Origin of the sequence: Arthrobacter sp. BE255, from assembly GCF_031457335.1 — a bacterium.
In the GTDB taxonomy this organism is placed as follows: domain Bacteria; phylum Actinomycetota; class Actinomycetes; order Actinomycetales; family Micrococcaceae; genus Arthrobacter.
The window spans coordinates 1-57,671 of sequence record NZ_JAVDWK010000006.1; the positions used below are offsets into that span (position 1 = coordinate 1).

Consider the following 57,671-nt stretch of genomic DNA (forward strand, 5'->3'; position numbering starts at 1 on the left):
GCCGTGAGCATCCTCGCCCGGACCTCCGGCGCTGTCCGCCGCCACACCTTCTCATACGCAGCCCTGGCCCCGGCGACCACCGCATCGATCTCCGCGGCGCCGGGTTCATGAAGAGTGCCAATCACCGTGCCGGTAGCCGGGTTAAGAATCTCCATCTCGAAGCCACCGGCGGGAACCGTCACCCCCTCCGCAGAGATGACTCCGATACGAAAGCGCCTTCCCTCCCGCGTGCCAGCAAACTCTTCGAACGTTGTCGTTGTCATCTTCGCGGTCTTCCTTCAGTCAGATGGGGATTTGATAGGTTGGTGGGTCCAGTAGCTGCTGTTAGGTACTGCTGTCGGCTTAGTCGCGCAGGATCGAAGAGCCCGGTTCGAGAGTTGCCAGCTTCTCGGGTGGTGCTGTTTCCCTTTGGTTGCTGGGTGGCACTCTGACGAAGAGCAACAATACGAACGCGAGCGAGAGTGCAACCAACGGAACGCTCATTCCCACGATGGTGTCGCCGGGAGTGGCTAGCTTGCCGATGAGAAACGGCCCGAAGAAGCCGCCGGCGGAAGCCAAGGAATTGATGACTGCGATTCCCACCACGGCCTGCCGCTTCGTGAGGATCTGACTGATCAGGGCCCAGTACGTAGGAATGTTTCCGATGACGCCGCATGCAAGCAGGACGAGGCCGATCATGCCCATCAGCGGGGAGCCACGGAACACTGCCGTCATGAGCAGGCCAATGATGGCGGTCGCGAAGCAGGACAGCACGATGAACTTCCGTCGTCCGGTGATGTCTGCATAGCGGACAAGCAGCAACATCACGACGGCACCGCACACGTACGGGATCGCGCCGTAAAGGCCGATGTTGGTCGGAGAGTATGACGGATTTAATTGCGACACAACCTGCGGGAGGAAGAAAGTCATGCCGTAAGATGCCACCCCGGCTAGTGCATTGATCAGGCCCAGGTACAGGATCTTGGGGTTCCGCAGGGCCCGCAGTTCGCTCGACTTATCGTGCTTGTCTTCGGGCATGGCTGCATACTCTTCGGCTATGGAATCTTCCAACCACTTCTTTTCGTCAGAACTGAGCCACTTTGCCTTGCTCGGGCGGTCAGCCAGCGTCAGGAGGATCCAGATGCCGAGTAGGACCGGCGGCAGGCCTTGAAGAATGAAGATCCAGCGCCAAGAGCTGAGCCCGAACCAGTCCGCGTGCTCGAGAATCAAGCCGCCACTTATGCTTCCAACAATAAGAGCAGCAGGCATGGCCAGCGCGATGGCACCGATTGCGCGGCCGCGGTCATGGTTCAGGAACCAATAAGTAAGGAACAGAATGAGTCCTGGGAAAAGCCCCGCCTCAGCGATACCCAGCAGGACGCGGGCGAAGTACAGCTGGGTAACCGAGTATACGAATCCCGTGGCCATGGTGACCAGGCCCCATGTGATCGCAATGCGTGCCAACCAGAGTCGGGCGCCGACCTTGGCGAGAATCATGTTGCTGGGCACTTCAAGGAGAACATATGCGACGAAGAAGATTGCGGCGACGGCACCGTACGTCGCAACGTCAATGCCGAGTTCCTTGCCCATTGTCAATTGCGCGTAACTGATGGAGGCGCGATCCATATAGTTAAATCCGTATAACAGGAAGGCCACCGGCAAAATTGTCCGTCTAACTTTCCTTATGACCGTCTTTCGGTCCACGGCCGGCTTGGCCGGTAAAGAATTTGTAGCCACGCTACCTCCTCGTAGGTGAGCCCGATATGGGGCTGGATATGCGGCACCGAAAGGTGCCAAGCTTGGAGAGCAGACATTCGTAACGCGAATGTTAAGTTAGTCAAAAACTTTATCCCTGCGGCAACTGCAGTGTTATGGGTAGCACACTGTGGCACTTGAGGGTCGAATGGAGGACTGGGGTTTGCCCAAAGAGTTGAAGCACATCCCCCATTAACTTACCTGTTAATGATATTCCGCTATATGGGATACGGTCAAGTACTTTTGTGACCTGTTCCGAACCAAATGCTTTCACTCCTGGTACTTCAACAGACGCCCAATATTGCCCGGATCTGTCAGCGGACCAGCGCCAAAACCTCAATAACGTCATCGCAGGTTTCGATATCCTGGATAAGGTCTTGCACCCTTTTGACATTTTCGAAGGGGACGGGATGAATCGATGCCTCTGCGCATTCGCTGAACTTCTGGCGCAGCTCTTCCCATGTCATCGGACGCTCAGGTGTGCCGGGCACTTCTGAACCCAGGCGTTCGATCCGGCGGCCGTCATGCATGACTAACTCGACTTTGCCATCAGGCAACTTGAGATTCCAATTAAAGGACTCATCGAATACGGGTTCGACCTTATTGGCCAGCGCGAGGACTTGCACGTCCTCGAGGGCATCTGTTGAGAAATCCCAAATACTCATTTTGCCCTTGACGAGCGCCAGTGCAACGGTGAATGGCAATGAGAATTTAGCATCCATCATCGTTTTGGGTTTCTTTCGTTCATCGAGCGGCGCTGTCATCCGCTGGGCGAAATCGCCGACGTAGACGCGCACTGTCTGGATATCTTCGATGACTATTGGATTTTCTCGCGCCAGTTCAATGGCCGCGTGAATGTAGGTATGGGCGTTGCCCACTGCAGGCCAATACTTATAGGTCATGCCTGCACAAAGATATTCAGACCCGAGGTTCTCGAGCATCTTTTCACGGTTATATTCTCCGTTGAAATAGACCTTGAAGATGCCGGCCTCACCTTCGAACAGGTTCTCCATCCCGAGCATCCCTTTCTGGGCAAGGAGAACGGCGTTCACGCAGCTTTGCGCTATAAACCCGGCATAAAGCCCGCGCAAGTTGCTGCCGATACCGAAGATCTGTTCCATGGTCCCGCCCGCTGTCAGGCTCACAATGCCCATGGCGTGCGCGATCTGCGTTGAACTGAGGCCCAGTAGCGCTCCGCAAGCCGCGACGCCCGAGTACACCCCGACTGCCCCCGACAAGTTCCAGTCCATATGCCAGCCCACGTTGCAGCGGAGCCGGATGAATAGCTCCTGGCCGACGGCCACTGCTGTGACCAACTCTTGGCCGGTTACTCCGCCTTTGCGCTCAGCCAATGCAAGGAGGGCAGGGACGAGGGAACTGTCCGGATGGGCGCCCCAGGGTGTCTGGCTGTCGTAGTCGAGTCCATGGGCCAGAGTGCCGTTCGCGAAAGCGGCTGCACCGGCTGGCACGCGGCCACCGAACCCAAGGATGCTTGCTTCTTCCTTGCCGCCGGCTTCCGAGACCAGTTCGATAAGGGGTTTAGTGGCCGGTTCCATTCCGCTCGCCCCGAGCATGACCCCGATTGTGTCCAGAAGACTTTTTTTGGCGGCGTCGACCGCCTGCGGCGGCAAATCCTCGAATCGAGTATTTGATGCGAATTTCGCGAGGTCGTGGGATAGGTCCATATTATTTGCCATGTGGTGTCTTTCTTTCGTGTCAGAAAATTTCATGCGGTCATCGCCGCGCGGTTTATCCGGCAAAGCGCATTTCTGGAAGGCCCCTTACGCCTAGCCCGTAGATCGCGAACAGACCACCGGCGCCAGGTTGTGTGGTCGGTACGCCATGCAACGCCTTCGACATGCTGGTGAAGTAGAGAACGTCGAGATTGCGACCGCCGAACATTAGGCTGGTGACGTTTCGAACGGGAACATCGATTTCGCGGTCAATCGATCCATCCGGTGCGTAGCGGATGATGCGGCCACCGAGCACTTTGGCATTCCAAAGGAAGCCCTCGGAATCGACGGTGGCACCGTCGACGGTACGGGCATAGTTCCGGTCGGAAACATGCAGGCGCTTGTTCGATATGTCGCCCGTGGCGATGTCATAGTCGTAGCTCCAAATGACCTTGTGCTCGGAATCGCCGAAATAGAATGTCTTATTGTCGGGGCTCCAGCACGGCGCGTTGGAACAGATCATTCCGGTCTCGATCTCTTTCACGGAAAGGTCGGAGTCCAGCCGGTAAAGAGACCCGTTTCCTGCCGGTTTCCGCAGGATGTCCACGCTGAGCGGATCGAAATCATAGCCCATTGATCCTGCAAAGAACCGGCCCGCGCGGTCGACCTTGCCATCGTTGAACCGATAGGCGGGTCTATCCGCTAAAGGGTTGGCGATGGGGGTGACTTCCTGCGTTCCAAAATCATAGAAATTGAAGCCACTTGCCAGCGCGAGAACAGCGCCCCCGCTCTCGCGCAACGCCATGGATCCGATATAGGTCGGAACATAGTAGGTGCGCACGTCGCTTCCGACTTCGTTGCAACTCCAGATTTCACACGCCGTGCTATCGATCCAGTAAAGTCGCTGCTCCCGGGCATCCCAGAGCGGGCCTTCGCCAAGATGGTTCTTGCAATCGACCAAAAGCTTAATTTCGGTCATCAACTCCACCTAACACTTTCGTGGCGCTCCGGGCGCCTGTACTTGCTCCTGCTGTCTTCCGCTGATCAGTGAAGCGCGCGCGTCAGAGGCATGCAGTCTGGCCGCCATCTACCGAGACGACCGAACCAGTCATGAAGCTTGCGTCATCGGTTAGGAGAAATACGATAACGGCAGCAATTTCCTCCGGGTAGCCAATTCGCCCGATCGGATGCTTCGCGTTGATACGGGCGACAGCGGCGGGATCTTCCATCATGTACTCGACCAGGGGTGTCCTGGTCATGCCCGGAGCGACCGCATTGACCCGGATACCAAGGGGTCCAAGCTCGGGCGACATGGATTTTGTTATGCCGGAGATCCCGAATTTCGAAGCGACGTAAGAGAGCCGGTTCGGCACACCGAGGACACCGGCGCCCGAAGAAATATTGACGATAGCGCGCGGGCCGCCGTCGTCTTTCACTGCCAGCACGAAGGCTTGGCACATATTGATTGTTCCGTCGAGGTTCACCGCCATGATCTTGCGGTGTTTTTCCGGATCGGTGTCGACGATGCTGCCTTCGCCCGTAATTCCCGCGCAGTTAACCAGGCCGTTGAGTCCGCCCAACTTCTCACGCATCTCGGCGAGAAGCGCCACCGTCCCACCGTGATCACAGACATCGAGGACCGCCCCATGGATGCGGTCTCCCTCTGCGGCAGCTGACAGAGCGGCGTCGACACCGGCTTGAGTGACGTCGACAGCTACCACTGTCGCCCCCTCAGCCAGCAACCTCTTGACACTGGCGGCGCCAATACCGCTGCCGGCGCCTGTTACAACTACAGTTCGCCCTTCGAATCGCTTCATCGAGACTCCTCTTGTGTTTCTGCTGACCCTCGTGGTCGTGGCCATGTTGGACACGGGAGAGTGCGCAAGCTGTTTTGTATATGAATTAGAGTTTCATATACGCGCTGACGCGTCAATAGGCATGTCTCTCAGTTGGGCTGAGTTCGTAACAAACTGCGGTCACGTCTGGACGGGGTGGGGAACTCATGGCTTTAGTGGAGCTTGGGCAGGCCAGAGGAAGGAATCGCGTTTGAGTGCGTGCGGCATGGGCCGCCTCCAGCGTCCGCGGCGACCGTAGAACTTCGCCCTCGGGTTCGAACCGAGCTAAGGAACGGCGGACCGTCTGAAATGCAGGGATCCCGGAAGGGGGAGTAGTCGGAGTAGTCAGACTGTACGAGGGCAGCTCTCCGGGTCTGACCCGTCAGCTGATCGGCGTCCGTCTCTCAGATATTGTTCAGTCGCCTTTTGAGGCACCGGCACCCATGCGCCGGGACAATTCCTTGCACGTTTCCACCAGTAACTCGCGTGCTTGATCGACCGGCACATTGCCCATGCCGTTGAGGCGATGGATGAAAGGCGTGGTCATGGCAGCTACAGCCTTCCCCGTGTAGTCGAAGACTGGCGCTGAGATGTTCGTGACCCCTTCGATCGTGAGCGACTTTCCCTGGCAGAATCCGGCCTTGCGGACCTCAGGCAGATCAGAAAGGAAGCGCGCCCGGCGCGCACTGGTCTCGTTGCCTGCGAGCATGAGCAGGTTCTGAAGTTCCGTGTCTCCCATGAACGCTGCAAGAACCCGGCCAGAGGCGGAATCGTCAATGGGGATCTGTGAGCCCAAACGAACCGTGTTCACGTTGGTGTCCGGACAATCCACTTGAGCAATAACGAGCAGCTTCCCGGAGCTAAGAATGCAGAGGTGAATGCTTTGACTGATGCGATTCGCGAGCTTCTGCATCTCATCGCCAGCAATGACTGTCAGGCGACGAATGATCGGTTGCCGATGCGCGACTTCAAACAGTTTCGTCGTTAAGTGATAGCGCTCGCCCTCGTTGAGCTCTACGTAGCCGCGTTCGCGCAGCACCATGAGCACGCGGAAAATCTCCGAGGTGGTTCGGCCGAGTTTCTTGCCGATTTCTGCTTGGCCCAGACCACTATCCTCGGAGGCCAGGAGTTCCAGGATGTCGAGTGCCTTGGCCAGAGCCGGGGCCCGATACTTTCCCTCGTCTGTTTCTGTTTGCACGCCCGCCCCGCTTTTCCTCCCCATCCGCGGTGGAGGGGGTTACAAGTTTTATATATAAAACCTATCTGTTAGCGCCGAATCGGGCAAGCGGTAGATCTCTGGCCGTAGCCCTCTTGTGCACCTGTTGCCGGAGGAGTGGCGCATGTGTGCCGATATCCCAAATCGCAAGGCATTATGTGCTTCGGCCGGTGGGGACAGGTGGTTCCCCGCGGGACTGCTATGCCTCCACGGGAAGGCGCCACAACGGCTACCCGCACGAAGAACACAGGCCGGGCCTCTGGAATCAGTACTGGACTCACCCTGCTTTTCGCTCTTGTAGGTGGCGTAGGCGTGGGAAACCTGTATTGGGCACAGCCGCTGCTCGGGGGGTATTGCCGTGGAGCTAGGCGTCTCGCCGGGCTCCTTGTGACACTAAGCCAGGTGGGATAGGCGTTTGCAACTCTTGCCGCTGGAGCCCGGCAGATCGGCCAGTGACAGCGGGCTCTCTCGGAGTACGCGCAGCCGTTGTTCGAGTTACCTGCCACGGAAGACAGCTGTCTACAGCAAGCGCGGAGGTCACGGCTGGAAGCGGGACCAGTGGATTCGCCAGCCACTTAGACATTGATGTTGATGTCGATCAGGGGATAAGCCGGACGCTCAAATAACTTCGCCCACTACCAGGGCATGCCGAACGGATCAGCGACGGGCCACGCGTCCGCGGGCTCCTTGGAAGAAACGGGCAGTGATGATTTATGGTGCCGTTCCTGGATCTTCACTGATGGGACGGTCCACCAGCCAGACAATCTCTCCCTGAATAGCGCCAGGATGTGCATGACCCCCCGCAGGGTAGTCGGGCCACGTCCACTCATAGCATGCTTCCTTCATGAGGCCACGAATCGATTCCGTCATCACAACCTGTACTAAGTCCCATAATGCAGGATATCCTGAAATTGCGGCGAGTGCTAGAACCTAACCGCATCCATCTACTAAGGAGCAAACACATGAGTCCCGTAATCGTTGTGGGAGTCGACGGCAGCAAAACGGCAAATAAGGCGGCAGAGTCAGCCAGGGACCTTGCTGCAGCGCTGGGCGCGTCCCTCCATGTGGTATCAGCCTTCGACAGCGACCGGACCGAAGTTCTCGGCAGCGGCAGCGATCAGCGGGTTGTCTCCGACGCGGATGGTGCCGAGCATGTGGCCCGCAGTGTCGCGGAAACCTTGGGCCGGGACATCAATGTCACCTACTCGTCAGCCCGAGGCCGCCCGGCGGACGCCCTCATCAAGGAAGCTCTCCGCATGGAAGCCCGGATCATCGTTGTAGGTAACCGGAAGATGCGCGGCATTGGCCGCGTCCTCGGCAGCGTGGCCAACAGTGTGGCCCACAACGCCCCTTGCGATGTCTATATCGCAAACACGTACGACGTCGACTGATACGCCGGTTTTGAGGATGGTCCGTTCATCTAGAGAGAACGATGCCCGGACCTGCCTGACCTGCCGCTGGCCGGGCAGCGGCTTTCAGCATCTGGCGTCCTGCCGCTGCTGTTCGGCGGTCTCTGGTGCTTCCTGCATCGGCTGATCGTCATCTGGCTCCTGATCCGCAAGAGCGGGATGACGCCACTCGATGCCGCCCACCGGATCTGTCGGTTCAGCATTCAATCGTCGCTGGCCAACCCTGCTGCTGTTCGTCGTGGTAGCCTCCGCTGATTATCACTTCCGGCGCCATCATGAAGCCCTGTCGGACTGGACCGGGGGTCACCCGGGCCGTGAGCGTCATGGTCTGAATCCCTGTCGTCCTGATCATCACGGAAACGCTGCTCGGCCGGAAAAAGCTGCCCGCCAATGGACGTACCTGGTGGGGGTTGCTGCAGAAGCCTGATCATCGTCGCCGTCGCAGCGCCCCTGTCCGCGACGGCGACACTGGCGGCCGTCGGAACGGTGGCGTTGAAACCCTCGGTGCGGCCGGAATGCCGGCATCAGCTGCCGCCGTTGCCGTCCTGGTCCTCTCCTTCTGCGAAGCCGAAGTACCCCCAATGCGGCGCCCCACCCCATGTTGCCTGTGGCATTGCTGACGTAAACCCCATCAAGACCTTCAGCCGCCTGCTCACCCACTACGCCCTGCCTCTGCTCGGCATCGGCACTGGATAGGACAGATCACCTTACTTCCCCGGAAGGAAACCACCCCATGGCATTGGCCGCAAGACGGTTAGGCCTTCGTTCTCTTCGACGAGGTCACCCGAACTCCGGTCCGCTACACGAACCGGTTCGGCATCGAGACCGCCGCTGACCTGTACCGTGCGACGGGCCTCGAGGAGTCCGCCACCCATGCGGCCATCGTTATCGGACCGCCGCAATTCCTTGGAAGACGATCTCTCACGTCCCAGCTCCGTTCCGGCGTGAGGGCCGCTGGCCAGCCCGCCCACGTTCCGGTTTTCCAACTTGAGGACCAAAAGACCAACCCTATGCGGAGAGTGTGGCTTCGAGACCTACGGTGGTGCACAGGATGGAGTCACGAGATAGGCGGCAAGCCTCGTCGCTCACCCCCGCACAAGGGTCCTCAGGAGCTTAAGTGCCACAGATACCGAGGCGAGATCTGTCTGACCAGGCGCGGTGGCTTCGACAACCGTCTCCTTGACCTTCCTGAGCTGGTCTCGATGGGTGTGTTCCCACTGCGCTATCCACTCGCTGGGATGCCCGTGCTGGGTACCGAGATTGCGGATGGTCTGGAGCGCCGAGACGGTCACATCGGCTACAGCAGCATAAACGTCGTCGTAGAGAGCTGACCTGGCCAGAGTTTCCCATCTAGTCTGAACGGGAAGATCCGTGATTCTCAGAAGCATCCTCAGCGCGCCGGTGCGCTGGAACACGGCGTAATAGAGATCAGCGATCCGTTCAATAGGCTGATCGCTCTGCTCCGCGATGAGAGAGATATCCAAGACTGGGAAGCCGGAGGAAATTTCGACGGCGCGATGTGCGAGGTCACTCGGGAAGCCGACGGCTTCCCACCGCGCCGCGGGATCCTGTTCGAAAGCATTCTCATCTGCCCGCTCATCGATGACATTTCTATTCCGCTGCAGACCCATGGCGGGCAGGATCCTGCTGAGGGCCACTTCCACTGCCTGGTCACGGTGATCGTGGGTCATATACCAGCGCACCGAGCGGTCCAGCATCCTTCGCACATACAAAGTCAGTTCGACCCCCCGCTCAGTAGGAACGGCGGGAGGCAGCGACGCAATCCTCTCCATCACCCAGTCGAGACCGAAGGCCTCCCGGATCACCGTAAACGCCCTCGCGAGGGCTGCCGCGTCTCCGGTGTTTTCCTCGAGGGCCCGGAAGGCGAAAGTGATACCGCCGAGGTTGATGATGTCGTTGGCCAGGACGGTGCAGATGATCTGCTGGCGCAGGGAATGGGAGGGGAGGTCGGAGCCGAAGCGTTCGACGATCTGGTGGGGGAAGTAGTCCCTGAGGATGCGGTCGAACCAGGGGTCGTCGGCGACATCGGTATCGGTGAGCTCGCGGGCGAGTTCGATCTTGGCGTGGGCGGCGAGGACGGCGAGTTCGGGAGCGGTGAGGCTGCGACCTGCGGTGAGGCGGGCGTGGAGATCGTCGGTTGTGGGGAGGGCCTCGAGGGTGCGGTGGAGGTCGGCTGCCTTCTCGAGCCAGTCCATGGCTCGTTCGAAGGAGGGGCTCCAGTCCCTGACGAGGACCACGTCGTTGCGCAGGAGGGTGTTCTGGTCGCGGTTGTTCTTCAGGACGTGGCGGGCGACGTCGTCGGCGAGGGAATGCAGGAAGCCCGCGCGCTCGCCAGGGTCCATTCGCCCGGCCGCGATCATGCGGTCCAGGAAGATCTTGATGTTGACCTCGTGATCAGAACAGTCCACCCCGGCGGAATTGTCGATCGCGTCGGTGTTGACCAGCACCCCGTTCAGGGCGGCCTCGACGCGGGCCCGCTGGGTCAGGCCGAGGTTGCCGCCCTCGACCACGATCCGGGCCCGCAGCTGACTGGCGTTGATACGGACGGTGTCGTTGGCCTTGTCCCCCACGTCCCGGTTCGTCTCGGTCGAGGCCTTGACGTAGGTGCCGATCCCGCCGTTGTAGAGCAGGTCCACCGGGGCTGCCAGGATCTCCTGGATCAGCTCGGACGGTGTCAGCGCCGCCGTCGTCCCCGGGTTCCCCAAGGCAGCCCGCACCTGCGGGGTCAGAGGGATGGACTTGGCGGTCCTAGGGTAGACGCCTCCGCCGGGGCTGATGAGCGCAGGGCTGTAGTCAACCCAGGAGGAGCGAGGAACGTCGAAGAGACGGCGGCGTTCCTTGAACGAGACCGCGGAGTCGGGGTCGGGGTCCAGAAAGATGTGGCGGTGGTCGAAGGCGGCCACGAGGCGAGTGTGCGCGGAGAGTAGCATGCCGTTGCCGAAGACGTCCCCGGACATGTCCCCGATGCCGACGGCAGTGAAGTCCTGAGCCTGGCAGTCCACCCCAAGCTGGCGAAAGTGCGCCTTCGCCGACTCCCATGCGCCGCGAGCGGTGATGCCTAGCCGCTTGTGGTCATAACCCACTGACCCGCCGGAGGCGAAAGCGTCCCCGAGCCAGAACCCGTATTCCGCGGCGACTTGGTTGGCGGTGTCGGAGAACGCCGCAGTGCCCTTGTCCGCAGCCACGACAAGGTAAGTATCGTCCTCGTCGTGCCGTACCACCCGCTCGGGGGGCACTACCCGGCTGTCTGGCAGGGCCAGATTGTCGGTTACGTCGAGCAGGCCGCGGATGAAGTCGCGGTAGGCCTCGGTGCCCTCGGTGACCCAGGCGGCCCGGTCCACCCCCGGGTCGGGGAGGCGCTTGGGGTAGAAGCCGCCCTTGGCGCCGGTGGGTACGATCACCGAGTTTTTCACGATTTGCGCCTTCGCCAGGCCCAGGACCTCCGTGCGGAAGTCCTCCCGCCGATCCGACCATCTGATCCCGCCACGGGCCACCGGCCCGAACCGCAGGTGCACCCCCTCCACGCGGGGCGAGTAGACCCAGACCTCGGAGCGCGGCCGCGGGTAGGGGGCCCAGGGAAGGTGGGAGGTCTGGAGCTTGAAGCTCACAAACGGCCGGTCCCGGTAAAAGTTCGTCCGGGTCGTTGCCTCGATCAGGCCGACGAACGTCCGTAGCAACCGATCCGCATCCAAGGAGGCGACGGCGTCAATCGCCTCTGCTACTGCAGTACGGGCACTGGCGATGCGGCCACGACCATCACTGCCGAAAGCGGGATCGAACCGGGACTGGAACAGGCCCAACAGCGCGTGGGTCGCCTGTGCGTTCGCCAGGAGCGCATCTACGATGAAGTCGTATGAGTTCGTCGTCCCGAGCTGGAGCAGGTACTTCGCATACGCCCGCAGGATTGAAACCTCACCCCAGCTAAGCCCCTCCGTCAGCCCGAGAGCGTCTAAACGATCAGACTCTGCCTCTCCTTGCATGGCCGCGCTGAATGCACCAGCAAGCACCCAGCTCGACTCCAGCGCATCGACCCCGGCCGGGTAGGTCACGCCGAGATCGTACAGAAACAAGGGCCGGTCCGGCGCGCGTACGATGTCGAACGCACGCTCGTCCATCACCACGAGGCCTAGATTGTGGAAGATGGGCAGGATCTCCGTCAGGCTCCGGGGTCGAGTGAGATAGAGCCGAATGCGCGCTGGGTGCGCGGAGACGATCAGAACGGGATCATCCAACGGCCGTCCGCCGGTTCCGTCGAGATCGAACTGCTCGAAGCGTTCAATGTCGTCGACAGCAGCCGCGACGTCGACCCCTACTCGATAGTCGAGTGGGAAGGCTGCTGACCACAGGGCGGAGAGGCGGGCGGCCGCCTCGGGCATACGAGCGTGCAGAGCGTCGTCGAGCCGCTCCGCCCAGTGCAACGCCCGCAACAGGCTCGGCTCGATCTCGGCTCGATCGACCCCGCGCGTAGACGCGCCGCTCGGCAAGTCTTCGTCAGCCATAACCCCTGCGCCTCCCGCGGGTGGAGCCGCCCCGAGACGGTTCGTTGAGGCAGGATCCTCCCACGTGATCCATCATCGCCGCGCCCGGCCCCCACGTCTACCGGTAACAGCCCCCAGGATGCGACCTCCTGCAGGGTTGCGGGAATCTCCACGGCGTCGGCTGCTGCAACCTCCACGGGTGCCTCCATCGGTGCGAGCAGACCTTTTCGCAGGAGGCAAATATCGTCGACGATCTCCGCCTCGCTCCTCACGGGATCCGCAACAGGGCTAGCGGTCCAGCGTCGCTGTTGCCGCCGTGGTGTGAGAAAGTTTGCGGTTGCCTTGCCCCGGGCTCTGGCCGCGAATGAGGTTTGGGGCGAATCATGGAGGTGTCTGCCGCGATGGACGCCGGTCCGTCTGTGGTGCTGTGGCTGAGCTTTGGGGCTAGCGTGGCGCGGAGGGCTTCCACGGTAACCGTGGATTGTTGCCTTTGGAGCACGAGTGTTAGATTCTTCTGTTTTCCCTGTCCTCCCCTCGGCAGACGCCGACATGACGAGGTCAAGGTGACAGGAGGAACAGCCCTGGATATCGTGCACGAGCGGGCTGCCGGCCTGGATATTTCCAAAACGCGACGCGAAGGTCTGTCCCCGGCTGCCAGGGCAGCGGGCCGGAACCTACACCTCCACGGTCACAACGTGGGGCGCACCCACAGGCCAGATCCTTGCCTGCAGGACTTCCTGGAACGCGAGCCCGTCACCACGGCCGTCATGGAGGCCACTGGAAACCCTTCTTCTATCAACTCGAAGAGACGCTGCCGGTAATGCTGGTCAACGCCAAGGCCGGCGTCAACTTAGATGGAAACGGACAACAAAGTGGGAGCCTGGCCGCACGCCGGGTCGAAGCGGCGACGGAGTTTTCGCAAGCACAACATCTACTCCCGTGCTTCGAACGCCGATAACTCGCTTTTGTCCGGCTAATGCGTGGACACGACGTTCTGGGATTCGGTGGTCGGCCAAGCGTTGTCTTGCTGTCGGTGGGTAGCACAACCAAGAAGCCGGATGGCAAGGGTTTGGGCCTAGTCATGTGGTTGTGTGCCTGAAAGCTCATGAGATGGGTGAAGGAGGTGTCGCCGCGATGACGTTTTTGATTGTTGGCCGTCGTGTATGTCAGTCGTTGAGTGCCGTCACCCGTGCGGGAGGCCTCATCCAGAGCGTGGGACGGTGCGAGCCTGTACGTCGTCCCGGTTTCGCCGGTGAACAGAAGAACCGCTTTCCCTCAGCAGGGGACGCGGTTGTTGTTTGGAGCGCGCAAAACGTCGAATTTAGGGGTGTGCACAATGTGCACACTTTTGCCGTCGGACTGGGTCGTAAACGGGGCGGATCGGGCCGGATTCCGCATGTTTCCGGGACTTCCCAGTGTTTGCGGGGGCTGGAATGCAGTTCGAGTCCCACCTCGGGCACAGTGTTTTCCCTCGTCAGAGGGGTTTCAGCTTTAACGTGTTGACAAAGCTTGTGGTGGCGTCCCTCTGACGCTAGGTTTGCGGGCTGTGGCCTGGCTGCCGCGGGGCCTATTCAGGTGTGTGGGTGGCGGGATCAGGGTTCTGGCCAGTGGGCCCTCCGCCTGCTGTGATGGGGCTATCCGTCCTCCTTTACGGTTTGTTCTGATGGCCGTGGTTGGCCATCAATCATTCATGGCTAAAAGTTGTGTTGACGACATGACCAAGGCGAAGCTGGCTTCCAGGATCTTCGCCGCATAGCTGCCTCGTGCGGACCAGGCAGTGGGCTCAACGCGCGGTTTGTCCGGCCAAAGACGTGTTGACATTGTCAACACCCTGTCCACGGCACATTGTGACCTGCATTTTGCTCACCCTCCCGCACCCCTTTTGGCTGCTACCAGTTCATACGTCTTGGCGTTCTCCAGGACATGACCTGAGGCAAAATTGGTGTCCGTCGCGTTGCTAAGTTCATGCCTGCCGCACACCGGTCCGACATGACCCGCCACCTTGGAGGATTCGCGAAACCCTGCGATGCGCCGCGCAATAGGGACCGCCGGCCCGCAACACGTTTCAATTCGCCATGTGGTGGCTGCTCGACGGCCATAGGCTCCGGCAAGAAGCCCGAGGATACGTTGCACTCAAAACCCCGAACGGCGGAGACTGAGGGTGTGTGGGACTGAACCCCGCCTACTTTTGCAGTGTTGGTGCAGTTCAGGCGCGTCTCAGGCTCAGAAAGTGCACAAATCTCCCGACAACTGTGAACATAACTAAGCCTCTGCTTCAAGCCGCGACAGTGAACTGCAGCACGGCTCTTACGACGGTGTCCATCCGATCCCAGTCCGGCGCAGTGTCAGATTCGCCGAACAGGAGGAGCTCCATCGGGAGGTCCAGTCCGGGCATGTCGGCGCGGTATCTGTCTCCGAGTTCGGGAATTTGGAGTTGGGCGACCACCTCGGCGAGCTGTGCCGCCGTCGGATCCGCCCCGTCCTCGAGGAAGGCTGGACCAGAGTCCTCGGGCCGCGGCTGTCCGCTCGGCGGAACTCTGCGCCAGGGCTGTCCTAAGGTGAGTTTCGACGTCGGCCGTGAACTCCGTGGGTCTGATCGATCTCTCTAACGGTCAACGCGGCGGTCACCTTCGCTTTCTCGCCGCCGGCACCGAGACGACGAAGTTACGTTCATGGAACAGCGGGGCCGAGGCATCATTTGCGTACTTCCAGCTAGAGCAAGTCCGCTTCTTGCGGTGAGTCGGAACGAGATGCTGGTACCGGATGCGACTCGGAACGTCGCCCTCAGCAGCGCAAGAATTCGCTCAAGTTTGTGATCCGTTAGTGGAGATCCGCAATCCTCGCGGCGTGTTTGCCGGCGCCCAGAGTCCGCCTGTTGGACACCTGGAGGAGGTGAATGAATATGGTGGAAGGGGTATTTCTGTGATTGGCATGGTTGGCGCCTTTCCATAGGACTCTCCTACGTAGCGGGGGTTGAACTGCTGGCCGTTATTGCGCGAGGTAACCACCGTCGACGGGTAGCGAGACGCCGGTAATGTATGTTGCCTCAGGGCTGGCCAAGTATGAGACGGCCCCAGCAATGTCTGCCGGTTCGGCGATGCGTTTGAGGGGAATGGCACTCGCCACGCGTTGCCTTGTTGCTTCGGGGTCGTCTCGGCTCGATACCCACTCCGCATAGAGAGGCGTATTGGTCATCCCCGGTGCGACCGCATTGACGCGGATATTGTACGGGGCGAGTTCGACGGCGGCCGCCCTGGTGAGCGCCAGCATGGCCCCTTTGCTTGCGCTGTAGAGGGACATCGTGGGGACGCCGATGCTGGCCAGCCGAGAGGTGATGTTGATGATTGCCCCTCCTTCACCTCGTTCACGCATTGTCCGGCCGGCTGCCTGCAGGCACGAGATGGCTCCGAAGGTGTTGGTCTCAAACGTTTGCCGGACCTCGTCCGTTGGCGTGTCGAGGAGCGAACCGATGTGGTCGATCGCTGCGTTGTTCACGAGCACATCGAGGCGGTCCGCAATTCGTAACGTGCGCTCTATGAGTATTTCTGCAGCGCGGTGCTCGGTGAGGTCTGCTCGTACAAAATGCACTTGGTCCCCGAGTTCGCGGGCGGTCCGTTCGCCCCTCTCCAGTGACCGGCCAGAGATCACGACAATGAATCCGTCGGCCGCGAGCCGCTTAGCGATTTCTGTGCCTATGCCAGAAGTCGCTCCGGTAACCAGTGCAACCCTTGTTTTCGGAACTGACGTAGCTGTCACGCGCGCTCCATCCTTGAGATTTCAAGCTGCTACTCCACCGCCGCGCCAAGCCGTTCGACGCCTTGTGTGATCCGATCCGGGGACGAGGTGGCGAAGAAGGCAGGGCCGGGTATATATGCCACTCCGTGGCGCAAAGCCGTAGGGAACGAGTCTTCGGTGTCGATTTTCCCTAGCGGCCTTTCAGGATAATTGGGTGCACAGCCACTGGGCGGCGGTCTTCTTCGGCGTCAGATTCGGATTGCCCGTGGAGGCGATTTTTATCCTTTGGTCTTTCCTCTTAGTGGGGATTCCTGAGTAACTGCGCTCCGATGGGTCGCCTCAATCAGCTGGTGTATTCCAGGAGGCCAATCAATTGCCTGAAGCCTTCGGCGTGTGCCCGGCTGAGTTCGAGTGAGACGGGTTGTGGGTCAGAGGAGAACTTTGCTATGACAGTGTCGCTGATGGGGTCAATCCAAATGAATTGGCCGTGGATGCCTGCAGCGTAGACCGTGCCTCGGCTATCTCCGGGGACCCACCATTGATTCCGGTATGAGCCGTTGGGGTGGACTTGCTGGTAGGCGGTTCCTCTGGCCAGTTGCGGGTCTCCGCCCTGCATCGTGTCGTTAATCCACCATGATGGGACGACCGTTTGCCCGTTGGCTTTCCCGTCGTCCAGCATGAGCTGTCCGATCTTGGCCAAGTCTCGTGCGTTGCAGGCGATTCCTCCGTTCGCAAATGCGAAACCACCGGAATCGGTGGTGATGAGTGCATCATCGAGTGTCCCAAGCTGGGACCACAGTTCGTCGGAGACGACTTCGGCGTATCGCTTGCCGGTGACGTTCTCGATGATCCATGCCAGCACATCTGTACTGGCCGAGCAGTACTGAAATGATCGGCCGTGTTCTCCTGCAGCTTTGAGGAGCGTGAGGAATTCGTAAGTGTCCTCTGGGTCTGTTTCGAGCTTGGGGCGCCAGCCGGCGATTCTGTCCTGCTGCTGGACTTCAGCGGCCGCGTCCAAGTAGTTCTCGCTGTACCGGACTGCGGCGGTCATGTCTAGCACGTGGCGGACCGTCGCGTTCCCGTAAGCGCTTCCCTTTAGCGGCGGGACGTAGTGGTGGACAGGCTGTTGCGTGTCTATGAGTCCCCGGCCCACCAAGACGCCCATAGTAAGCGCGCAGACGGATTTGGAAACAGACATCAGGACGTGCCGGTCGTGCGGCTGGAAAGCGCCAAAATAGCGTTCCATGACCAGTTCACCGTGCTGAAGTACGACGATGGCATCTGTGTGCGTGGATTCCAGGAACTCCTCAACACTGTGCCACCTATCCGCGTGTTCCGGTGCGGCTGGATGGTTTCTAGTAGGGGGCTCGGATGTGCTGCCTCGACGGATCGTTGCGGTAGTGATGAGTTCACTGATGTGAGCGAAGCCCCAGCGGTTGAAGGGGCTTTCCTGCCAGTTTTCCAGGGTGACGTCCTCGCTGAAGTCCTGGCCGGCGTAGCGGTCGATCTTGCCGGGGCTGGTCAGGAGGGAACTGTTAGCTGTTGTCTCTAGCATGTTTAGTCGTTGCCTTGCGTGGTAAGGGTGGGGCGAGCGTGGGAATCGGCCAATTCGGGTCGGCCGTGCCCTGGGGCTGCCTCGAGGAGTCTGCGGGTGTAGTCGTGCCGTGGGTCTGTGAAGATCCGTTCGGCTGGTCCGCTTTCTACGATCTTTCCGGTCTTCATGACGGCCACCTCATCGCTGAGATAGCGGACGACGTCCAGGTCGTGGGAGATGAGCAGATAGGTGAGCCCTTTTTGTTGCTGCAGGTCCTGGAGCAGGTTCAAAATCTGGGCTTGGACGGAAACATCAAGGGCGCTGGTGGGTTCGTCCAGGATCAGGAGACGCGGCGACGTGGCCAGGGCGCGTGCTATGCCGACGCGTTGGCACTGTCCTCCCGAGAGCTGATGCGGGAGCCGATGGGCGTGCTCAGCTCCCAGTCCGACCTCATCCAGCAGATTGTCTATTCTTGCTTGGAGGGCGTGCCCTTTCAGGGCAGTGTGGGCCCGAAGTGGCTCTGCCACTGAAGCGCCGATAGTCATACGTGGATTCAATGATGCCACAGGATTCTGAAGTACTATTCCCATCCGGGAACGGATAGTGCGCAGTGCCTTGGGTCCGAGTTTGCCGAGGTCATGGCCTTCAAATATTGCTCGCCCGGATGTTGGGCGCATCAGTTGCATGGCGCAGCGGGCGAGGGTACTTTTGCCGGAGCCGGATTCTCCGACAAGGCCGTAGACCGTACCTTCCTTGATGCTGAGGGAGACGTCGTCGACAGCGGTGAAGACTCTTCTGTGGAGCGGGAACGTTTTGACGATTTTTTCGAGGGTGAGAACGCTGGTCATAGTTCGCCTTCCCGGATGCAGGCGACTGCCTGGTGTGGCCCGGTCTCTGTAAGCAGCGGGTCGGTGAGTGAGCAGTCAGTGACTGCATGTGAGCAACGGTTCCTGAAGGCACACCCGGTGATGGATAGGAGGTTCCCCGGGACTGTTCCAGAGATGGCGGTCAGTCGCTGGCCGTGGGTTCGCCCTGCTGGGAGGGCGCCGAGGAGGCCGCGGGTGTATGGGTGGCGGGGGTTGTTCATGACCGCGTCGACGGTTCCGGTTTCGATCACCCTGCCTGCGTAGAGGACCGCCACCCGGTCGCAAACATCGCGGATGATGCCAAGGTTATGGCTGATGAGCAGCACCCCGAACCCGAACTTGTGTCTGAGTTCGTCAATGAGGACCAAAATTTGCCGGGCCACAGTGACGTCAAGAGCCGTTGTGGGCTCATCCAGGATCAACAGCCGGGGCTGGCGTAGCAAAGCCATGGCAATCATGGCCCGCTGCAGCATTCCGCCGGACAGTTGGTGCGGATAGCTGCGGTAGATCCGTTCAGGGTCGGGTAGGCCGACCAGGCTTAGGTGACGAATGATTTCAGCTTTGCCTTCGGACCTCGAGATTTGTCGGTGCCGGCTCAGGACATCGCTGAGTTGGCGGCCAAGCGTGAAGACAGGGTTGAAGGCAGTTCCGGGGTTTTGGAATACGATGGCCACCGAGCCACCTGGTTCTGACGATGCCTGTGAGGGATCGTTGCCGACGGTCACCTGCCCCGTGCGCCGTGCACCGCGTGGAAGGATTCCCAACGCTGCGAGTCCTGTCAGGGACTTCCCGCACCCGGTTTCCCCCACCAGGCCGAGGATTTCACCGGCGGAAACATCGAGGCCGATCCCGCGGACGGGACGGTTGGTAACCTTTCCCCGGTCGGTGAACTCGACGTTGAGGTCTCGGATGCTTAGTACGTGGGTCATCGCTTTACCTGCCTGGGGTCAAGGAGGTCGCGCAGCGAATCTCCGAGGAGGTTGAATCCCAGCACGGCCAGAAAGATGGCCAGCCCGGGAAAGGTGGCTATCCACCAGGAACTGAATATGAGCCCGCGTCCTTCGGCGACCATCAGACCCCAGTCGGGCAGGGGTGGCTGAGTTCCAAGCCCGATAAATGCCAGGGAGCCGGCGGCCAGGATCACAGTGCCGATGTCGACGGTAGCTTGGACGAGGATGGGCGTCATGCAGTTGCGGAGTATATGGCGGCTGATGATGAGCAGTTGCGGAATGCCCATGGCCCGGGCAGCTTCGACGTAGGAGCGCTCCCGAAGGGATCTTGCTTCCGCTCGTACAAGGCGCGCATACCAGGGCCACCAGCTGATGGCCAAGGCGATGCCGGCGTTGGTCAGGCTGGGCCCGAGGATCGCAACGGTCACCATGGCCAGGAGCAGAGGCGGGAAGGCCTGGAAGACTTCGGTCACGCGCATCAAGGTTTCGTCGAGCCAGCCACCGCAGTATCCGGCGACTGCGCCGAGGGGAATGCCGATGAGGGCCGCGGCTGCAACAACGCTGGCAGAGATGGTCAGCGCTGGGTTCGCTCCCATGATGATGCGGCTGAGAACGTCACGACCGAGTTGATCGGTGCCGAGCCAGTTCAAGGCGTTGGGAGCGAGGTTTCGGGCGGAGGCATTGGTCGCCCCTATGCCCTGATCAGGGAAGGGTGCCAGCCATTGCCCAAAAACAGCCAGGATTACGACAAGGACGATGATCATCGCGCCGACCGCGGCCAAACGGTCACGGCCCAGGGTCTGTTTGAGCAGTTTGATCGGTTTGAGGGTGGTCTGTTCTCCAGCAGGATCGGGTTGGGTCGGGGCGGAGATTTGGGTGGTGGGGCTCATGACATGCTCACTCTGGGGTCGATTCGGGATTGCAGTATGTCCACCAGAAGGTTGGCCAGCAGGTAGGCTGTGGCGCCCATGAGCGTGATTGCCATGATGGCTGGGTAGTCCACTGCAAGCATGGAAGATGTAGCGAACTGTCCAATCCCTGGCCAGTTGAAGACAGCTTCGACGAAGAATGTTCCGGTCAGGGCGTAGGCTGCAGCCATTCCTGCGATAGACAGGACGGGTGGTAGGGCATTCTTCAGGGCCAGGCGCCAACGGATGGCGGTCTCCCTCAGACCGTAGGCCCTGGCGGTGAAGATGTAGTCCTGGTTCATGACATCGAGCATGGCGGCCCTGGTCATTCGTGCAACGAGCCCGAGAGGGTAGGCGGCCAAGGTGAGGGCCGGCAGGATCATGTGCTGTAACCCATCAGTGAAGGCCATGCCGTTGCCTGTGACCATGCTGTCTAGCAGGGGAAGCCCGGTCACGTGAGTGATGGGGTTGGAGTATTTGATGGAGTTGCTGAATTGCCCTGTGGCAGGAAGGATTCCCAGCCCCCCAACGAACAGGAGTTGCAGGAGCAGCCCGAGCCAGAACGCGGGCACGGAAATCCCTCCGATGGAGAGGAAGCGAATTGCTCCGTCGATGAATCCGCCGGGACGCCGGGAGCCAAGCACTCCCAAGATGACCCCTGCCGAAACAGCGAGAACCATGGCAAACCCGATGAGTTCCAATGTGGCTGGGAGGCGGGTGAACAGCTCATCCAACACGGGGCGTTTTGTGGCAAGCGACTGACCCCAGTCTCCGGTGAGCAGGTTGCTCAAGTATTCGAAGTACTGAACGAACATGGGGCGATCAAAACCCAGCTCTTGGCGGACACGGTCAAGCTCTGCCGGCGGAGCCTTGGGACCGGCGAAAATTACGGCAGGGTCGCTGGGAACGACACGAGCCAGGACGAAGACGATCACTGTGAGCACGGCGAGAACCAGCACCGATGTGATGAGCCGTCTGAGGACGAAGCGCAACATGGTTCTCCTTATCTTTGACGATGGAATGAAGGTCGGGGCAGGGGAGGCGAACCCCGGTTCAGCCTCCCCTGCCCCCGGGTCTCTGATGGGCTGGCTATGCAGCGGGTTTCATGGATGCAAAGAACACCGTGAAGGGGTAATTTTCGTTGAACTGGGAAACGTTCAGTCCAGCGGGAACTACGGAGACTCCGCGGGCATCGTAGAGAAATGCTGCAGGAGCTTCCTTGTACAGGAGGTCCATGGCTTGCTCATAAAGGTCTTGGGCTGCAGCCCTGTCCGTTCCTGTCAACGTTGCCGCCTTGTCCACCAATTTGTCGTATTCCGGGGATTTCCAATAACTCAGGTTGAAGGATGGCTTTTCGCTGGAACGGAACAGAGTGGTGAGGTTGTCACTGCCCGCGTCGCTGTACGTGGGCCAGTAATACAACACAAAGATGTCCTGAGCCGTTGCGGGATCTGCTTTGGCAGCATCCCACTGCTGATTGAACAACTGGGCCTTGACCTCCACTTCCACCCCTATCTTGGCGAACGCATCCTTGATCAGTGGGACAAACCGGGCTTCTGCTGGGTTTTCTGAGGCATAGCTAAGAGTGAGCTTCAGGCCGTCGGCATGACCAGCTGAGGCCAACAGCTGCTTGGCCTTTTCCAAGTCTTGGGAGTATTGAGGGACGTCCTGGCTGTAGGGGAAGATGCCACGGGGAGCAGGGCCGTGGGACTGCGTACCGTAGCCCTGCGCTCCGACGTCAATGATCTCCTTGTACGGAATCGCGTAGCTGAGCGCGCGGCGGACCTCGGGGTCGTTCAGTGGTGCGCGGCTCGTGTTAAACATGGCCAGGAAATTGAACGGAGAGTTGAAGTCTTTCACCGTGAACTTCGGATCATTGGCCAGTGTCTTGGCATTTTCCAGCGGAATGCTGGTGGCATAATCGACCTCTCCTGCGGTCAACATTTGCTGGGCGGTTACGGCATCGGGTGTGATGGAGATGTCCACCACATCGAAATGCGGGGCCTCTTCTTTGTTCCAGTGGGCCTCGAACTTTTTCAGCACGATCTCAGAGCCGGGCTTGTAGGAGTCGACGGTGTACGGCCCCGAGCCCGCGTCGATACCGGCATCAAAGTACTTCTCGTCCTTTGCCGATGCCGCCAGCGCCTTCGGGGAAACGATCCAGGCACCGTACGTGGAGGAAGCAACGAGGTCAATCGGGGCCGCGTACTTGAGGTTTATCGCGACTGTAGAGTCGTCAGGCGTCTCAACGCTCTCGACCGGTGCCCAGATAAACGATGCAGCTGCCCGCTCCCTGGCGGCATCAATGCTGGCCTTGACGGCAGCAGCATTGACAGGCTCGCCGTCATGGAAGGTCGCACTCGAACGGATCTTAAAGGTCCAGGCCTTTCCATCCTCGCTGGAGCTCCAGGACTCGGCGATGGCCGGCTTGAATTCTTCGGCCGAACCTTCCGGGTTCTTCCATAGCAAAGGCTCGTAGATGTTTCCCATGTACAGGGCCTCGGTTGAAAAGGAACGCACCGGATCCCACGTGGTAACGGCGGCAGAGGCGGCCACGGAGAATACATCCGGTTCCGAAGATACCTTCGGGGCCGGCGTGCAGCCCGCTGAGCTTAAGGCAAGAACAACTGTGGCGGCCGTAGCGAGGACGGTCCGAGCCGGGTGTGGAAATGAGAGTGCCAACAGAGACTCCTTGAAGAAGGGAGGGAAGTGTGACGAGTCTAACTAGATGTACCTATGCCTGGGAAATGCCTATTATGAGTAAAACTCATACCTTGGAGGCATAGTGGACTTGAGGCACCTGACGTATTTCCTGAGCATCGCTGATGAAGGATCAATCAATGCTGCGTCACGCTCTTTGATGGTCGCCCAGCCATCCTTATCCCGGCAGCTTCGCTCCTTGGAGAAGGAGCTCGGGCTCACCCTCTTCGATAGAACAGGAGCCAAATTATCGCTGACCGCGGCGGGCACTGCGTTTCTGCCCATCGCCAAGGACCTGGTCACCCGCGCCGCCCAGGCCAAATCATCCGCACGGGCGATGGCCGGAGGTTCGGTGCAACGGCTTACGATAGCGGCAGCCTCTGCCACCATCGCCGACATCATCGCCCCTTTCATTGTTTCGCAGGGGCCCGATGGAGTCCTGACCAATGTTGTCGAGGCGACCCCCGAGCTTGTCTACTCGGCGCTGCAGGACGGTAAGGCCGACTTTGCTCTGGGAACAAAGCCCCCACCGTCCGAGCTCAAATCCGTTGTTGTTGGCAGGGCGTTTCTTTGGGCCCAGTGCAACGCCAAACACCCTCTTGCCGGGAGGGAGAAAATCAGCCTCCAGGAACTCGTCCAATGGCCTCTCATAACCATGACAGCTGATTTTGGCGTCCGCACGATGTTCGATGATGCTGTTAGCACTGAGCGCCTCACCTACACGACTGGATTTGAAGTACGCTCCGCCGTGGTCGGCCAAGCCTTGGCAGCCGCCGGCAAAGGCATCTGCGTGCTCTCGGATGATCCGAATTTCGGGGTGCACGCAATGCCCATCACTCATCGCGGAAAGGACCTCGTGTTCACTCTCTTCGGCGTCTGGAATCCGCTGCATTTCGCCGCGCCCGCGATAAGGGAGTGCCTGGACAACCTTTCGGGTTTCACCTCGGAGCTGTACCCGGCCGCTCGAATATAGAATGCAGCCAATCCTAAAACTCTCGACACCGGACCTTTCGTGACTCTGGGGGAGTGGCCGGACCAGCCCCACTTTGGAGAGATTTCATGGTTTGCCTTGAGTTTTTCACTGCCCCTCGTCAAGCCCTTCTCCTCGCGACAGGACTCCAGTCGGGGCCGCCGACCATCCGTTCGGCCGGAGCACACTGACGCATTGAATGCGCCCCGCCGAATGGCGCACCCTTAACCTGGTTGTGTCCGTTGTTGTTCGGGAGAGTCAGCTGAGATGCAAGTTGCTGCCGGTCTTGGTTTTTACCATGTTCGTCGCGTAGGTGATCAGGAATTGGTACTCGTCCTCCGGTGTCAGGTCGCCGAGAAGGACGTCCATTACGAGGCCGTCCTCGAGGGCTACGAAGCTCCGGGCCAGGAATCCCGTCGGCGCCGACAAGGTGAAGGTATCCTCCTGCACGCCTCGTTCCAGAATTCCCTTGTAGAGGTTCGTTTGGCGCTCCACAAACGCCATCTGCTGTCGAGCAGCTGCTTCATTGCGCAGATAAACCGGGATGAGTTCCACGAGGATTCGGGAAGCGGTTTCGCTTTCGCCAGGCCACGGTACGCCTGAATGGATGCAGGCCCGCAGTTGGGCTTCAGGGTCACTTTCGGCCCGGATGCGGGCCTCCCTGCGGTCACAGTACTCCGTAACGCCTTGATGAAAGACCTCGCTGAAGAGCTCGTCGACGTCCCGGTAGTAGTACAGCACCGCAGCGGGCGTGACGCCGGCTTCGTTTGCAATGTCGGAAAGGCGGGCCGCTGATGACCCTCTGTCGAGCAGGACTCGACCAGCTGCTGCTACGAGTTGATCCCGGCGTTCTGTCTGATTCCGTGGTCTTGCCATGGACACAATGCTTTCACACTCACCTCGAAGTGACCCTTGACACACCCCGGTTCGTTAATTAATCTTTAATTAATAGTTAGTTAATGAATACTCCCACCCAAGGAATGCCACTGTCATGACCCGACTTCTTCCCCTAGCTCTTGTGCAATCACCTGCTGAGTCCTTGACTGATTTTGCTGCTGGTCTCGAGCGGAGGGTCAAGACGCATGCGGTCGCCGACCTTTTCGTTTACCCGGAGCTTCACTTGAATACGGCAGATTCTCCGGGCCCTGCGGACCGGCAGGCCTACATGGAAGCCTCGGCCGAACCTCTTGACGGCCCGCGCTGCCGCGCCCTTGCCGAGCTCGCCGGAGACCTTGGGATCTGGGTTTTGCCTGGCAGCGTGCTTGAACGTGGCACGGACGGGCGAATCTACAACACCGCCGTTGTCTACTCTCCGGAAGGAAAGGCTGTGGCCAGCTACCGAAAAATCTTTCCATGGAAGCCATATGAAACGGTCTGTTCCGGCAAGGACTTCGTGGTCTTCGATATGCCCGGCTACGGCCGAGTCGGTTTGTCGATTTGCTACGACGCGTGGTTCCCCGAACACAGCAGGCATCTGGCATGGATGGGGGCAGAGCTCGTCCTCAACGTTGTCCAGACCCCGACCAACGATCGTGTGCAGGAAGTTGTTATCAGCCAAGCCAACGCAATCGTCAACCAGAACTTCGTCGCAAGTGTAAACGCAGCGGGCCCGCACGGGGTCGGCCGTAGTCTCCTGGTTGACCCTGAAGGCCGCGTGCGGATCTCTGCTACGGGGCCCGAAGACGCAACCTTGATCGATGTCATCGACCTGGACCAGGTAGTAAATGTCCGTCAGCATGGCACAGCGGGCGTCACCCGACCGTGGGACCAATTCGTCGAAAACGACGACGCCATTCCATTGCCGCTCTACGCGGGCCAGCTTGATCCCCGCCTCTGGCGGCAGACCAACTCCCCGTCAACCCCGACCAACCTCAGCACTGCCCCAGCCTAAGGAAAACCCCATGTCCGCTGAGAACATCAAACTCACCCCCAAGCTATCCCTGCTATCGGTGGTCGTGTTCGGCTTGGCCTATATGGCCCCGGGAATCGTAATGACGATCTTCGGCGTCATCTCCTCCACCAGCGACGGAACAGCCCCGACAGCATTCGTCCTCGCCACGGCCGCCATGCTGCTGACTGCCCTCAGCTACGCGAAAATGGCCAAGATCTTTCCGAACTCTGGATCGGCATATGTGTATGCTCGACGGCTCCTCGATTCCCGCGTCGGCTTCCTTGTCGGGTGGGCAATCCTCCTCGACTACCTCTTCCTTCCCACCGTGGCCTGGCTTTTCCAGTCGTTCTACCTCGCAGCCCAGTTCCCGGACATCCCCGTCTGGGCCTGGCTCGCTCTAAACGCTGGACTGACAACGATCATCAACGTCACGGGCATCGTCCTTACCGACCGCGTGAACAAGACCCTGACTCTTCTGGTCGTTACCCTCATCGGGGTCTTCATCGCCTACTGCCTGGCCTACCTCGGGGATAATCCGACTGCGTCGTTCACGGACCCCTTCTGGAACAATGCAACCACGGTCGGCAGTGTCGCTGCCGCTGCTGCTATCGCTGCCTACGCCTTCCTTGGATTCGACGCCGTCAGCACCCTCAGCGAAGAAACGAAAGACGCCGAGCGCAACATTCCCCGGGCGATCCTCCTGACCGTCCTCGTCGGCGGAATAATCTTCGTCGTGGTCTCATACATCATGCAGCTCGTTCATCCTGGCGGGGACTTCGAGAAAGCAGCGACCGCAGCCTACGCCATGCAGGTCCTCGTCGGCGGGCAGTTCTACGCCAACATCACCAACATGCTCTTCATCATCGGCGGGTTCGCATCCGGGCTCGCCATCCAGGCCAGCACCAGCCGACTCCTCTACGTCATGGGCCGCGACGGAGTCCTACCCAGACGGCTCTTCGGCCGCCTCCATCCCCGGACCAAAACGCCCATCTTCAACCTGGTCCTCGTCGGTGCTATGGCCATGCTGGCACTGAACATCTCCATGGAAATCGCAACCTCCTTCATCAACTTCGGAGCATTCCTGGCATTCGCAACCGTCAACCTCTGTGTCATCGCCTACTTCATCCGAAGCCGCCAGCAAGGAACAAAGCTCTCGATCACTGGTTTCATCGTCCTACCAATACTGGGCGCAGCCGTCGACATCTACCTTCTAACCCAGCTCAGTCCCATCGCCATCACCATCGGCCTCTGCTGGATCGGCCTGGGCGTCCTCTACCTCACTCTCCTCACCAAAGGATTCCGCAAGGAACCACCAGAGATGCGTCTGCACGACCGTGACGGCCAGCCGGACGAACCCACTAATGTTCACCAGCCAAACGGGGACCACACACGGTCAGCCAAGCACAATGCCGCCCAGGCCCAGCCCACCGACATCTAACCCTGGACGAATCTCCAAAGTCCGATCGTACCGAGTGACAACCCACTGCATCCAGGGCCGCGGAACCGCAACCCGGGACGCAGTGCAAGTTCGGTGGCAACCACTCTCCCGGGGTCAAGAGAATCCGATCGGGCGAGTGTGCCATCACTGAGAACTATTTCTTCGTCCCAAAGAACCGATTCATTCCTCGCCCACATCATGACCACCAAATCGAAGACGACGTAAGGAACAGATCAGGAGAGTGCAATGATCATCACGATCGAGGCCGGTCGCTACTTCCACATCACCGGCCTATCCCCGACAGAAATCGCAGACAGTATCAACACGGCTGTAGAGATGGCCCGCGACCACTCGATGAGCGAAGGATGGCAGGGCATTCTCGTCACCCGCCACGGACCTGACAACTACACAGTGAACCTAAGCGCTGACGTTCCCTACGGAGTAACAGTGGAACGGGACCTGCCCAGCAGCCCCAAGCCCTAATAAGTGGGACGCCGAAATCAACAACACAATGTAAATTAGCCGGCATCAGCCCCTAGGCAGGTCCACTGCAGAGTGTCCCGGTGCCAAGGAAATGGAACACCTTCGGGTGGACCGAAGATTTCTGTGCCTGCTGTGCCACAGTGGCCGGGGTGACCTTGCAGGAACGCCGCGTCACCGAACCCACCGGAACGGCAATCATCACCGTCGACGACAACGGGGAGAACGCCATCGTCATGGACCCCGGCGCCAACCGTCTTCTGGAATTCCTCAGTGCTGAAGAAAGTGCGACCATTGCAGCCGCCGATGTCCTGGTTGTGCAGCTCGAGACCCCCATGTCAGCAGTCATCGGCGCAGCCCACGCCGCCCGCGCGGCGTCCACGACCGTCGTGCTCAATGCCTCGCCCATCCAGCCGCTTCCTGCCGAACTTCTCGCCTGTGTTGACGTCCTCATTGTCAACGAGCACGAGGCCAGGCACCTCGCGGCACATACCCGCAGCATTCAGACCCAACACGGGGATGAGCACGAACTTGCCTCGGCGCTCAGCGAGCAGGGCCCAGCCGTCATCCTCACCCTCGGCCCGCGGGGTGCCATCCGTCTGTGTGCCAGGTGAACCACCGGCGCTCGTGCCCGGACGTCACGTTGCCGCTGTCGACACGACGGGCGCAGGTGACACCTTCTGCGGAGCCCTGGCAACCGCACTGGACCAGGAAACCCACGGAACACTTGACCTTGGCGCCCTGGTCCGTGCTGCCGAATTGGTACGAACGCCGCCACATGATGCACTCGACCCGGCGATGGAACCGCGACCACAGCGACGAGCTTCAGTCGGCCTGGATGAACGGGACCGGCATGCTCGTCTGGGACACCGTGTTCGGGGTCTGGGTCGGCTGGAATGAGCGCGACAAGGCAACGCTCCCGAGGATGCTGCGGGTGCAGCGCGCATTCTCGGACCTCCTTATCGAAGGTGACTGGTCGCCGCTGGAGGGCGCGACTGCCGAGGCGGTGGATGCGGGCATTTACGTCTCCCGCTGGTCACAAGCCGGCACAACGCTGTGGACGATCGTTAACCGCAGCGAACGTGATTGGGCTGGCGACGCGCTCGCAGCTGTCCCCGGATCAGGAACGCGGCGCTTTGACGTCACCGCCGGAGCGGCGGACGTACGCTCGGTGAAAGTGCCGGCGCGTGGTGCCGCTGGCATCCTTCAGCTCGAACCCGACATACCCGAACCAGCCGGGCTCGCGGCCCTGATGGCAGCGGCCGCCGCCGATACCGGTTCAGCCGACACCCGCTTCCCGCACCGTCAAGCAATCCGCATCACTCCCCGGCCGGCCAAAGTAGACGCCTTCCCAGCCGCCGCCATTGTCCTCGACCCCGGCACCCGCACGCTGGAAGTAACCTTCCGCCGTCGCGAAACCGGCTTCTACCAGGGCGCCCCGTACGTCGAGGAATGGAAGCCGCTTCCGCCGCGCCTGCACGACCGGCGCAGCGAGCAACTAAGCGTCGCGATCGACAGAACTGTCGCCGTGGCACCGGGGGAAGTGTCGGTAGAGGAATTCCGCGATTTCATCCTACGGACCGGTTATCGGCCCAACGTTGGCACCCGATTCCTGTCAGGTACAGAAGGCGCAGCGAACGACGCCCCTGTCACCGGCGTTTCCCTGGCCGATGCCCGCGCCTACGCCGCATGGGCCGGCGCACGCCTCCCGAATGAGTTTGAATGGCAGCTCGCGGCCAAACAACCGGGATTCGCACGACGCATCCCCGCAGTCTGGAACTGGACTGAAAGCGAACACAGCTACGGCATCACCCGCTTCCTCATGCTCAAGGGGGAAGCGACCACCTCACCACAGGCTCCGACTGGTACACCGACGGATGCGTTCAGGACCCCTTGTTCAGCCTGAAATTCCTACTGCCCGGCCTCGGCGTCGAACGCTCTGGAAGCATGGCTTCCGACTCGCATGGGATGCCTAGGAATGCACTGACTGTAAAGATAGCGGCAGCATGCTGCTGTATATCGAAGGCCGGGAGCAGCGCCTGGTTGTACCGTGGCCGCTGACCAGCCGTGGGCAGGGACTCCCGAATCAACCGCCTTGAAAGCAGCCACGTTCCTGGACCGTCAGGCCGCTGCCCGGCAGTGCCCGGCCGGCCCTCTGCTGGTTCTGACTGTCCGTTCTCAATGTAGTTGTCAGTCGCGACGTGGGGACTGGCAGGTTGGATCTGGCGGATTTTTTCCCATCCAACCTGTCAGTTCCGCAATTCTTTGAGTTCGGCGGCCTCAGGGCGTCACCCAGGACGCTCCCATCCGGGAGACCAACTTGCGCCCGTGGTTGCGGAAACACGCTCTACGTCTCGACTAGCTAGCAGCGATTGGCCTTTGGGACTCCACTGCGACATTTAACATCTTCGTGTTCAACGACGAACCATGGCAGCCGAATCCCGGCTCGATGAGCCCGCGAGGCGCGCAGGATACGAGATAGCCAAACCAGCTACATAGGAACTTCGACTCCGACCGTAACGTTCCCGGGCCGGGTCTGGACTCTCTATCCGGGGAAGTCTTTCGGGTCGGTCTGGTTTCGCCCACCAGCATCGTCTCTTCCAGTTAGTGAACATGTGGTGATCGCAGTGGAGTAGGCTTGTTTGTGCTGAATTCACAGGCATGGGTTGTGCTCGCTTACGAGCCCATCACCACACTTATGCACACTCCCCGGGTGTATGCCCTTAACCGTGTATGCGTGAAGGCATTACGAGCGGGCCGACTTGCCGTCAAACATGCGCGCGACATTCATCGCGCGGAAGCAGTGCCTTCCCGAGCCCGGCCGAGCTGCTGCCCGGGCTCGCCGTGGGCGACGTGCCAGCGGTGAGCGGACCTCGACGCGGCGATGAAGGCCAGCGGGCCAAGCCATCTCACGGCGGTCTCCGGCAAGAACTTTAGCCTTCAAGTGGCCTACGTTCCTATCCGGCCGGCCATCCCCGACGAGAGCATTGTCGGGGTATGGCCAGCGAACGTAAACCTCAATAGGCGTGCGCGCAAGTTTATCGAAGTCGCACGCGACGTCCTGGCATCATCGAGCCTGGAGGGAAACTCCCGATTGGAAACCCCACCGTCCGCTCTGCGGGATTAGCTACGAAACATAGTCGTAGACGGCAAGCTCTACAGATTCGAACCAGAGCGGTGAACCGTGGGGCTTTGGCATGGATGCCCGGCAGATAAGGCGCGTCACACTTCGATGCAAAATGCGCAGGTGCCTGGGGCGATGCCCGGAGCCCTTAATCGCGCAGATATAGTCGTGTACGTTTCGTATTGCATGGCGTTGCCCGTATGGTTGACCCATGGCAGTCAGAAGTCAAGAAAGTCGTCGGGCCGTTTTGGAAGCAACCATGAAGTTGCTCGAAGACTCGGGGCCCGCCGGATTTACCGTGCAAAAGCTCTCCATCGAGCGCATTGCCCGCGAGGCCGGCGTCAGCAAGACCACCATCTATAGGTGGTGGTCGAGCAAGGTTGCCGTGGTTATCGATACTTTCCTGGACAACCACGTCGCCCGTACTCCAGTGCGCCAGGATGTGCCCGCGATCGACGCGCTCCGTGAACACATGGCCTCCCTTGCGGAGGTCTACGCAGGTAATGAGGGCCGGCTCGTGGCTCAACTCATCGGGGAGTGCCAGCAGGACGAGGCAACGATGGCTGAGTTCAAGAAGCATTTCTGGTCCCCGCGAGCCCTGGTCGTTACGTCACTGGTTGAGCGGGCCATAAGCGAGGGGTCGATGCGCAAGGATCTCGACGCCCAGGTCGTTACGGAGCTGCTGTATGCCCCCGTGTACTTCCGCCTACTGTTTCAATCGGGCCCCCTTGACGCCAAGGCCACGGACTCCATCATGCAGACGGCACTTGACGGGCTTGCTGCAGCATAGCGGCCAACAGGGCGCCGCTATGCTGCACGATGGGCGATGGGCGATGGGCGGGTTGAGGCCACGGCGAGATCCAACTCGCGGTAGGGCCTTGGGTGTGTGCGGCTGAAAGATGCACCGCTGCGTGAACTGTCCGAGGGAGCGGTTTCCGTGCTGGCCCTTCTGGGTGTCGGCCGGGGATGCCAGCATCCGAACAGCGGCGCTTGCTTCTGCGGGCAATTTTTGGCGCTCGTGCTGACTCTCGTCGTTTCCAATCAGCTCGTCAGCGTGGACGGCGATCATGCCACATTGCAGGCCAACGCGATCGGAACGCACATCATGGAGCTGGGGCATCCGTCTCGTATTGCGGTTGCGGGAGGTAGGTACCATTGCGGTCTGGCGCGCACGCCGAAACGGATGGCGTTTTCAATCCATCCCTCCGCGGTACCCGTGGTTTGCCCGGGAACCGCTGCAACACGAGGGTCTATTGCCGTCATTGTCGTTCCTCTTCTATGATTCCCTCCTCCGACGCGCCCTGCGTGCGCCGGAAGAACCCATTAGCATGTAGCGAACCTTGTGCAATACGATACGGCCCGTATATATTGGGTGAACGTTGATTTCGGGAACCAGATGCGCTCATGGCATTTTTGGCTGTCCCGTTCCGACGCCGTTCCCTTCCCGGCCCGTGGAGCCAGTCCGCCGACAGGCGATCCACAATGAAAGGAAGCATCATCGTGAGTACCGCCATCGCGCCGCCCAATGACGCGGTCATTGTCTCCTACCGCAGGACCCCGATCGGACGCGCACGCAAGGGCTCGCTTGCCGACGTGCGCCCGGAGGATCTTGCCGTGGCCGCAATCCGCGGAGCGCTCTCGGACCTGGGGCAGCTCGACTCGGTCAGGTTCGCCGACGCCTACGTGGGTTGCGCGGTCCCGCAGGGCGCGCAGGGGGACAATATAGGACGCCGAGTCGTGGTGCTTGCCGGAATGGACAACGTCCCTGCGGTCACAGTGAACCGCTTCTGCGCCTCCTCGTTGCAGGCCACCGCGATGGCCGCCCAGGCCGTGCGGGCCGGCGATGGGGACGCGTTCCTGGTTGCGGGCGTTGAATCCACCAGCTCCACACCACCCGTGGTGGAGTCCCCGCATCCCGCCTTCACGGCGGCGGCACGGCGTGCCGACGACATCTTTGAATCCGGCCAGCGGTGGGAGGACCCCCGGAATCACGGGCAGTTGCCCGACGTGTACCTCTCTATGGGCAAAACCGCCGAGTTCGTGGCACGCCAAACCGGCACCACGCGCCGCGACCAGGACGAATGGGCCTTGGAATCCCAGCTCAGGGCGGAGCGGGCTATCGAGTCCGGTTACTTCGCGCGCGAGATCGTCCCGGTGACCACGACTGCCGGCACCGTGGTGAGCGCCGATGACGGCCCGCGCCCGGGCACCACCCTGGAGGCCCTTTCCGGCCTCAAGCCTGTGTTCCATGAATCCGGAACAGTCACCGCAGGAAACGCCAGCCCGCTCAACGACGGTGCCTCTGCCCTGGTGGTCATGAGTGCCCAGCGCGCGGGCGAACTGGGGTTGAAGCCGCTGGCCCGCATCCTGGGCAGTGCCGCAAGCGGACTTTCGCCGGAAATCATGGGACTGGGTCCGGTGGACTCGTCCCGCCGTCTGCTTGAGCGCCTCGGACTGTCGATCGGGGACATTGACATTGTTGAGCTGAACGAGGCCTTCGCCGCGCAGGTGGTTCCCGTGGTGCGGAAGCTTGGCGCCGATCCGGAGCGGGTCAACCCGTTTGGCGGGGCGATCGCCCTGGGCCACCCGTTCGGTGCGACCGGCGCGCGGCTGGTCGGAACCCTCATTAATGGTCTGCAAACCAAGGATGGATCGCTCGGCCTGGCCACGCTCTGCGTGGGCGGCGGCCAAGGCATGGCGATGGTAGTGGAAAGGTTGTCGTGAACCAGCCAGCGCTCATTGCCGACCCGGCCCGCTCGATGCTGGCCGCCGACCGGAGCCTGGAAGGCCTCGGGATCCACGTGTTGCGAGCCAGCGAGGGGCGCGCGACGGCGGTCCTGACGGTCACTCCCGAGATGGCCAACGGGCACGGGATTGCCCACGGTGGATTGGTCTTCGCGTTGGCAGACACCGCGTTCGCCATGGCCGCGAACACGTTCGGCGCCGGAATCGCGACCGCCGAGGCTTCCATCTCCTACATTTCCCCGGCTCACATCGCCGACGAGCTGGTCGCCTCCGCCGAAGTGGCCTTTCATGAGGGCCGCCGGATGATTGTGGATGTGGTGGTGCGGGCGGGGGAGCGGACTGTCGCCATCTACCGCGGAACCGGCAGGGCCCTGCGCCTTACAGACTGAGGTTGACAGGGCTGCCGTATATAAGCGTCCAGACATGCGTGTGTGCCCGGACTCCGTCTTGGAGCCCGGGCACACTCGTGTTTGTACCAAAGATTGACGCGCCGGACCCCGTATTGCGGGTGGGGCGCGGCGCAGCGGAGGTGTCAGCTCTTGGAGGCCTTCGCCGCACCGGCGGTCGACAGCTTGTCGGCGATGCCCATGAGGACCGGGGAACCGGTCGCGGCGATCAGCAGGTCCTGGATCGGACGCTGTAGCTTTACCGAGACAAGTTCCTTGGCCCCCGCGAGAACTGCTTCGCGTCCCATGGCCGGGTTCTTGTGGCACCTCACCGGCACGTTGAAGATCAGGCGGCGCAGACATGAGTTGTCGTGGTCACACCACACAATCTCATCCTGTCGTCCCTGGAGGACCTTGTTGGGGAATTCCGGATCGGCCAGCATCTGCCGGGCCAGCATGATTCCGTCCGCGAACCCGGCGGTGATGGCGTCTGCACACTGTTGCGGGTCATAGGTGCTGCTGAGAAGCAACGGAACCTCGGGCATGGCGGCGCGGAATGCTTGTGGCTCTCCGTGGTTCAGGATTGCGCCCGATTCGGAGGTGACGTTGTTGTCCATCGACTCGTAGTTAGCATCGCTCAGGGCGATATATCCAACCCCTTCCTTCTCAATGATCGCGGCGACCTCAGCGAACCCTTCGGGCCCCTGGCCATCGGGAAGATGGTCGTTGGTGCTTATCCTCAGGCCCACCGGATAGTCGGTTCCGACCTCGGCGCGAATTGCCCGAATCGTGTCGACGAGGATGCGGGCGCGGTTCTTGGCGCTGCCGCCGTATTCATCAGTTCTCCAGTTGGTCCGCGGTGAGAGGAATGAGGAATAGAGGTAGCGCATGTGTGCGCCCAGCTCGATGCCGTCGAAGCCGGCCGCCTTGGCACGGCGCACCGCCGCGACGGTCTGTTCCTGGACCTCAAGGATTTCCTCCTTGGTGATCTCCTCCGGCGTCGGGTTCGTTCTGCCGCCGGGAATGTAGAAACCGTGCGGCAGACGGGGTGCGGCCATGCGAACGGGCTTCGGGCTAGCAGCCCTTGTGGGCCGGCCCTCGCCCGGCACACCCATGGCGCCGAAACTGGGGAAGATCTGGGCGAAGATGGGTACTTCGTGCTCGTGCACCGCATCGACCATGCGCCGTAGGCCGGGAATGAATTCGTCACGGTCGAAGCGCATCAGGGGCTGGAATGGTGCCTCCTGGTTCCCACGCTCTGTGGCCACCGCGCCACCGATGATCAGCAGCCCTGCGCCGCCGCGGGCCCGAGTGGTGAGGAACGCGATTGTCTGGTCGCTGGGGTGGCCGTCCTTCGTGGGCTGGAGCACTGCCATGGGGCTGAGGACATAGCGGTTCTTGATGGTCAGGCCGTCGATTTTCCAGGGGCTGGAAAGCACCTCGGCGACGGTAGCGGTCTCGGGGGACATTTGTTCTCCTTGGATTTTCAGTGAAACCAGGATGAAATAATTCATCCGTGCATGCGTTCGGGCCGTTTTGTATCGAGGGGCGGACTTAGAACTCAGAACCTGTCGCGGACGTGACGTTCCCTGCCGTAGAGCGAAACCACGGCAAGGATGATGAGCCCGAAAATGATGCGGCTCTGAGCCTCCGAGAGTCCGTTGCTCACGATGATCGTGGACAGCAGGGTGAGGGTGAGTGCGCCGAGCAGCGTCCGGGTGTAGCTGCCGCGGATCGAGCCAAAGATGGTACCTCCAACGAGGACGGCGGCCAGGCCCGAGAACAGATATGGCTCCCCGATGGTTTGCGACCATCCCGAGCCGTAGGAGGCAATGAAGACGCCGGCGATCCCGGCCAGGGCGCCCGAGGCGGCAAAGACAAGGGTCCACACGGCGGAGGTGCGAATCCTCGTCAGCCGGGCGGCCCGGAAATTGACTCCCGTAGCATGGAAGCGACGTCCGGCCGCGGTGCGGTTGAGGAAAATCCACATGCCCACCCCGCAAAGGATCACGATCAGGATGATCGGCGGGAACGGCATGCCGAAGGTGGTTCCCCGCAGATTCGCTAAAGAACGCAGCGCCTGCGGCGGGGCAGAGGAATAGTCGCCGTCAGCGAGGAAGAGCGTCGCGCCCGTCAGAGCAGCGCCGGTGCCCAACGTGACGACCAGTGGCTGGACCGCGAAGCGGTGGCAGATCCAGCCGATCAGGGCACCGATGCCGCCGCAGACCAGGACCGTGGTCAGCACGGCGACAACCGCCGGGACCGCGAGCTTGCCCGCGACGTTGGCGGCCATAAAGGCGCCGAAGAGGATGTAGCCTGGCGCAGCGAGGTCCAGTCCGCCCAGGATGACCACGAGCGTCTGGCCCATGGCCGCCAGGGCTAACAGGGAAGTGATGACCAGGATCGAGGTGACGGACCTGGGGTTTGCGATGGCGGGGATGGTAATGACCAGCCAGGACGCCAGGGCCAGGACAACGAGGACCTGCAGGACAGGCACCCCGAAGACCCATGTCTTGAACGTGGTCCAGGGCCTGGAAATCCGAAGCTCGGGTGTTTCTGCGGGGGACAGTGTGTCACTGGTCATGATGCGTTCCTCTTCAAGCGGGGTGCCAGCAGCGTCGCGCCAAGAACGACGCCGACGACGAGGACGGCGCCGTAGGCGAATTGGATGAGGCTGGGGGCCACGCCCGAGGCGGTGAGCAATTGCTGCAGGAGATAAATGGAGACCGCTCCGAAGAGTGCGCCCAACAGGCCACCGCGGCCGCTGGCCAGGCTGGTTCCGCCCAGGACGGCGGCGGCTAGCCCCAGCAGGGCATAGGTGGAGGCGAGCGAGGACTGGGATGACTGCACAATGGCGGTCAACGCAATGCCGGCGATCCCGGCAAACAGCCCGCCGAGGGTGTAGGCCAGGATCCGGATCACACTGACGTTGACCCCGGAGCCGTAGGCGGAGACATCGCTCTCGCCGGTGGCCAGAAGATTGCTGACAAATGCCGTGCGGCGCAGGGCGAACCAGATGAGCCCGGCGGCGCCGATTGTTAGGAGAGCGCCGGGGAGAATGCCGATGCCTCCGGCGAACACTTCGGTCCAGTTGTCCGGGGCAGCCACCGGGTTCTGGGCGATGCTCAGCGACAGGCCCACGAGCAGGAACAGCATCCCGGTGGTGGCGACCACCGGGTGCAGGCGCACCACAGCGACCAGGATTCCGTTCAGGGCACCGATCCCGGCGGCGACGGCCAGGATGATGGGAGCTGCCAGCTGCCAGTTGCCCAGCCCCGCGGGGATGAGGATGGCGACGAAGAAGCAGTTGATGAACGTGGCCAGGGGGCCGACCGAGATGTCGATGCCGCCGGCCAAGATCGAGGGCGTGGAGGCGAATCCCACCAGCACGAACGGCGCCAGCGTGGCCAGGGTACCGGGCAGGCGCGCGGGGGAGAGGAAGGACGGTGAGACGAAAAGGTTCAGCACCAGCAGCACCAGCGCGAGCAGCAAGGCAAAGGCGAAGGGCCAGCGCTGGAACAGGGTCAGGACGCGGTTCATGTGAGGACCTCTGATTTCTGGCCGAAGTAGGCGGCGACGACGGATTCGGTGGACAGCTGTGTGTGGGGGATCTGGGCAAATACCGCTTGGTCGCGGAAGACCAGGACGCGGTCCGCGAGGTCCACGAGCTCGTCCACCTCGCTGGAGAGGACCACGATGCTCATTCCTTCGGCGCTGAGCCGGTGCAGGATTGCGTAGATCTCCCGCTTGGTCCCGATGTCAACCCCTCGGGTGGGGTCATTGAGCAGCAGGACCTTGGGGTCGGTGGCAAGCCAGCGGGCCAGCAGCACCTTCTGCTGGTTGCCGCCGGACAGGGTGGAGATGGCATCGTGGGCGGCACCGAAGCGCAGGGACAGCAAGTGGGCGAAGGCCTCGAACCGGCGGGCAGTGCGGCGGGTGTCCAGCAGCCCGCCGCGGCGGTCCTTGGCCAGGGTGGGGAGCGCGAAGTTTTCGCGGATCGACATGGACTCGAACAGCGACTCTCCGCGACGTTCGCGCGGCAGGTAGGCCACGCCCAGGACATCCCCGTTGCGCTCGGTAAGCTCTGCGGCGCCCTCGGGGAGGAGGCGCACGACGCTGCCGGGCCCACCCGCCACACCGGCCAGGCGCTTGATGAACTGGTCCTGGCCGTGGCCCTCGAGCCCCGCGAGGCCCACGATCTCGCCAGCGCGCAGCTCGAAGTCGATGGGTGCCGAGGCCGGTGTCAGGCGGACGGCCGCCCCCTGAAGGACGGCGTCCCCGGGAACATGCGGTTGCCGCCGGGTGTCGTCATGGCCGGAGTTTCCGGTCATGTCCGCGATCAAGCGGTTGATGGACAGGCCCGACCTCTCCACGGTGGAAACGCTGCGCCCGGACCGCAGGACGGTTACCCGGTCCGAGATCTCCGCGACCTCGTCCATGCGGTGCGAGATGAACAGGATGGCAGTGCCCTCGGCCGTGAGCCGGCGCATCTCGACGAAGAGCCGGTCGCGGGAGCTGACGTCCAGGGAGGCCGTCGACTCGTCGAGGATGAGCACCTTGGGGTTGCGCACGAGTGCGCGGGCAATGCAGAGGGACTGCCGCTCGGAGAGCGAGAGCTTGCCTGCGGGAAGATCCAGCGGAATCTCGCCTGCGATCCGTGTCAGGACGTCTTGGGCTATTGATCGCTGCTCGGCGCGGCCCACCCGGCGACGAAACACTCCGTGGGACCCCAGCCAGACGTTCTCGAGGACCGTTTGGCTCCCCGCGGTGAGCACTTCCTGGAACACCGTCGCAATCCCCAGGTCCATGGCAGTTCGGGGCGATCGGCTGGTAACGGGGACGCCGTCCAATGTGACGGTGCCGGAATCGGGACGGTGGACGCCTCCCATGATCTTGACGAGAGTGCTCTTTCCGGAGCCGTTTTCGCCAAGGAGCGTGTGGATTTCGCCCGGCCGGAGGTGGAGTTCGCCGTGGATGAGGGCGCGGGTGGCACCGAAGCGCTTACTCACCCCGGCGAGCACCAGGCCGGATGGTTGGTTGTTCACGGCGGATCTCCTTGGCAATAAAATGTGGCGTGGGTCATATTCGAAACTAGACGAATCGTACAGCATGTGCCACTCTAAATCCGATACGCAACGAAGCGTTTCAGTCGGCAGGGAGTTAAAACCATGAAGAAGATGACCTATTTCCCCCGTTTTACAATGGTGGGCGCCGCAGTGCTGGGTGCCGGCACCCTCGTTCTGACGGGCTGTTCTGCATCGGCTCCAGCGGGCCCGGGCTCCTCCGGAGGGGACGCACCTGGCCCGGCGTCGTCGGCGGCCGCCGGGACCTGCGGGTCGTTGCCGGCGGGTACGGCGAACGATCCGAACGGCATGCTGGCCGGTTTCTCCAAGGAGATCGCCGAGGGTTACAACCTCTACCCCTACGAGATCCGGAAGTCGGCATGGGCAGACTACAAGTCGAAGAAGACTGACGGTTTCACCGCCGCGGTCGTGGGCATGCCACCTGCCAGCCCCTTCATCGCCTCCATGTCGGAGGCGATCCGGACGAGCCTGAAGGCCAATGGTGTCAAGATCGTCGGCGACTTCGCCCCTGATGACCCGTCGAATGTGCCCCTGCAGCTCCAGCAGTTCAACGAAGCGCTCTCGCTCAAACCGGACGTGATCATCTACACCGCCATCGCACCGGAGCCTTCCGTGGACCTGGCCAAGGCCGCCCATGACGCCGGCATCCCGCTGGTCGCCGCCCAAATTCCGATCGATTCCGAATACGCCGTGAGCGTCACGAGGAATACTCCGCTCGCCGTCGCCCAAGTCACCGCCGGAACGGTGGGAGCAATCGGGGGCAAGGGCACCGTCCTGCGAGTCGAGGGCATCCCGGGGATCCCGGCCTCGACTTTCGCGAACCTGGGCATCGATGCCGTCCTGGAAAACTGCCCGGAGGTGAAGGTCGCCGGGTCGGTCACCGGATTCTTCCAGCCGGCAAAAGCCCAGGCGGAGGTCCAGAAGTTCCTTGCGACCAATCCTGCCGGGGTTGACGCCGTTCTTCAGGCCGGAACGATGGGCGTAGGCATCCGAAACGCCTTCGAGGAATCGGGCATGGAGGTGCCGCCGATCGCGGACGACGGATCGAGCCACGGCTTCTCGTCCTGGGCGCTGGCAAACCCGGACTACCCGTTCTTCGGCACCACGACCCCGTCCGTGCGCACCGGCGAGGCAGTGGTCGATGTGGCGCTGCGCATCCTGAAGGGCGAGGGCCCGAAGATCAACCAGATCGTTGAACCCTCGGTGATCGTCTCCCGGGAGAACATCGCCAAGGTCGCGGACCCGTCGTGGGACCCCAATGACCTGACCGACCTGGCCGGCGCTCCGGAGGACTACCTTCCCACGGATCGCCTCAATGCGTTCTTCTCACGGCCCGGCGCCTAGGGATGGCGCGAGCCTTGAATACGAGGGATGAATCCGCCACGGGGTCTGCCGGCAGGTCGAGCTCCGAACGCTTGACGCCCAGGCACTGGATCTACTTCACCTTGATCACGCTCGTACTGTTGTCCGATGGCATGGATGTCACCATCGTCAGCCATGTCTTTCCAACGCTTATCAAGAGCTGGGGTGTCTCGGTCGGGGGCGGAATCGCCTTCGTTGTCGCCGTGGGCTTCCTGGCCATGGGACTTGGCGCCGTCGTCGCCGGCGGCCTGTCTGATAGGTGGGGACGAAAGTCCATCCTCATCGGCAGCGTGGTCGTCTTCGGCGGGGCCACCGCCTTGGGGGGAACCTCTGGCGACTTCACGGCATTCGCCGCTTGGCGGATCCTGGCTTGCCTGGGGATGGGTGCCGCGATGGCGTCCGGAAACACCCTGCTGGCGGACCTGATCCCCGAACGACGGCGCGCGGCACTGCTCGCGATGGCCTACGCCGGGGTGGGCCTGGGGACAACGGTCGGCGCAGCTCTGGCCGGCACCTTGCTCCCGACCGCGGGGTGGCGGGCACTCCTCGCGGTCGGCGGCCTGATCCCGTTGGCGGTTATCGCTGTGCTTGTATTCGTTGTCCCCGAATCCCCTGCCTTCCTGTCGGCGAGGCGCTGGGCGGAAAGCGCCGTGTCCCCGGCCGGCCGGGGACAGGAATCGTCTGGTCCCGGTTCAAAGGTTCGTACTTCGGGTTCCGAGGCGTCCGTGGGGACCATCCTGTCGCGGCCACTGGCCCCCACGACGGTCTTGGTGTGGCTTTTTGGCTTCTTCTCTCTGGGCACCCAATTACTGATCGCCCAGTACCTGCCGACCTTGCTGCAACTTCCGGCACCCGGGCTCAACACCGTGCAGAGCAGCACCATCGTCGGTGTCTACGGATTGGCGAGTGTCTTGGGAGGGGTGGTAGTTGGCGCCATCCTGGCCCGGGTTTCACGTTTTCTCGTCATCGGGATTGTCCTCGGGCTGGCTGCCGTCGTGTCGGTCGTGGTTTACCTCCTGCCTGATCCGGGATTCGGTTCCCTGATCGTCGTGTTGGGGATCACCGGGTTCATTCTGCCAACCGCCTTCGGCCCCACACGGAGTGTCCTTGCCGCCATGGCCTACCCGGCCAACATACGCGGCGCGGGAATCGGCGTGGCGGAATTCGGTGGGCGGCTGGGAGCAGCTGCCGGCGGCGTTGCCGGTGGCACGCTCATCGGCGCCGGAATGGGACTCTCGGGCCTGTTCCTTATTCTGCTGTTGCCCATCGGCGTGCTTCTTGGTTCGTTGACGGGGCTTCGCCTGCAGTCAAGACGGACCCAGGTGCCGGAGCAAGGGGAAGTCGGTTCAGCTGGCCCCGTGACTGCGGAAGGGACCCCGGCACGAGCGGCCGCCGTGGATTGAGCACACCCACTTGAGCCCCGGAGGCTTCTTCCACCGGTGGAAGTCGGATCGACATCCACCGGTGGAAGAACCTGCATTTGGCCTGCACCGTGACGAGTGGTCACCGGCCCGGAAATGCCCCTAGGACAATATCCTGCGCCGCCCTGTTCAGTGCAGGCACGGCCCGGAACCGACTGCCGGTGGGCAAAGCATAGCGAGCGGTGACACACCATCGTGTCGCCTCTTTTGCGGCCGCGTAGTCGGCCCGCGAGATTGCCTCGGAATGGATACCGGACGTAGCGCCTTGCTTTCTTACAATGACAAAAATATTCTCGGCTCCACAAAGTCCTGAGGAGCTTAACCTTGTTTTTTGCACATTCGGCGCCACTGCAACGCCTTGAACCTTTCGTCCCCTTACTCATGCGACTCGCGATCGGTGCCACACTGATTTCCCACGGATTCCAGTTCGCACCGGCGAAGTTCGCCGCGATTGTGGAAGGCGCGTGGGGACTGCCATTTCCTCTCCTGATCGGCTGGTACGTGACGCTTCTGATGTTCGTCGGCGGGAGCTTCATCGCGTTGGGTCTGCTCACCAGGCTGGTGACGATTCCGGTGGTCGTACATATTTTCCTCGCGATCTTCATGGTTGAGATCATTAGGGGGTTCGCGCCCGCGGAAAGCGGCGGCATGCAGGTACCTGTTTTGTTGATCGCGGGCTTGTTTGTTCTCCTTGTGACAGGTCCGGGGTCGGTTTCCGTGGATCGTTTGCTTGGCTGGGATGGCGGATGGGCGCGGAAGAGCAACCCGGATTCGCAAAGGGTTGCGTCGATGAGCTGACTGAACCGTTTGAGAAACGGTTCCGAGGGCCTTTCCACCCGGTGGATGTCACTTCGACAACTACGTGCGAAGGGGCCCTCGCCCGTTGACGGGCTTCACCGCGACCATGGGGAATGGATCCTCGGATACCAGGAAGCAGATAGGCCGCTGGGCGGGAAGGCGGCCCGCGCTCGACGGATCGGTACCCGGGGGTCGGGTATCTTCGGCGGCACCGTCTGCCACACGCAAAGAAGCCCCTTGGAACACTGAACCAGCAAAGCTGTTCAGTGTTCCAAGGGGCTTTCCAATGCCGGCAGACGCCGGGCAGGCTCAGGCGCTGACGCGTCCGCGCAGGAATTCGGAGTCAGGGGAGTCGGTGACGGGCAGTCCAGAGGCTTCCAGGCTTGCGCGCAGCTGTTTCATGAATCGGTCCGGAAGCCTGACTGCCGGCGCGCGCAGGGCGCCGCCGTTGAAGCCGGAGAGCCACTCCTGGTACTTCCACTGGGTGCGGTTGATGGAGCTGGTGCCCGGGGTGGAAGTGGACGATACAGCCATATTCGCGGCGCGCGCCGGCTGGACCTCCCAGTAGCTCTTCATGGCTTCTTCCCACTTGCCGGTCCGGGCCAGCTCGAAGGCCTTGGGGTAGTAGTCGCCCATCCAGTTCGTGTTCGCGGTGCCGGAGAACTGGACGTCCAAGACCGACATGAGGGGGATTATTTCGGCCTCGATGGGGCAGGAGATCACCACTTCGTCGCGGAAGTGGTGGTACATCTCCATGACTCCGGGGATGCCCGGGTAGCCCTGCTCGGCCTTGATGGCGACGATGCTCGGCATCGCGTCAAGGACGCGGCGCACGAACTCCACGCTCATGCCGGCGGGGTGGATGCGCTCGAAGCCCCATGCCGGCAGCGGGAACAGCATGGTGGCCAGGTCGGTTTCGTCGGTGAAACGCTTCGTGTAGTCAAAGACCTCGTCGTAGGAGGTCGGCCAGAACGATGAAGGGTAGGCCAGCAGCGCGCGGTCGGCGCCGGCCTTGGTAGCAAGGTTTGCCGCGTGGATGTTCTCTTCCAGGGTGCCGAAGATGGCGTGGAAAAAGAGGGCGAAGTCCGGCCCAGCTGCTTCGCGGGCGACGGCCGTTATCCGGGCGTTCTCCTCCGGGGTGACATTGGCTTCGGCGATCAGCAGCGAACCCTTGAACCCACGTTCCTTGAGCAGGAGGATGTCGTGGCGGATCGCATTTTCGTTGATGCCGGAGAAGTCCGCGGTGAAGGATGGGTGCGTCACCGCGACGGTGCCGACGAAGTTCTCCCGGGCCCAGGCACGGGCTTCGGATTTGGTGTAGTCCACCATGGTGTACTCCTTGATTGTTGTCAGTGGGGTCTTGTCTCTGGGCTATTTGCGGCTGGTGACGATGCCGACGGGCAGGACGGTGCCGATGCCCTCGGCGCGGGCACGGTCCACGAGCATCTCGGCAACCACGATGTCCTGCAGGCCGGAACCGGTTGATTTGTAGATTCTGATCCCTTGCGCTGCGTCGATTTTGGTTTCACCGGTCAGGACGTCGTTGAGTGTGACGACGAGCGAATCGACATCGACGCCGTGTGCCCGGGCCGCGATCATGTCCCCGCTGCCGTGCACGACCTCGTCACGGGTATCCACCACGACCACCGCGGCGCGGGCGATCAGCTCCGCGGGCAGCTCGCGCTGGGCGGGGGTGGTTGAACCGATTGAGACGACCGCGGCGTTCGGGCCGACCCATTCGGCCTGCAGTGTCGGGGATTCATCGCGGGAGCGTGCGGCGCACAGGATGAGATCCGCGCCTTCCGCGGCCTCGCGGGCCGAGCCGACAGCACGTGCGGGTGCGCCGAACGCGCCGTCGAATTCGGCCGCAAAGGCGTCGCGGTTGGCAGGGGTGGGGCTGAACACGCGGATGTCGGCGAACTCCAGCAGGTGGGAAAATGCCGTGAGGTGGGAACGGGCCTCAAAGCCGGAGCCGATCACTCCTACAATCAGCGGCCGTTGGGGCACGATCGTGGAGGTGCCCACCGCAGTGGTCGCGGCGGTGCGCAGGCCGGTGACGCGGTTTCCGTCAACCAGAGCCACCAAATCTGCGGTGTCCTTGTCGAAGAGTGAAATCAGGTAGCTGACGCGCAGGCCGTCCGCGAAGGACCCGGCGATTGACTTTGCGCCGAACAGCTGGCCGCTGGGCGGTACCGAGGGCATGATCCGCAACCATTCCCGAGGTGTCTGCGCGAAGATCCGCCCGGGGGTTCCGGCCTCGTCGCCGGGGGCCTTGTAGGCGGTGCGGATGGCTTCGATCGCCCCGGCCCAGTCCGAAAGGCTGGCCACGTCGGCGTCGGTGAGAAAGAGCGGAAGTTTGGTCGGCAACTCGCCATTGGTGCTCACAGGGCACTCCTTGGATGTCGGGCAGCCGGTCCACGGGCTGCGGGCGTGGGTGGATTCATTGAGTAGACCCAAATACTATCCGATACGAATCGTATCCTATATAGTCGTGACAGAGAACACATCTCCAGGAAAAGGATCCCACCCATGGCAATCGCAACCGTCAACCCGACCACCGGTACGACCGAAATGATCATCGAGCCGCACTCGGCCGAGGAAGTCCAAGAGCGCATCGCGGAAGCCGCCGAAGCGGCGCGCCTGCTGCGCGGCACCACGTTCGCCAAGCGAGCGCAGTGGATGCTGGCCGCGGCGGATAACCTGGAGGACCAGGCCGAGGGCCTGGGCGAATTGATCACCGTCGAGATGGGCAAGCCGATTGCGCAATCGGTCGCCGAGGTGCACAAGTGCGTCAAGGCCATGCGCTTCTACGCCGCGAATGCCGAGGGTTTCCTGGCCGATGCCCCGCTGGCGGACCCGTCGATTGTCGGTGCCAGCCGAGCGTGGACGCGCTACGAACCGCTGGGCACCGTCCTTGCGGTCATGCCGTGGAATTACCCGCTCTGGCAGGTCATCCGCTTTGCCGCCCCGGCGCTCATGGCCGGCAACTCCGGGCTGCTCAAGCATGCCTCGAACGTGCCCCAGGCCGCGCTGTTCCTTGACTCCCTTTTCGAGCGGGCGGGCTTCCCGGTCGGTTCTTTCCGCACGCTGCTGATCGGCGGCTCCGAGGTGGGCGCTGTTCTGGCCGATCCGCGCGTCAAAGCGGTCACATTGACCGGTTCCGAGCCGGCGGGGCGCTCGGTGGCCTCCATTGCCGCTGACCACGTGAAGAAGTCGGTGCTGGAATTGGGCGGGTCGGACCCGTTCATTGTGATGCCCTCGGCGGACGTCGCCGCCGCTGCCGCGACAGCCGTGCGTGCTCGGATCAGCAACAATGGCCAGTCCTGCATTGCCGGCAAGCGCTTCATCGTGCACACCGACGTTTATGACTCGTTCGCCGCCGAATTTGTGAAGCTGATGTCCGAGCTTTCCGTCGGGGACCCGCTGGACCCCGCGACCCAGGTGGGTCCGCTGGCCACCGCGTCCGGACGCGACGATCTGGCCGAGCTGGTTGAGGACGCCCGCGCCCGGGGCGCCCAGGTGCTGACCGGCGGCACGATTCCCGCGGGCCCAGGCTTCTTCTATGCCCCCACGGTGCTCGCCGGGCTCAGTGAAGAGATGAGGATCATCCAGGAGGAGACCTTCGGGCCCGTCGCGTCCCTGTACCGTGCGGCGGACCGCGAAGATGCCCTGCGGATCGCCAACCAGACCACCTTCGGTCTTTCCAGCGCGGTCTGGACCAACGACGCCCAGGAAGAGGAGTGGTTCACGGCCAACCTCGACGCCGGCGCGGTGTTCATCAACGGCATGACGGTCTCCTACCAGGAGCTGCCGTTCGGCGGGATCAAGCGATCCGGGTTCGGGCGTGAGCTCGCCGCAGTCGGCATCCGGGAATTCTGCAACCTCAAGACCGTTTGGAAGGCCTGAGCCGCAGGCGGGACGCGAAATCGAACCCTATTGCTTCCTTGTGCGGGCAAGTGATGGGTGTTACATTAAATACGAAACGATACGTACTGAACTTGAAGGAGTAAGATGGCTAACATCGTCAACGTCGACGTGGTAGTGATCGGGGGAGGCCCTGTGGGGGTCACTGCGCTGGCATTGCTGGGCCGCGCAGGCCTGAGCGCCGTCGGCGTCGAACGCGAAGTCCAAGTTTGGCCCACCGCGCGTGCCGTGCACTTCGACGGCGAGACCTTCCGCACGCTCCAGTCGCTGGGGGTGGCCGAGCGCTTTGCCGAGGCCACGTTGCCGATGGCCTCGTTTCACATCGAAAACGAGGAGCGCGAAGTCCTGGTGTCCGTGCCGACCGGTCGGCTCGGCACCCAGGGTTGGCACGATGACCTCACCTTTCACCAGCCGGACATCGAAGTCCTGCTTCGGGATGTCGTCGAGGAGCTTCCCGGCGTCCAGCTTCGCCGCGGCACCACCGTGCTCTCGGTGCGCAATGTCGGGCAGGGCGTCGAGGTCGTGGTGCGTGACGCGGACGACCAAGTACTTCTCATCCGCGCCCGCTGGGCGATCGCGGCGGACGGGGCACGCTCGCAGAGCCGCCAGGCGCTGGGTATTGAGTGCGAGCAGCTGGGCGAGGATGCGCAGTGGCTGGTCGCGGACGGGATCCTGGAAGAAGGCCCGGGCCTGTCTTCCGACATGATCTTCCTGGGCCACCACACGCGGCCCGCCCTGTGGATCCGCCTCCCCGGCAAACGGGTGCGGATGGAGTTCATGCTGATGCCGGGGGACGACCCCGAGGAAATTACGACTCCCACGGGCGTGGAACGGATCAGCCATGGCGTGCTGCCGGCAGACAAGTTCACGGCAGACCGGCTGGCGATATATACGTTCCGGGGCCGCATCGCGCGGCAGTGGCGCGCCGGGAACATCTTCCTGGCCGGGGACGCAGCCCACCAGGCCCCGCCGCTATTTGGCCAGGGCCTCTGCGCCGGAATGCGCGATGTGGCCAACCTGGTGTGGAAGCTCGACGCCGTCAAGCGCGGTGCGGCCGACGACAGCCTCCTTGACACTTACGAGAGCGAGCGTAAGCCGCACGCACGGTTCTGGGTCGAGCAGGCAACCCGTGCCGCGGGCTTCATGCAAACCACCGACGCCGAGGTCGCGAAGCAACGTGACGCCTTCATTCGGGCGAACCCCGCGGCATCGGCACCGGTCTCCCCCGCGCTGGGCCCGGGGCTGCACGAAGGCGGCACCGACGAACGTGCCGGCCGGCTCGGCATGCAGCCGATCCTCTCCGACGGGGTGCGCCTGGATGACATGGTGGGAAGCCGTTTCCTCGTGGCAACAACCCGCGAGCTCTACGCCGCCATCCCGGCCCCGCTGCGGGAACAACTCGAGGAATATGCCGACGTCGTAGTCCTGTTCGATCCGGCCAAGGTCGGCCAGATCCTTGCAGCCGCCGGCGCCCAGGCCGTCGTCGTTCGCCCGGACCGCTACATCCTGGGCCTCGGCGACACACCCGAGGCCCTGGTGCGCCTCATCCGCAGCATTCCGCAGGCCGGCCGCACCGTGCCTGCACACATCTAAACCCACATCCGCGTCCAACAGACAGAACACAGGAGACCATCATGGCATTCAGCCCGATCACCCATCTGAGGCATTTCGACATCGCGGTGCCCGATTACCAGAAGCAGGTCGAGTTCTACAAGAACCACTGGGGACTCACCGAAATGGAGAACGACGGCGGCGTGACCTACTTCGCCGCAGAGGGCTCCCCGGAACAGTATTCGGTCCGAGTGCGCAAGGCCGAGGAGAAGCGCCTTGACATGGTCGCGTTCGGCGCGGCGGACAAGGCCTCGGTAGACCAACTCGCCTCGGACCTCATTGCCAAGGGCGTGAAACTCATAGGCGAACCCGATGACGTCCAGACCCTCGGCGGGGGATACGGCTTCCGCTTCTTCGACCTGGAGGGGCGCACCATCGAGGTCTCCTCCGACGTCGAGGTGCGCAAGCACCGCAAGATCGAGGAACGCGAGGCCATCCCGGTGCGGCTCTCCCACGTGGTGCTCAACTCCCCGGAGCCGGAGAAGATGCGCGCCTGGTACGAGCAGCATCTGGGCTTCCGGCTCTCCGACACCCTGAACCACCCGCACATGGGCGACCTCTTCTACTTCATGCGCTGCAATGCGCAGCACCATTCCATAGCGATCTCCCGCGGCCCGCATGCCTCGTTGCAGCACGCGTCCTTCGAGCTGCGCGGCATCGACGAGTACATGCGCGGCAGCGGCAGGCTGCTGCGTTCGGGGTTCAAGAAGATCTGGGGTCCTGGCCGCCATAAGGCGGGGGACAACACCTTCACCTATTTCCACGATCCCAACGGGAACACCATGGAGTACACTACCGAGCTGGATTCGGTGGATGAGGATACGTGGCATCCAAGCATCTTTGACACGCGGGACCCCGAGACCTCCGACCAATGGGGAACCGGCGGCGACATGGACGAATTTATCGCCCGCGAAATGTTCAACGACCGCGACAAGGGCCTGTTCGTCCCGCCTCCGGTATAGCGGCACCAGACGATGACAAATGGAGGATTCATGGAAGAAGCGCGCGTGAACGGATTCATGCTGGGCACTTTCGAGGACAGCGGGGAGCAATTTCCGGGGGCCGTCTTCGGGGACACCGTCGTTGACCTGCGCACGGTGGTGCCGGGCATTAATCGGATCGGGGACCTGTTCGCCGAGTGGGACGCGCACCTGGATACGCTCGAATCCATCGACCTTGCAGCGGTGGGCGCACGCCCGCTCGAGGAGCTGAAAGTGCTGCCGCCGGTGCAGCCGGTGGGCACCATCATCGCCGCCGGGGCGAACTACCGTGAGCACGTCCTGCAGATGAGCGTGGCCCACAAGCTCGGGGCGGCAGGCGCCGATGCGGCGCAACTGGCCGCTGACGCCGCGGCCGAAATCGATGAGCGCGGCCGCTCGGGCGACCCGTACGTCTGGACCGGGATCCCCTCGGCGGTCTGCGGCGCCTACGACGATGTGCAGTTGCCGGATGTCGGGGGCGACGTCGACTGGGAACTGGAGCTTGGCGTGGTCATCGGCCGCCGGGCGCACCGGGTCTCGGCCGCGGATGCTTTCGACTACGTCGCCGGGTACACGATCGTCAACGATGTCACGGCGCGGACGCTCGTCCCGCGTAACGACATCGCGATGATGGGTACCGACTGGTTCCGGGCGAAGAACCAGCCGACCTTCTTTCCCACCGGCCCCTACGTGGTGCCGAAGCGGTTCGTGCCGGACCCGGCGAAGCTGCGGATCCGTTTGAGCCTAAACGGCAAAGTGATGCAGGACGCCCTGGCCGATGACCTGCTCTTCGACATCCCGAGCCTGATCGCCTACGCCTCGTCAATGGCCGTGCTGCTGCCAGGGGATGTCCTCATCACGGGTTCGCCGGCGGGCAACGGTTCCCACTGGGGTCGTTTCCTGAGGGACGGCGACGTGATGGAGGCGGAAATCTCTGGTCTCGGCATCCAGCGTTCAACGGTCCGCGGGCCCAGCGGCCAGTTGCCTCCCTGGTATGTGAATCGCCCGGTCGCCGTCGCCGCGGCCAGCGGGGCCGCCTCATGACCCTGCGGCAAAGCCACTTCGTGCCGCCGGTGTCCTATCTGCTGGCGGCCGAGCTGGGATTCCTGCGAGACGTTGAGGTGGTGCCCACCCGGACCCCCTCGAGCGCGGAGCAGCTGCGGGCACTGCTCGCCGGGCAACAGGACATGGTGGTCACGGCAATTGACAACCTGTTCGAATGGACCCGGGCAGGGGCCGACCTGCGCCTGGTTGCCCAGGTCGAGCAGACCACGCCGCTGGGCATCCATGCCCGCGGCGACGTGGAAGCCCTCACGGACCTGGCCGGGTGCCGGTTCGCCGTGGACGCCCCCGACAACGGTTTCGCGCTCATCGCCAAGCGCCTGCTGCGGGATGCCGGCATAGAGGTCGACTACGTGGTGGTCGGTGGCGTGCGCGAACGCATGGATGCGCTGCTCGGCGGCCAAGTGGACGCGACCCTGCTCGGACCGCCGTTCGACAAACTAGCCGAAAAAGCCGGGTTCGCCCGTGTGGTGAATGTCAACGCCCTGCTGCCCGAACTGCCGGGCCAAGGCCTGGCGGTCCGAGCGGAGCTTCTTCGTTCCCCGGAGCTTGAAGGCTACCTGCGCGCCCTGGTGCGCGGAGTCGAGGCTGGAGAGTCGATGGCCGAGGCCCAGGGCATCGAGTTGCTTGAACGCTGCGGCTACCAATCCGCGGCCGCGAGCGCCTGGAGCGCGCGCGCCCGCAGGCTTGCAGTGGACCACCACGGGCTGGAGCTGCTGACCAAGATCCGCCGAAGCCTGGGCACGCTTCCGCCGGGCATCTCTCTGGAGGAGCTCTGCGATGCCGAACCGCTGCTGAGGGCCACACGGTCCGCCACTATCGGTAACTGAGCGTCACCCCACGAAGTTGCCTATTGCAACCCCCGCAAGTCAATGCGATACTGTACGTATCGTATGTGAGACCTAAAAGGAGCACCCATGAAACTGGGAAGAATTGCCGTACCAACACCCGACGGCGAACAGATCCGACTCGTCGCCGCCCAGCCAGAGCAGGGTCGGGTTATTGACCTTGCCCGCGCCTACGCCCTGACGCTGCAACGCAAGGCCGCCGAGCCCGATCGTGCCCGGGCACTCGCCCTGGCGGTGCTTCCAGGAAGCCTGGCAGCCGGAATCGGCGGAGGCTCCATCTTCCTGGACGCCGCACACGATGCGCTTGCCGCGGCCGACGACGCTTCGCTTGCCATCGACGAGGTCTCGTGGCGCGCGGCGGTCGACGCCCCGGTCATTCGCGACGGCCTGACCTTCGAGCAGCACATCCAGAACTTCCACCGCATTGTTGCTAAGGCCCAGCCGGCACGCTCCATCTACGAGCGCCCGGGCTATTTCAAGGGCACCACGGCCATGTCCTACGGCCACAACCAGGTCCTGCCCTACCCCGACTTTACGGAGGCCCTCGACTGGGAACTCGAGGTCGGCTACGTCGTGGGCAAGTCCGGAAGCGACCTGACCCCGGACTCGGCGCTGGACCACCTCTTTGGCATCACCGTCTTCAACGACTTCAGCGCACGGGATGTCCAAAGCGCGGAAATGGCGATCGGGATGGGCCCGCAGAAGTGCAAGGACTTCGGCTACGGCATCGGCCCCTGGGTCACCACGATGGACGAAATTGACTCCATCGAGGGGTTGCGCGGCCAGGTCCGCGTCAACGGGGAGGTGCTCTCCGATACCAAGGTCGAGGACTTCGTCTACACGCCCGCAGAGTTGCTGGCCTACGTCTCGATCTCCGACCGCCTGCAGCCGGGCGACCTCATCGGTTCGGGCACCATGGGCTTCGGTGCCGGCGTTGAGATCGGCAAATTCCTGAAGCCGGGCGACGTCATTGAGTTGGAACTCGAGGGCGTCGGCACACTGCGCACCCCGATCTCCACCGAACGCCAAAAGGCCCCCTGGTGGCCCGAGCCCCGCACCTACCCGCACGAAGAATGGGTGGCCTGATGACCCGGCCACCAGTTCGCCGCATCGTCACCGGACACGATGACCAGGGACGCGCCATCATCCTCTCGGACGGGGCCGCGCCCAACCACTGGTCCTCGGATATGATTCCGGGCTTCGGTGCCACCGTGCCCTGGTTGACCGCAGCCGGACCCATCGACCACGTCACTGACGCTGACCCGGCCACGGCGGACGCCGAGATTCCCAGCTTCCCCGCCGCCGGCGAGACGATTCTGCGCATTGCCGACTTCCCGCCCGACTCCGTCTATCCGGATGAGGCGGGCTCGGTGATCTTCAGCGAGCTTGACGGGCATGACGAGGCCGAAGCGGGTGCCGAGCACAGCGGATCGAAGCATTTCTGGTTCCACCGCACCGACTCGCTGGACTACGCCGTTGTTCTCGAGGGTGAAATCACGTTGCTGGTCGATGAGGGTGAGGCGACCATGCGCGCCGGCGACGTGGCCGTGCAACGCGCCACCAGCCACGCGTGGTCCAACCGCACCGACACCACGGCCCGGGTCCTATTCGTGCTGATCGGGACCGAGCCCCTCACTGCAGCCCAGATCGCCGAGCGGCGCAGGGAGGCTTCCCGGCCCTTGGAGAGAGCATGATCCTCAACGCCCATGCCGCTGACGGCGAGGTGATCTGGCAACCCGAACCGGGGGACAGCGCGGAGACCGGCGTCGGCCGCTTCGCCGCCTTCCTGCGCGGGCAGGGCATCGACGTCGGTACGGGCTATGAAGAGCTCTGGCAGTGGTCAGTGGATGAGCCGGAACAGTTCTGGGAACTCTTTGCCCAGTTTGCGGGAGTCGAGTTCGGCGGGACGCCAGGGCCCGTCTGCACCAGCGATCCCATGCCGCACACGCGCTGGTTCCCGGGGCGCACCCTCAACTTCGCCCGGCACCTGCTGCAGGGCCACGAGGGCACCGCACTGATCGGCATCGCCGAGGACGGGACGCGCGAGGAGGTCTCCTGGGAGGCGTTGCGGCGAGAGGTGGCTTCCCTGGCCGCGCACCTTCGAGCCCGGGGAGTGGGCCAGGGGGACCGGGTCGTGGCGATCCTCCCGAATGTTGCCGAGGCCGTCGTCGGGCTGTTCGCCGCCGCCTCGATCGGTGCCGTGTGGTCCGTCTGCGCCCCTGAGTTCGGCCCGGGCGCAATTGTTTCGCGGTTCGCCCAGCTCGGTGCCAAGGTGATCATCGCCGCCCCGGGCTATATGCTCGGTGGGAAGGACCGGGACCGCCGAGCGGAGTTGGAGGAAATCTTCGCCCAGCTCCCCACCGTTGAGCATGTGATATGGGTGGGCCGACATACCTCCATCCCGAGTATCCCAACCCAGGTTCCGGCCGCGCATTGGGCTCAGGCCGTGGCAGAACCCGCGGAGCTCGTTTTCGAGGACGTCGAGTTCAGCCACCCCCTGTGGGTCCTGTTCTCCTCCGGGACAACGGGCATTCCCAAGGGCATCGTGCATGGCCACGGCGGGGCGCTGCTTGAGGAAATGAAGATGCTCCTCATTCACTCCGACCTGCGGCCCGGGGACCGCTACCTCAATGTAGCTTCGACAAGCTGGGTCCTGTGGAACGGCCTCGTCTCCGCACTGGGCGTGGGAGCGACGGCGGTGCTCGTCGACGGAAACCCGACCTTCCCGTCGATCGACCGGGTGTGGCAAATTGCAGCAGCCGAGCAGGTCGCTGTCCTGGGGGTGGGTGCGGGATTTGTCCATTCCTGCTCGAAGGCCGCTCTGGTACCGATGCGCGACCATGACCTGAGTGCCATGAAGTCCCTTCAGGTCACCGGGTCGCCGCTTGCGGCTGACGGCTATCGCTGGGTCTATGGCAACGTCGGTGACATCTGGTTGAGTTCGATGAGTGGTGGCACCGACATCGCCTCCATCTTCGTGGGAGGATCCCCGACACTGCCGGTCCATGTCGGGTACATCCAGGCTCCGGCCCTCGGGGTGCGGGTGGAGTCGTGGGATGAGGCCGGCAATCCCACGCGGGGCAAGGGCGAACTGGTGGTGACCCAGCCAATGCCATCGATGCCGCTGAGCTTCTGGGGAGACAACGGCAGCCGGTACCACGAGAGCTACTTCGCGACATATCCGGGGGTGTGGCGGCACGGGGACTTCATCGAGTTCACGATCCAAGGAATCCTCATCCACGGCCGATCCGACTCAACCCTCAACCGCAATGGGCTGCGGCTCGGTTCGGCAGATATCTATGCCGTTGTCGAATCACTGCAGGAAGTCGCCGAAGCCCTGGTTGTCGGTGCGGAACTGGGCACTGATTACTACATGCCGCTGTTCGTCCATCTGGCCGAAGGCGCCGACCCGAGCGTGGCCCGAGAGGCGATCACCAGGTCCATTTGTGAGAACCTGTCCGTTCGTTACCTGCCCGACGACATCGTGTTCATGCCAGGAATTCCGCATACCCGCACCGGAAAGAAGCTGGAGGTCCCCGTCAAGCGGCTTCTGCAGGGGGCGCAGCTGGAAAGCGTCGCGGATCTCGGGTCCGTGGATAACGCTGTGCTGCTGGAAGAATATGCCAGGTTTGCCGGTGAACGGCAGACGGTATCACCCTAAGCGGCACCGCTACTGGCCCGCGGCATCCAGGGATGCCGCACTCCGGTGGTTTTGTCCAGGGCCAGCCCTCCGTCATGCGTGATGAAGGCGCGTCTCTCTTTCTCTGGATCTGCATTCCCAGGCTCCGGGCCTATGCAACAGTTTGAGAGCGCCCAGCACTGAAGCGCGCGGTTGCTTTCCCAAAAGTGCCTAAGGGTGCCGTGCGAGGGAAGGCATGAGAAGGGATTGACTCTGTCGGAGTCAATCCCTTCTCATTTCTCCCTGGGAGGAGATTCGTCAGCCCACGAACTCCTATCGCCGCTTTCCTCGGGGTTCAATGCATCCAGGACTTCGACTGCATATTGCACAACGGCCTTTGCCCGGATCGTGAGGACTGCTTCCTTGGGCCACACTGCGACGACGGAGGTTTGCCCGGCGCGGGGACGAAGGTGCCTGGTGACAAGCCCTTTACCCTCGCTTGAAACGGGGATCTGGTTGGGCCGCGACATCAGCAGGCTGTATCCGAGCCCCCGCCCGACCATCGCCCGGACAAGATCGATTTGTGGGACTATTGCACCCAGGTTTGGCTTGAGCCCACGCTGAGCGAACATCAACTGGGTATATTCGGTGCTGGGTGCCGTGTTGAGCATGATGAGTGGCTTGGTTGACAGATCCGCGAGATCCACGTCGTCTTCTTCAGCAAGTGGGTCGTTGGCGCCCAGAACGGCCATGACTTCGGTCTCGTAGATGACCTTGCGCTCAACGTCCGCTGGCAAGCCAATGTCGTAGACGATGGCCGTGTCCAGGCTCCCATCTTCAAGTGCTGGCAACAGGTCGGAGTGGTCCCCTACCGTGATGCTGATTTCGACTTTGGGGTGCAGGTTTGCCATGCCTTCAAGCACGGCGGGCAGGACGTTGCTTGCCAGGCCCGTATAGCAGCCCAGCGACACCGGACCCTTCAGCTCGCCGCGGAGCTCTCCCAATCCGTCTGCCAGCGCGCTGGCTTCTCGAAGCAGTTCCCTGGCCCGCTTTGCGAAGTGGCGCCCAGTCGGCGTCAGATGCATTCCTTTGGCTTTCCTGCGGATGCACAGTTGCTCCCCCAATGCTGCCTCCAGTTCGCTGACGGCGTGGGAGAGCGCAGATTCGGAGATGTGGAGCTGTTGCGCCGCAGACCCCAAGGTGCTGTGTTCCGGGAGTGCGGCGAAGAGTTCGAGCTGTCGAAAGGTGAATTTTGGCACTACCCCCTCATTTCCTAAGGAATCGAATTACTTCTGCTGATATTCACAGTTTACTGGATAATGATTTGCCGTGACACTGGTTAAACGAAGACGTACCAGTAGCGCTGGGTACACAATGACGTGCCAGTAGGAGCAAGACATGACGACACAAGCCGGCCGGTGCCCGTTCCGTGGGAACGCAGAGACCACAAATTTGGACGCGGACTCGGTGCGCGGCCACGGGGACAAGGTTCCCACGGCCGTTTCACCGGGTGCCGCAAACTACCCTGTGGCTGACTGGGTTGACGTGGCCGCACTGGCAACCGATCCATACACGACTTATGCGCGCCTCCGGGCGGAGTCTCCGGTCGCCTGGGTTCCGCAGCTTAACAAGTTCCTTGTGACGAACTACGCCGGCTGCCACACCGTTGAACAGGATCAGGAAATCTTCAGCGCCAACGTTTCCGGCGCCACGATGACCCGGGCCATCGGCGCACGACCGATGCTGCGCAAGGACGATCCGGAGCACTCAGCAGACCGGGCACCGGTAAATCCTGTTCTTCGCCCCAAGTCCATCAAGGAAGTCTGGGGCCCGGTTTTTGAGCGCAACGCCGAAACCTACCTTCAGAAAGTCGCCGAGCTCGGGCCAGACGAAGCAGACCTGAACCGGGACTACGCCGCCCCTGTGGCCTCGCAGAACCTCATTGACCTTCTGGGGTTGAAGGACGTTTCCGTGGAGCAGGTGCGGCGCTGGTCCCACGACTTCATCGCCGGCATGGGCAACGTTTTGGATGACCAGTCGATCTGGGACAGATGTGACGCTGCGACGGCGGAGGCAGACCGCTTGCTGGAGGAATTGATCCCCTATTACAGGCAGAACCCGGACGCCTCGATGGTGTCCGCATTCGCCAACAGCGGCCTGCCGACCCCCAACGTCGCGGCCAACGTCAAGCTCACCATTTCCGGTGGCATGAACGAGCCCCAGCACATGGTCACGAACATGGTCTGGGCCCTCAGCAATCACGCCGGCCAGCGCGAGCAGGTCCTTGCCGATCCCGCATTGTGGGCATCGGTGTTTGACGAGGCCGTCAGGTGGCAGTCACCCATCGGAATGTACCCGCGCGAAACGACACGGGAAACCGTCCTCGAAGGAGTCCGTATCCCCGCCGGCGCCGGGATCGGCGTGGTCGTGGCATCCGCTAACCACGACGCCACCCACTTCGGTGATTCAGCCGCAGAATTCGATATCAACCGGCCAAAGCGCCCCCACCTCGGCTTCGGCAGCGGCGTCCACCTTTGCGCCGGGCACTGGGCAGCGAAGACCTCCATCGGCCAGATCGCCGTACCGATGGCCTACCAGCGCTTCCCAGGACTGCGCGTGGACGAACGGCGGAATGAAAGCTGGGACGGCTGGGTTTTCCGCGGCCTGACCAGCCTGCCCGTCACCTGGAACTAAAAGCCACCACCGAATACCAAGGAGCAACGATGCCCACCGTCACTTACACCCAGCCCAACGGCACCCAGCAAACCCTCAAGGTCGAGGCAGGCACAACACTGATGCGCGCCGCCGTCAGCAACGGCATTGACGGCATCATCGGCGAATGCGGCGGGCAGGCCATGTGCGCCACGTG

At 62.3% G+C, this 57,671-nt stretch carries 48 protein-coding genes (1 of these 48 running past the window's edge); 25 read left to right on the forward strand and 23 right to left on the reverse strand.

What is annotated here, in order from left to right:
- From J2X42_RS12010 to J2X42_RS12035, 6 genes are all read right to left on the reverse strand, one after another.
- On the reverse strand, positions 1-263 hold a 263-nt coding region (locus tag J2X42_RS12010; protein WP_310165404.1), incomplete at its 3' end, for an aldehyde dehydrogenase family protein.
- Positions 264-342: 79 nt separating this feature from the next.
- A complete protein-coding gene (locus J2X42_RS12015) occupies positions 343-1,716 on the reverse strand; it encodes an MFS transporter (protein WP_310165406.1) in 1,374 nt (457 codons plus the stop codon).
- A gap of 332 nt (positions 1,717-2,048) precedes the next feature.
- A complete protein-coding gene (locus J2X42_RS12020) occupies positions 2,049-3,494 on the reverse strand; it encodes an MmgE/PrpD family protein (protein ID WP_310165407.1) in 1,446 nt (481 codons plus the stop codon).
- The gene (locus J2X42_RS12025) at positions 3,484-4,386 is read right to left on the reverse strand and encodes an SMP-30/gluconolactonase/LRE family protein (protein WP_310165408.1); all 903 of its coding nucleotides are present in this window, start codon (positions 4,384-4,386) and stop codon (positions 3,484-3,486) included. Before J2X42_RS12025 ends, J2X42_RS12020 begins: the two co-directional genes overlap by 11 nt.
- A gap of 82 nt (positions 4,387-4,468) precedes the next feature.
- Positions 4,469-5,224 carry an SDR family oxidoreductase gene (locus tag J2X42_RS12030; protein WP_310165410.1) on the reverse strand — a complete coding sequence of 252 codons (756 nt, stop codon included), beginning with the start codon at positions 5,222-5,224 and terminating at the stop codon, positions 4,469-4,471.
- Positions 5,225-5,657: 433 nt separating this feature from the next.
- On the reverse strand, positions 5,658-6,440 hold the full coding sequence (locus tag J2X42_RS12035; RefSeq protein WP_310165412.1) for an IclR family transcriptional regulator: 783 nt from the start codon (positions 6,438-6,440) through the stop codon (positions 5,658-5,660).
- Positions 6,441-7,420: 980 nt separating this feature from the next.
- On the opposite strand from J2X42_RS12035, the gene J2X42_RS12040 reads away from it, so the two are divergent.
- On the forward strand, positions 7,421-7,849 hold the full coding sequence (locus tag J2X42_RS12040) for a universal stress protein (protein WP_310165413.1): 429 nt from the start codon (positions 7,421-7,423) through the stop codon (positions 7,847-7,849).
- 1,103 nt (positions 7,850-8,952) lie between these two features.
- Here J2X42_RS12040 and J2X42_RS12045 read toward each other — a convergent pair.
- From J2X42_RS12045 to J2X42_RS12085, 9 genes are all read right to left on the reverse strand, one after another.
- Positions 8,953-12,387, reverse strand: a complete 3,435-nt coding sequence (locus J2X42_RS12045) for an NAD-glutamate dehydrogenase domain-containing protein (RefSeq protein WP_310165415.1) — start codon at positions 12,385-12,387, stop codon at positions 8,953-8,955.
- A gap of 2,254 nt (positions 12,388-14,641) precedes the next feature.
- Positions 14,642-14,812, reverse strand: coding sequence for a hypothetical protein (locus tag J2X42_RS12050; protein ID WP_310165417.1), 171 nt, complete (start codon positions 14,810-14,812; stop codon positions 14,642-14,644).
- A gap of 542 nt (positions 14,813-15,354) precedes the next feature.
- On the reverse strand, positions 15,355-16,122 hold the full coding sequence (locus J2X42_RS12055) for an SDR family oxidoreductase (protein ID WP_310165419.1): 768 nt from the start codon (positions 16,120-16,122) through the stop codon (positions 15,355-15,357).
- 322 nt (positions 16,123-16,444) lie between these two features.
- Positions 16,445-17,656, reverse strand: coding sequence for a serine hydrolase (locus J2X42_RS12060; protein ID WP_310165420.1), 1,212 nt, complete (start codon positions 17,654-17,656; stop codon positions 16,445-16,447).
- 2 nt (positions 17,657-17,658) lie between these two features.
- Positions 17,659-18,483 (reverse strand): ATP-binding cassette domain-containing protein, encoded by an 825-nt coding sequence (locus tag J2X42_RS12065; RefSeq protein ID WP_310165422.1) that lies wholly within the window; start codon positions 18,481-18,483, stop codon positions 17,659-17,661.
- Positions 18,480-19,430, reverse strand: a complete 951-nt coding sequence (locus J2X42_RS12070; protein ID WP_310165424.1) for an ABC transporter ATP-binding protein — start codon at positions 19,428-19,430, stop codon at positions 18,480-18,482. The genes J2X42_RS12065 and J2X42_RS12070 overlap by 4 nt, the downstream gene beginning before the upstream one ends.
- On the reverse strand, positions 19,427-20,341 hold the full coding sequence (locus J2X42_RS12075; protein WP_310165426.1) for an ABC transporter permease: 915 nt from the start codon (positions 20,339-20,341) through the stop codon (positions 19,427-19,429). Before J2X42_RS12075 ends, J2X42_RS12070 begins: the two co-directional genes overlap by 4 nt.
- Positions 20,338-21,351, reverse strand: coding sequence for an ABC transporter permease (locus tag J2X42_RS12080; protein WP_310165428.1), 1,014 nt, complete (start codon positions 21,349-21,351; stop codon positions 20,338-20,340). Before J2X42_RS12080 ends, J2X42_RS12075 begins: the two co-directional genes overlap by 4 nt.
- Before the next feature lie 97 nt (positions 21,352-21,448).
- Positions 21,449-22,849 (reverse strand): ABC transporter substrate-binding protein, encoded by a 1,401-nt coding sequence (locus J2X42_RS12085; protein WP_310165430.1) that lies wholly within the window; start codon positions 22,847-22,849, stop codon positions 21,449-21,451.
- Positions 22,850-23,144: 295 nt separating this feature from the next.
- Here J2X42_RS12085 and J2X42_RS12090 point away from each other — a divergent pair, with 295 nt between their 5' ends.
- A complete protein-coding gene (locus J2X42_RS12090) occupies positions 23,145-24,032 on the forward strand; it encodes a LysR family transcriptional regulator (protein ID WP_310165432.1) in 888 nt (295 codons plus the stop codon).
- A 255-nt stretch (positions 24,033-24,287) separates the two neighbouring features.
- On the opposite strand, the gene J2X42_RS12095 is transcribed toward J2X42_RS12090, so the two are convergent.
- Positions 24,288-24,905, reverse strand: coding sequence for a TetR/AcrR family transcriptional regulator (locus tag J2X42_RS12095; protein ID WP_310165434.1), 618 nt, complete (start codon positions 24,903-24,905; stop codon positions 24,288-24,290).
- A 115-nt stretch (positions 24,906-25,020) separates the two neighbouring features.
- Between J2X42_RS12095 and J2X42_RS12100 the strand changes: the two genes are divergently transcribed.
- From J2X42_RS12100 to J2X42_RS12145, 10 genes are all read left to right on the forward strand, one after another.
- Positions 25,021-25,920: a carbon-nitrogen hydrolase family protein gene (locus tag J2X42_RS12100; protein WP_310165436.1), complete on the forward strand. Its 900-nt coding sequence runs from the start codon at positions 25,021-25,023 to the stop codon at positions 25,918-25,920.
- A gap of 10 nt (positions 25,921-25,930) precedes the next feature.
- Complete coding sequence (locus J2X42_RS12105) at positions 25,931-27,358, forward strand: APC family permease (RefSeq protein ID WP_310165438.1); 1,428 nt, start codon at positions 25,931-25,933, stop codon at positions 27,356-27,358.
- Positions 27,359-27,604: 246 nt separating this feature from the next.
- Positions 27,605-27,841: a hypothetical protein gene (locus J2X42_RS12110; RefSeq protein WP_310165439.1), complete on the forward strand. Its 237-nt coding sequence runs from the start codon at positions 27,605-27,607 to the stop codon at positions 27,839-27,841.
- 149 nt (positions 27,842-27,990) lie between these two features.
- Positions 27,991-28,452 carry a PfkB family carbohydrate kinase gene (locus J2X42_RS12115; RefSeq protein WP_310165441.1) on the forward strand — a complete coding sequence of 154 codons (462 nt, stop codon included), beginning with the start codon at positions 27,991-27,993 and terminating at the stop codon, positions 28,450-28,452.
- The gene (locus J2X42_RS12120; RefSeq protein ID WP_310165443.1) at positions 28,358-28,738 is read left to right on the forward strand and encodes a PfkB family carbohydrate kinase; all 381 of its coding nucleotides are present in this window, start codon (positions 28,358-28,360) and stop codon (positions 28,736-28,738) included. The genes J2X42_RS12115 and J2X42_RS12120 overlap by 95 nt, the downstream gene beginning before the upstream one ends.
- A complete protein-coding gene (locus J2X42_RS12125) occupies positions 28,620-29,744 on the forward strand; it encodes an SUMF1/EgtB/PvdO family nonheme iron enzyme (RefSeq protein WP_310165775.1) in 1,125 nt (374 codons plus the stop codon). The genes J2X42_RS12120 and J2X42_RS12125 overlap by 119 nt, the downstream gene beginning before the upstream one ends.
- Before the next feature lie 1,477 nt (positions 29,745-31,221).
- The gene (locus tag J2X42_RS12130; protein WP_310165446.1) at positions 31,222-31,752 is read left to right on the forward strand and encodes a TetR/AcrR family transcriptional regulator; all 531 of its coding nucleotides are present in this window, start codon (positions 31,222-31,224) and stop codon (positions 31,750-31,752) included.
- A gap of 96 nt (positions 31,753-31,848) precedes the next feature.
- The gene (locus tag J2X42_RS12135; protein ID WP_310165448.1) at positions 31,849-32,244 is read left to right on the forward strand and encodes a hypothetical protein; all 396 of its coding nucleotides are present in this window, start codon (positions 31,849-31,851) and stop codon (positions 32,242-32,244) included.
- A gap of 218 nt (positions 32,245-32,462) precedes the next feature.
- Positions 32,463-33,686, forward strand: a complete 1,224-nt coding sequence (locus J2X42_RS12140) for an acetyl-CoA C-acyltransferase (RefSeq protein WP_310165449.1) — start codon at positions 32,463-32,465, stop codon at positions 33,684-33,686.
- Complete coding sequence (locus J2X42_RS12145; protein WP_310165451.1) at positions 33,683-34,096, forward strand: hotdog fold thioesterase; 414 nt, start codon at positions 33,683-33,685, stop codon at positions 34,094-34,096. The genes J2X42_RS12140 and J2X42_RS12145 overlap by 4 nt, the downstream gene beginning before the upstream one ends.
- Before the next feature lie 143 nt (positions 34,097-34,239).
- Here the strand turns inward: J2X42_RS12145 and J2X42_RS12150 are convergent, their stop codons facing one another.
- The 4 genes from J2X42_RS12150 to J2X42_RS12165 form a co-directional block, all read right to left on the reverse strand.
- Positions 34,240-35,562 (reverse strand): NADH:flavin oxidoreductase, encoded by a 1,323-nt coding sequence (locus J2X42_RS12150; RefSeq protein WP_310165452.1) that lies wholly within the window; start codon positions 35,560-35,562, stop codon positions 34,240-34,242.
- A 92-nt stretch (positions 35,563-35,654) separates the two neighbouring features.
- A complete protein-coding gene (locus tag J2X42_RS12155) occupies positions 35,655-36,677 on the reverse strand; it encodes an ABC transporter permease (protein WP_310165455.1) in 1,023 nt (340 codons plus the stop codon).
- Positions 36,674-37,633 (reverse strand): ABC transporter permease, encoded by a 960-nt coding sequence (locus J2X42_RS12160; RefSeq protein WP_310165457.1) that lies wholly within the window; start codon positions 37,631-37,633, stop codon positions 36,674-36,676. The genes J2X42_RS12155 and J2X42_RS12160 overlap by 4 nt, the downstream gene beginning before the upstream one ends.
- Entirely contained in the window at positions 37,630-39,138 is a 1,509-nt protein-coding gene (locus J2X42_RS12165; protein ID WP_310165459.1) for a sugar ABC transporter ATP-binding protein, read from the reverse strand. The genes J2X42_RS12160 and J2X42_RS12165 overlap by 4 nt, the downstream gene beginning before the upstream one ends.
- A 123-nt stretch (positions 39,139-39,261) precedes the next feature.
- Here J2X42_RS12165 and J2X42_RS12170 point away from each other — a divergent pair, with 123 nt between their 5' ends.
- The 3 genes from J2X42_RS12170 to J2X42_RS12180 all read left to right on the forward strand — a co-directional run bounded on the left by J2X42_RS12170 (position 39,262) and on the right by J2X42_RS12180 (position 42,758).
- On the forward strand, positions 39,262-40,521 hold the full coding sequence (locus J2X42_RS12170; RefSeq protein ID WP_310165460.1) for a substrate-binding domain-containing protein: 1,260 nt from the start codon (positions 39,262-39,264) through the stop codon (positions 40,519-40,521).
- 14 nt (positions 40,522-40,535) lie between these two features.
- On the forward strand, positions 40,536-41,942 hold the full coding sequence (locus J2X42_RS12175) for an MFS transporter (protein WP_310165462.1): 1,407 nt from the start codon (positions 40,536-40,538) through the stop codon (positions 41,940-41,942).
- Positions 41,943-42,284: 342 nt separating this feature from the next.
- Positions 42,285-42,758 (forward strand): DoxX family protein, encoded by a 474-nt coding sequence (locus J2X42_RS12180; protein WP_310165465.1) that lies wholly within the window; start codon positions 42,285-42,287, stop codon positions 42,756-42,758.
- Between the two features lie 309 nt (positions 42,759-43,067).
- Here J2X42_RS12180 and J2X42_RS12185 read toward each other — a convergent pair whose 3' ends face one another.
- Together J2X42_RS12185 and J2X42_RS12190 are read right to left on the reverse strand one after the other, a co-directional pair.
- A complete protein-coding gene (locus tag J2X42_RS12185) occupies positions 43,068-44,087 on the reverse strand; it encodes a dihydrodipicolinate synthase family protein (RefSeq protein WP_310165466.1) in 1,020 nt (339 codons plus the stop codon).
- 42 nt (positions 44,088-44,129) lie between these two features.
- Positions 44,130-45,143 carry an ornithine cyclodeaminase family protein gene (locus tag J2X42_RS12190; RefSeq protein ID WP_310165467.1) on the reverse strand — a complete coding sequence of 338 codons (1,014 nt, stop codon included), beginning with the start codon at positions 45,141-45,143 and terminating at the stop codon, positions 44,130-44,132.
- Between the two features lie 144 nt (positions 45,144-45,287).
- Between J2X42_RS12190 and J2X42_RS12195 the strand changes: the two genes are divergently transcribed.
- From J2X42_RS12195 to J2X42_RS12230, 8 genes are all read left to right on the forward strand, one after another.
- Entirely contained in the window at positions 45,288-46,664 is a 1,377-nt protein-coding gene (locus tag J2X42_RS12195) for an aldehyde dehydrogenase family protein (RefSeq protein WP_310165468.1), read from the forward strand.
- A gap of 105 nt (positions 46,665-46,769) precedes the next feature.
- Positions 46,770-48,275, forward strand: coding sequence for a bifunctional 3-(3-hydroxy-phenyl)propionate/3-hydroxycinnamic acid hydroxylase (locus J2X42_RS12200; RefSeq protein WP_310165469.1), 1,506 nt, complete (start codon positions 46,770-46,772; stop codon positions 48,273-48,275).
- A 41-nt stretch (positions 48,276-48,316) separates the two neighbouring features.
- Positions 48,317-49,255 carry a VOC family protein gene (locus J2X42_RS12205; RefSeq protein ID WP_310165470.1) on the forward strand — a complete coding sequence of 313 codons (939 nt, stop codon included), beginning with the start codon at positions 48,317-48,319 and terminating at the stop codon, positions 49,253-49,255.
- Positions 49,256-49,300: 45 nt separating this feature from the next.
- Positions 49,301-50,317 (forward strand): fumarylacetoacetate hydrolase family protein, encoded by a 1,017-nt coding sequence (locus tag J2X42_RS12210; RefSeq protein WP_310165471.1) that lies wholly within the window; start codon positions 49,301-49,303, stop codon positions 50,315-50,317.
- A complete protein-coding gene (locus tag J2X42_RS12215; protein WP_310165472.1) occupies positions 50,314-51,165 on the forward strand; it encodes an ABC transporter substrate-binding protein in 852 nt (283 codons plus the stop codon). The genes J2X42_RS12210 and J2X42_RS12215 overlap by 4 nt, the downstream gene beginning before the upstream one ends.
- Positions 51,166-51,252: 87 nt before the next feature.
- On the forward strand, positions 51,253-52,269 hold the full coding sequence (locus J2X42_RS12220) for a fumarylacetoacetate hydrolase family protein (RefSeq protein WP_310165473.1): 1,017 nt from the start codon (positions 51,253-51,255) through the stop codon (positions 52,267-52,269).
- Positions 52,269-52,877 (forward strand): cupin domain-containing protein, encoded by a 609-nt coding sequence (locus J2X42_RS12225; RefSeq protein ID WP_310165474.1) that lies wholly within the window; start codon positions 52,269-52,271, stop codon positions 52,875-52,877. The genes J2X42_RS12220 and J2X42_RS12225 overlap by 1 nt, the downstream gene beginning before the upstream one ends.
- Positions 52,874-54,844 carry an acetoacetate--CoA ligase gene (locus tag J2X42_RS12230; protein ID WP_310165475.1) on the forward strand — a complete coding sequence of 657 codons (1,971 nt, stop codon included), beginning with the start codon at positions 52,874-52,876 and terminating at the stop codon, positions 54,842-54,844. Before J2X42_RS12225 ends, J2X42_RS12230 begins: the two co-directional genes overlap by 4 nt.
- A 251-nt stretch (positions 54,845-55,095) precedes the next feature.
- Here the strand turns inward: J2X42_RS12230 and J2X42_RS12235 are convergent, their stop codons facing one another.
- The gene (locus J2X42_RS12235; protein WP_310165476.1) at positions 55,096-56,061 is read right to left on the reverse strand and encodes a LysR substrate-binding domain-containing protein; all 966 of its coding nucleotides are present in this window, start codon (positions 56,059-56,061) and stop codon (positions 55,096-55,098) included.
- A gap of 139 nt (positions 56,062-56,200) precedes the next feature.
- Here J2X42_RS12235 and J2X42_RS12240 point away from each other — a divergent pair, with 139 nt between their 5' ends.
- The gene (locus tag J2X42_RS12240; RefSeq protein ID WP_310165477.1) at positions 56,201-57,496 is read left to right on the forward strand and encodes a cytochrome P450; all 1,296 of its coding nucleotides are present in this window, start codon (positions 56,201-56,203) and stop codon (positions 57,494-57,496) included.
- A gap of 29 nt (positions 57,497-57,525) precedes the next feature.
- Positions 57,526-57,671, forward strand: partial view of a 2Fe-2S iron-sulfur cluster-binding protein gene (locus J2X42_RS12245; protein ID WP_310165478.1) — the 5' portion only. It continues 178 nt past the right edge of the window; 146 of the gene's 324 nt are visible here — the first part of the coding sequence; it begins with the start codon at positions 57,526-57,528; the stop codon falls past the right edge of the window.

Excerpts from the sequence above, each read along its gene's own strand:
- J2X42_RS12025 (WP_310165408.1), bottom strand. The coding sequence starts at position 4,386 with ATGACCGAAATTAAGCTTTTGGTCGATTGCAAGAACCATCTTGGCGAA.
- J2X42_RS12030 (WP_310165410.1), bottom strand. The coding sequence starts at position 5,224 with ATGAAGCGATTCGAAGGGCGAACTGTAGTTGTAACAGGCGCCGGCAGC.
- J2X42_RS12040 (WP_310165413.1), top strand. The coding sequence starts at position 7,421 with ATGAGTCCCGTAATCGTTGTGGGAGTCGACGGCAGCAAAACGGCAAAT.
- J2X42_RS12045 (WP_310165415.1), bottom strand. The coding sequence starts at position 12,387 with ATGGCTGACGAAGACTTGCCGAGCGGCGCGTCTACGCGCGGGGTCGAT.
- J2X42_RS12060 (WP_310165420.1), bottom strand. The coding sequence starts at position 17,656 with ATGCTAGAGACAACAGCTAACAGTTCCCTCCTGACCAGCCCCGGCAAG.
- J2X42_RS12065 (WP_310165422.1), bottom strand. The coding sequence starts at position 18,483 with ATGACCAGCGTTCTCACCCTCGAAAAAATCGTCAAAACGTTCCCGCTC.
- J2X42_RS12070 (WP_310165424.1), bottom strand. The coding sequence starts at position 19,430 with ATGACCCACGTACTAAGCATCCGAGACCTCAACGTCGAGTTCACCGAC.
- J2X42_RS12075 (WP_310165426.1), bottom strand. The coding sequence starts at position 20,341 with ATGAGCCCCACCACCCAAATCTCCGCCCCGACCCAACCCGATCCTGCT.
- J2X42_RS12085 (WP_310165430.1), bottom strand. The coding sequence starts at position 22,849 with ATGGGAAACATCTACGAGCCTTTGCTATGGAAGAACCCGGAAGGTTCG.
- J2X42_RS12095 (WP_310165434.1), bottom strand. The coding sequence starts at position 24,905 with ATGGCAAGACCACGGAATCAGACAGAACGCCGGGATCAACTCGTAGCA.
- J2X42_RS12100 (WP_310165436.1), top strand. The coding sequence starts at position 25,021 with ATGACCCGACTTCTTCCCCTAGCTCTTGTGCAATCACCTGCTGAGTCC.
- J2X42_RS12105 (WP_310165438.1), top strand. The coding sequence starts at position 25,931 with ATGTCCGCTGAGAACATCAAACTCACCCCCAAGCTATCCCTGCTATCG.
- J2X42_RS12110 (WP_310165439.1), top strand. The coding sequence starts at position 27,605 with ATGATCATCACGATCGAGGCCGGTCGCTACTTCCACATCACCGGCCTA.
- J2X42_RS12120 (WP_310165443.1), top strand. The coding sequence starts at position 28,358 with ATGAGCACGAACTTGCCTCGGCGCTCAGCGAGCAGGGCCCAGCCGTCA.
- J2X42_RS12125 (WP_310165775.1), top strand. The coding sequence starts at position 28,620 with ATGCACTCGACCCGGCGATGGAACCGCGACCACAGCGACGAGCTTCAG.
- J2X42_RS12130 (WP_310165446.1), top strand. The coding sequence starts at position 31,222 with ATGAAGTTGCTCGAAGACTCGGGGCCCGCCGGATTTACCGTGCAAAAG.
- J2X42_RS12150 (WP_310165452.1), bottom strand. The coding sequence starts at position 35,562 with ATGTCCCCCGAGACCGCTACCGTCGCCGAGGTGCTTTCCAGCCCCTGG.
- J2X42_RS12155 (WP_310165455.1), bottom strand. The coding sequence starts at position 36,677 with ATGACCAGTGACACACTGTCCCCCGCAGAAACACCCGAGCTTCGGATT.
- J2X42_RS12160 (WP_310165457.1), bottom strand. The coding sequence starts at position 37,633 with ATGAACCGCGTCCTGACCCTGTTCCAGCGCTGGCCCTTCGCCTTTGCC.
- J2X42_RS12170 (WP_310165460.1), top strand. The coding sequence starts at position 39,262 with ATGAAGAAGATGACCTATTTCCCCCGTTTTACAATGGTGGGCGCCGCA.
- J2X42_RS12185 (WP_310165466.1), bottom strand. The coding sequence starts at position 44,087 with ATGGTGGACTACACCAAATCCGAAGCCCGTGCCTGGGCCCGGGAGAAC.
- J2X42_RS12195 (WP_310165468.1), top strand. The coding sequence starts at position 45,288 with ATGGCAATCGCAACCGTCAACCCGACCACCGGTACGACCGAAATGATC.
- J2X42_RS12200 (WP_310165469.1), top strand. The coding sequence starts at position 46,770 with ATGGCTAACATCGTCAACGTCGACGTGGTAGTGATCGGGGGAGGCCCT.
- J2X42_RS12205 (WP_310165470.1), top strand. The coding sequence starts at position 48,317 with ATGGCATTCAGCCCGATCACCCATCTGAGGCATTTCGACATCGCGGTG.
- J2X42_RS12215 (WP_310165472.1), top strand. The coding sequence starts at position 50,314 with ATGACCCTGCGGCAAAGCCACTTCGTGCCGCCGGTGTCCTATCTGCTG.
- J2X42_RS12220 (WP_310165473.1), top strand. The coding sequence starts at position 51,253 with ATGAAACTGGGAAGAATTGCCGTACCAACACCCGACGGCGAACAGATC.
- J2X42_RS12225 (WP_310165474.1), top strand. The coding sequence starts at position 52,269 with ATGACCCGGCCACCAGTTCGCCGCATCGTCACCGGACACGATGACCAG.
- J2X42_RS12230 (WP_310165475.1), top strand. The coding sequence starts at position 52,874 with ATGATCCTCAACGCCCATGCCGCTGACGGCGAGGTGATCTGGCAACCC.
- J2X42_RS12240 (WP_310165477.1), top strand. The coding sequence starts at position 56,201 with ATGACGACACAAGCCGGCCGGTGCCCGTTCCGTGGGAACGCAGAGACC.